Origin of the sequence: Parasutterella muris (genome assembly GCF_943193095.1) — a bacterium.
Classification (GTDB): Bacteria; Pseudomonadota; Gammaproteobacteria; order Burkholderiales; family Burkholderiaceae_F; genus Parasutterella; species Parasutterella muris.
The window spans coordinates 1-57,671 of record NZ_CALPCV010000013.1 but is presented as its reverse complement, the minus strand read 5'-3'; the positions used below and the strand labels follow the sequence as shown (position 1 = coordinate 57,671).

General features: G+C 46.0%; 54 protein-coding genes and 2 pseudogenes (1 of these 56 running past the window's edge). 34 read left to right on the top strand and 22 right to left on the bottom strand.

The genetic code is table 11. The features are described from left to right. Positions 1-700, top strand: partial view of a phosphoglucose isomerase-related protein gene (locus NFR90_RS06405; protein ID WP_251451556.1) — the 3' portion only. It extends 713 nt beyond the left edge of the window; the window shows 700 of its 1,413 coding nt (coding positions 714-1,413); the start codon falls outside the window, past its left edge; its stop codon occupies positions 698-700. Positions 701-1,563: 863 nt separating this feature from the next. On the opposite strand, the gene NFR90_RS06400 is transcribed toward NFR90_RS06405, so the two are convergent. The 18 genes and pseudogenes from NFR90_RS06400 to NFR90_RS06325 form a co-directional block, all read right to left on the bottom strand. Beyond that, entirely contained in the window at positions 1,564-1,806 is a 243-nt protein-coding gene (locus NFR90_RS06400; protein ID WP_251451555.1) for a hypothetical protein, read from the bottom strand. 557 nt (positions 1,807-2,363) lie between these two features. Continuing rightward, on the bottom strand, positions 2,364-2,549 hold the full coding sequence (locus tag NFR90_RS06395) for an IS3 family transposase (protein ID WP_251451554.1): 186 nt from the start codon (positions 2,547-2,549) through the stop codon (positions 2,364-2,366). A 10-nt stretch (positions 2,550-2,559) separates the two neighbouring features. After that, positions 2,560-2,898, bottom strand: coding sequence for a DDE-type integrase/transposase/recombinase (locus tag NFR90_RS06390; RefSeq protein WP_371873865.1), 339 nt, complete (start codon positions 2,896-2,898; stop codon positions 2,560-2,562). A gap of 33 nt (positions 2,899-2,931) precedes the next feature. Continuing rightward, positions 2,932-3,036 (bottom strand): annotated as a pseudogene (locus tag NFR90_RS11685) (IS3 family transposase); the annotation flags it as partial. Between the two features lie 771 nt (positions 3,037-3,807). Next, positions 3,808-4,395, bottom strand: coding sequence for a hypothetical protein (locus NFR90_RS06385; RefSeq protein ID WP_251451552.1), 588 nt, complete (start codon positions 4,393-4,395; stop codon positions 3,808-3,810). A gap of 197 nt (positions 4,396-4,592) precedes the next feature. Then, positions 4,593-5,684: an acyltransferase gene (locus NFR90_RS06380; RefSeq protein ID WP_251451551.1), complete on the bottom strand. Its 1,092-nt coding sequence runs from the start codon at positions 5,682-5,684 to the stop codon at positions 4,593-4,595. Positions 5,685-6,368: 684 nt separating this feature from the next. After that, on the bottom strand, positions 6,369-6,554 hold the full coding sequence (locus tag NFR90_RS06375) for a hypothetical protein (RefSeq protein WP_251451550.1): 186 nt from the start codon (positions 6,552-6,554) through the stop codon (positions 6,369-6,371). Between the two features lie 29 nt (positions 6,555-6,583). Then, entirely contained in the window at positions 6,584-6,778 is a 195-nt protein-coding gene (locus tag NFR90_RS11680) for an IS66 family transposase (protein WP_353889101.1), read from the bottom strand. Next, entirely contained in the window at positions 6,775-7,101 is a 327-nt protein-coding gene (locus tag NFR90_RS06370; protein ID WP_251451549.1) for a hypothetical protein, read from the bottom strand. The genes NFR90_RS11680 and NFR90_RS06370 overlap by 4 nt, the downstream gene beginning before the upstream one ends. A gap of 54 nt (positions 7,102-7,155) precedes the next feature. Further along, positions 7,156-7,674, bottom strand: coding sequence for an IS66 family transposase (locus NFR90_RS06365; protein WP_251451548.1), 519 nt, complete (start codon positions 7,672-7,674; stop codon positions 7,156-7,158). Positions 7,675-7,713: 39 nt separating this feature from the next. Continuing rightward, complete coding sequence (locus NFR90_RS06360; RefSeq protein WP_251451547.1) at positions 7,714-8,439, bottom strand: hypothetical protein; 726 nt, start codon at positions 8,437-8,439, stop codon at positions 7,714-7,716. A gap of 234 nt (positions 8,440-8,673) precedes the next feature. Continuing rightward, on the bottom strand, positions 8,674-8,991 hold the full coding sequence (tnpB, locus tag NFR90_RS06355; protein ID WP_251451546.1) for an IS66 family insertion sequence element accessory protein TnpB: 318 nt from the start codon (positions 8,989-8,991) through the stop codon (positions 8,674-8,676). Positions 8,992-9,017: 26 nt separating this feature from the next. Next, positions 9,018-9,347: a hypothetical protein gene (locus NFR90_RS06350; protein WP_251451545.1), complete on the bottom strand. Its 330-nt coding sequence runs from the start codon at positions 9,345-9,347 to the stop codon at positions 9,018-9,020. A gap of 227 nt (positions 9,348-9,574) precedes the next feature. Then, on the bottom strand, positions 9,575-9,787 hold the full coding sequence (locus tag NFR90_RS06345) for a hypothetical protein (protein ID WP_251451543.1): 213 nt from the start codon (positions 9,785-9,787) through the stop codon (positions 9,575-9,577). Between the two features lie 141 nt (positions 9,788-9,928). Next, entirely contained in the window at positions 9,929-10,942 is a 1,014-nt protein-coding gene (locus NFR90_RS06340; RefSeq protein ID WP_251451541.1) for a glycosyltransferase, read from the bottom strand. Between the two features lies 1 nt (position 10,943). Then, positions 10,944-12,737: a glycosyltransferase family 2 protein gene (locus NFR90_RS06335; protein WP_251451539.1), complete on the bottom strand. Its 1,794-nt coding sequence runs from the start codon at positions 12,735-12,737 to the stop codon at positions 10,944-10,946. Positions 12,738-12,748: 11 nt separating this feature from the next. Continuing rightward, positions 12,749-13,759, bottom strand: a complete 1,011-nt coding sequence (locus tag NFR90_RS06330) for a glycosyltransferase family 2 protein (protein WP_251451537.1) — start codon at positions 13,757-13,759, stop codon at positions 12,749-12,751. 59 nt (positions 13,760-13,818) lie between these two features. Beyond that, positions 13,819-14,982 (bottom strand): nucleotide sugar dehydrogenase, encoded by a 1,164-nt coding sequence (locus tag NFR90_RS06325; RefSeq protein WP_251451535.1) that lies wholly within the window; start codon positions 14,980-14,982, stop codon positions 13,819-13,821. Between the two features lie 449 nt (positions 14,983-15,431). Here NFR90_RS06325 and NFR90_RS06320 point away from each other — a divergent pair, with 449 nt between their 5' ends. Both NFR90_RS06320 and NFR90_RS06315 read left to right on the top strand, forming a co-directional pair. Beyond that, the gene (locus NFR90_RS06320) at positions 15,432-15,560 is read left to right on the top strand and encodes a transposase family protein (RefSeq protein WP_251451526.1); all 129 of its coding nucleotides are present in this window, start codon (positions 15,432-15,434) and stop codon (positions 15,558-15,560) included. A 21-nt stretch (positions 15,561-15,581) separates the two neighbouring features. Beyond that, a complete protein-coding gene (locus tag NFR90_RS06315) occupies positions 15,582-16,145 on the top strand; it encodes an ISAs1 family transposase (RefSeq protein ID WP_308645417.1) in 564 nt (187 codons plus the stop codon). A 568-nt stretch (positions 16,146-16,713) separates the two neighbouring features. Here the strand turns inward: NFR90_RS06315 and NFR90_RS06310 are convergent. The 3 genes from NFR90_RS06310 to NFR90_RS06300 all read right to left on the bottom strand — a co-directional run bounded on the left by NFR90_RS06310 (position 16,714) and on the right by NFR90_RS06300 (position 20,192). Continuing rightward, complete coding sequence (locus NFR90_RS06310) at positions 16,714-17,460, bottom strand: ABC transporter ATP-binding protein (protein WP_251451522.1); 747 nt, start codon at positions 17,458-17,460, stop codon at positions 16,714-16,716. Between the two features lie 6 nt (positions 17,461-17,466). After that, complete coding sequence (locus tag NFR90_RS06305) at positions 17,467-18,276, bottom strand: ABC transporter permease (RefSeq protein WP_251451520.1); 810 nt, start codon at positions 18,274-18,276, stop codon at positions 17,467-17,469. Positions 18,277-19,250: 974 nt separating this feature from the next. Continuing rightward, on the bottom strand, positions 19,251-20,192 hold the full coding sequence (locus NFR90_RS06300; RefSeq protein ID WP_251451518.1) for an IS110 family RNA-guided transposase: 942 nt from the start codon (positions 20,190-20,192) through the stop codon (positions 19,251-19,253). Between the two features lie 1,389 nt (positions 20,193-21,581). Between NFR90_RS06300 and NFR90_RS06295 the strand changes: the two genes are divergently transcribed. The 31 genes and pseudogenes from NFR90_RS06295 to NFR90_RS06150 all read left to right on the top strand — a co-directional run bounded on the left by NFR90_RS06295 (position 21,582) and on the right by NFR90_RS06150 (position 56,610). Beyond that, a complete protein-coding gene (locus NFR90_RS06295; RefSeq protein ID WP_251451516.1) occupies positions 21,582-22,910 on the top strand; it encodes a hypothetical protein in 1,329 nt (442 codons plus the stop codon). 9 nt (positions 22,911-22,919) lie between these two features. Then, entirely contained in the window at positions 22,920-26,216 is a 3,297-nt protein-coding gene (locus tag NFR90_RS06290; RefSeq protein WP_251451514.1) for a hypothetical protein, read from the top strand. Between the two features lie 155 nt (positions 26,217-26,371). Continuing rightward, on the top strand, positions 26,372-27,238 hold the full coding sequence (locus tag NFR90_RS06285) for a hypothetical protein (RefSeq protein WP_251451512.1): 867 nt from the start codon (positions 26,372-26,374) through the stop codon (positions 27,236-27,238). After that, on the top strand, positions 27,235-29,106 hold the full coding sequence (gene traD, locus NFR90_RS06280) for a conjugative transfer system coupling protein TraD (protein ID WP_251451510.1): 1,872 nt from the start codon (positions 27,235-27,237) through the stop codon (positions 29,104-29,106). Before NFR90_RS06285 ends, traD begins: the two co-directional genes overlap by 4 nt. Before the next feature lie 12 nt (positions 29,107-29,118). Next, entirely contained in the window at positions 29,119-29,742 is a 624-nt protein-coding gene (locus tag NFR90_RS06275; RefSeq protein ID WP_251451508.1) for an IncC plasmid conjugative DNA transfer DtrJ family protein, read from the top strand. Further along, complete coding sequence (locus tag NFR90_RS06270) at positions 29,742-30,218, top strand: lytic transglycosylase domain-containing protein (protein WP_251451506.1); 477 nt, start codon at positions 29,742-29,744, stop codon at positions 30,216-30,218. Before NFR90_RS06275 ends, NFR90_RS06270 begins: the two co-directional genes overlap by 1 nt. A gap of 111 nt (positions 30,219-30,329) precedes the next feature. Further along, a complete protein-coding gene (gene traA, locus NFR90_RS06265) occupies positions 30,330-30,653 on the top strand; it encodes a TraA family conjugative transfer protein (RefSeq protein ID WP_251451504.1) in 324 nt (107 codons plus the stop codon). 54 nt (positions 30,654-30,707) lie between these two features. Next, positions 30,708-30,995 carry a type IV conjugative transfer system protein TraL gene (traL, locus tag NFR90_RS06260; protein WP_160334879.1) on the top strand — a complete coding sequence of 96 codons (288 nt, stop codon included), beginning with the start codon at positions 30,708-30,710 and terminating at the stop codon, positions 30,993-30,995. 7 nt (positions 30,996-31,002) lie between these two features. Beyond that, positions 31,003-31,608 (top strand): type IV conjugative transfer system protein TraE, encoded by a 606-nt coding sequence (gene traE / locus NFR90_RS06255; protein WP_251451502.1) that lies wholly within the window; start codon positions 31,003-31,005, stop codon positions 31,606-31,608. After that, complete coding sequence (locus NFR90_RS06250) at positions 31,605-32,306, top strand: TraK domain-containing protein (RefSeq protein WP_251451500.1); 702 nt, start codon at positions 31,605-31,607, stop codon at positions 32,304-32,306. Before traE ends, NFR90_RS06250 begins: the two co-directional genes overlap by 4 nt. Then, positions 32,303-33,523, top strand: a complete 1,221-nt coding sequence (locus tag NFR90_RS06245) for a TraB/VirB10 family protein (RefSeq protein ID WP_251451498.1) — start codon at positions 32,303-32,305, stop codon at positions 33,521-33,523. The genes NFR90_RS06250 and NFR90_RS06245 overlap by 4 nt, the downstream gene beginning before the upstream one ends. Before the next feature lie 16 nt (positions 33,524-33,539). After that, on the top strand, positions 33,540-34,367 hold the full coding sequence (locus tag NFR90_RS06240) for a DsbC family protein (RefSeq protein WP_251451496.1): 828 nt from the start codon (positions 33,540-33,542) through the stop codon (positions 34,365-34,367). A gap of 5 nt (positions 34,368-34,372) precedes the next feature. Beyond that, positions 34,373-34,897 (top strand): TraV family lipoprotein, encoded by a 525-nt coding sequence (locus NFR90_RS06235; RefSeq protein WP_251451494.1) that lies wholly within the window; start codon positions 34,373-34,375, stop codon positions 34,895-34,897. Between the two features lie 27 nt (positions 34,898-34,924). Continuing rightward, positions 34,925-37,651: a type IV secretion system protein TraC gene (gene traC / locus NFR90_RS06230; RefSeq protein WP_251451492.1), complete on the top strand. Its 2,727-nt coding sequence runs from the start codon at positions 34,925-34,927 to the stop codon at positions 37,649-37,651. Positions 37,652-37,662: 11 nt separating this feature from the next. Further along, positions 37,663-38,076, top strand: coding sequence for a TrbI F-type domain-containing protein (locus NFR90_RS06225; RefSeq protein ID WP_251451490.1), 414 nt, complete (start codon positions 37,663-37,665; stop codon positions 38,074-38,076). Beyond that, positions 38,073-38,582, top strand: coding sequence for a S26 family signal peptidase (locus NFR90_RS06220; RefSeq protein ID WP_251451488.1), 510 nt, complete (start codon positions 38,073-38,075; stop codon positions 38,580-38,582). The genes NFR90_RS06225 and NFR90_RS06220 overlap by 4 nt, the downstream gene beginning before the upstream one ends. An 11-nt stretch (positions 38,583-38,593) precedes the next feature. Next, positions 38,594-39,313, top strand: coding sequence for a conjugal transfer protein TraW (locus tag NFR90_RS06215; protein ID WP_251451486.1), 720 nt, complete (start codon positions 38,594-38,596; stop codon positions 39,311-39,313). After that, on the top strand, positions 39,310-40,326 hold the full coding sequence (locus tag NFR90_RS06210) for a TraU family protein (protein WP_160334871.1): 1,017 nt from the start codon (positions 39,310-39,312) through the stop codon (positions 40,324-40,326). Before NFR90_RS06215 ends, NFR90_RS06210 begins: the two co-directional genes overlap by 4 nt. 13 nt (positions 40,327-40,339) lie before the next feature. Continuing rightward, complete coding sequence (locus NFR90_RS06205) at positions 40,340-40,885, top strand: TrbC family F-type conjugative pilus assembly protein (RefSeq protein WP_160334870.1); 546 nt, start codon at positions 40,340-40,342, stop codon at positions 40,883-40,885. Then, positions 40,886-42,079 carry a hypothetical protein gene (locus NFR90_RS06200; protein WP_251451484.1) on the top strand — a complete coding sequence of 398 codons (1,194 nt, stop codon included), beginning with the start codon at positions 40,886-40,888 and terminating at the stop codon, positions 42,077-42,079. Further along, a complete protein-coding gene (gene traN / locus NFR90_RS06195; RefSeq protein ID WP_251451482.1) occupies positions 42,076-44,382 on the top strand; it encodes a conjugal transfer protein TraN in 2,307 nt (768 codons plus the stop codon). The genes NFR90_RS06200 and traN overlap by 4 nt, the downstream gene beginning before the upstream one ends. Positions 44,383-44,399: 17 nt before the next feature. After that, positions 44,400-45,224, top strand: coding sequence for a conjugal transfer protein TraF (locus tag NFR90_RS06190; protein ID WP_160334867.1), 825 nt, complete (start codon positions 44,400-44,402; stop codon positions 45,222-45,224). Continuing rightward, on the top strand, positions 45,221-46,660 hold the full coding sequence (locus tag NFR90_RS06185) for a conjugal transfer protein TraH (RefSeq protein ID WP_251451480.1): 1,440 nt from the start codon (positions 45,221-45,223) through the stop codon (positions 46,658-46,660). Before NFR90_RS06190 ends, NFR90_RS06185 begins: the two co-directional genes overlap by 4 nt. Continuing rightward, on the top strand, positions 46,661-49,627 hold the full coding sequence (locus NFR90_RS06180) for a conjugal transfer protein TraG N-terminal domain-containing protein (RefSeq protein WP_251451478.1): 2,967 nt from the start codon (positions 46,661-46,663) through the stop codon (positions 49,625-49,627). Positions 49,628-50,007: 380 nt separating this feature from the next. Continuing rightward, positions 50,008-50,586, top strand: a complete 579-nt coding sequence (locus tag NFR90_RS06175) for a DUF3644 domain-containing protein (RefSeq protein ID WP_251451477.1) — start codon at positions 50,008-50,010, stop codon at positions 50,584-50,586. Positions 50,587-50,655: 69 nt separating this feature from the next. Then, positions 50,656-51,042, top strand: a complete 387-nt coding sequence (locus NFR90_RS06170; RefSeq protein WP_353848285.1) for a hypothetical protein — start codon at positions 50,656-50,658, stop codon at positions 51,040-51,042. A gap of 331 nt (positions 51,043-51,373) precedes the next feature. Then, positions 51,374-52,969 (top strand): FAD-dependent oxidoreductase, encoded by a 1,596-nt coding sequence (locus NFR90_RS06165; protein ID WP_251451475.1) that lies wholly within the window; start codon positions 51,374-51,376, stop codon positions 52,967-52,969. 312 nt (positions 52,970-53,281) lie between these two features. Next, positions 53,282-53,830: a DUF262 domain-containing protein gene (locus NFR90_RS06160; RefSeq protein ID WP_251451473.1), complete on the top strand. Its 549-nt coding sequence runs from the start codon at positions 53,282-53,284 to the stop codon at positions 53,828-53,830. Then, entirely contained in the window at positions 53,788-54,966 is a 1,179-nt protein-coding gene (locus NFR90_RS06155) for a hypothetical protein (protein ID WP_251451471.1), read from the top strand. Before NFR90_RS06160 ends, NFR90_RS06155 begins: the two co-directional genes overlap by 43 nt. A gap of 22 nt (positions 54,967-54,988) precedes the next feature. Beyond that, positions 54,989-55,240 (top strand): annotated as a pseudogene (locus tag NFR90_RS11675) (DUF262 domain-containing protein); the annotation flags it as partial. A 161-nt stretch (positions 55,241-55,401) separates the two neighbouring features. Next, positions 55,402-56,610: a hypothetical protein gene (locus NFR90_RS06150; RefSeq protein WP_251451469.1), complete on the top strand. Its 1,209-nt coding sequence runs from the start codon at positions 55,402-55,404 to the stop codon at positions 56,608-56,610. Positions 56,611-56,771: 161 nt separating this feature from the next. Here NFR90_RS06150 and NFR90_RS06145 read toward each other — a convergent pair whose 3' ends face one another. Beyond that, complete coding sequence (locus NFR90_RS06145) at positions 56,772-57,119, bottom strand: type II toxin-antitoxin system RelB/DinJ family antitoxin (RefSeq protein ID WP_251451468.1); 348 nt, start codon at positions 57,117-57,119, stop codon at positions 56,772-56,774. Positions 57,120-57,671: the final 552 nt, after the last annotated feature.

Sequence of the window (57,671 nt, the reverse complement as noted above, 5' to 3'; positions counted from 1 at the left end):
TAGATTTTCCGTATGGGGAGCAATTGGTTTGCCTGTTGCAATTGCACTAGGATCAGATATCTTTAGGCGTTTCCTTGCTGGCGCACACTTGATGGATAAACATGCATCCTTCACAGAATTGCAAAACAATCTTCCTGCACTAATGGCAATGTTTGCATATTGGAATACCGTTAAACTCGATGTTTCATCGTTCTGTTTCTTACCTTATGATGAAAGATTAAGAACGATGGTTGACTGGCTTCAACAACTCGAAATGGAAAGCCTAGGTAAAAGTACAAAACCAGACGGCAGCCCTGTTGTCGGTAAAACCTCACTGGCTGTTTGGGGAGGGCATGGAAATGAATCTCAGCACTCATTTTATCAGTGGCTAAGAGAAGGAACTGCAAAAACTGCAATTGATGTATGTTGGTGCAAAAAACCCGGGCATAATCATAAAGAATTGAATAAGGTTCTTATGGCTAACGCAAAAGCACAAACTGAAGCTTTAATTACACGTGATCCGGGAAGCAAATACTTTAATGTTATTTCTACTTTAACTCTTGATGATTTGACTCCAGAAAGACTAGGAGCTCTGATGGCTTTGTATGAACACAAAACCACAATGTTGGGAACATTATTTGGAATTAATGCGTTTGACCAGCCTGGAGTTGAACTTGGAAAGAGGCTAGCACAAAGCATTTATCAATCCGAAACCAATTAATCTCAAACTCCAGGTTTATAGTACTCAATGTAAGGATTTCGGAAGTTTGGTAATACCCAACAAGGCTAGGGTATTCCGGGCCTTTTTACTTACTTCGCCTATTTTCCATGCCTGCGAACGAGGGTCCTTAACAGTCTTCAAGCAAGGATTGTCATTATCGTGTCCATAGAATCACCGGGCGTTTAATCGAAGCCAGTTTCGCATTTCTTTTTGTTTCGGCTATCTGTTTTCTGCCAAGGTATAGACGAACAGCTTTCCGACATACGTACTGTTGCCGCAGTACAGTCTACGACCGTCATTAAGCACCTTAATGACTCGGGAACTGGTTTCTACAATGTTGCGCTGCCTGTACTAAACGGATCAGACAGGCAGTTTGTTCTTATTGCATAGCAGCCACATAATCGAGTCGCACAATCAATATCCTCTATCTTTTTGAACCATCCGATTTTCTTATCGAACCCGATAAATCTTCTAACCTCTTTCCAAAGCTGAGGGCCGACTTCTGAGCCTTGTGACTTTGCTTTAAAGTTTTCAGCATCTGTTTTGTTTGTAGCTGAGCAAGTTCTGAATCGCGGTAATCCAGTATTTCTTATTCACAGAGCCGCCTGTAGAGAGTGCCTGAACCCAGTTCTCTTCATCCGTACGTGCATAAATCGAGTTCTCATCGTCGTGAAATGCACAGCTGTTGAGGCGACATCCAGTATTTATTAAATTTATCCCTGACGTTCTTTTCCGTCAGTGGAACTGCACAGATATAAGATAAATTTTCGTTAATAACAGTCTGTATATTATGGAGACTTTCGTATCCCCGATCAGTTATCAGAACTGTTTTGTTTAGATCAAAGCCGTTTGCTTTCATGTTCTCAAGCAAGTTGGGATAAGTTGGGATATAAGGTTTTATCCGTGATGGAACCCTCGCTTTCGTAGACATATACGACCTCGCCGCTGAAATAGTCGACGCCCAGCGTGTAATTAACCAGTTTTAGTTCCGGATCCTGTTTGGCATGGCCGTACACAGCGTCTTCACTCGTTTGCGAGTAAGAACTAATTGCCGTAGAGTCCAACGCGATAAAGCGGTATCCGTCATTGCCTGCATCCTTGGACAATTGACAGTTTCTATCAAATCTGTTTAAAAAACTCTGTGATCTGCTTTCTTGTTATACGAGAGAGAAGCTCGCTAATCCTTTGAGAGGAGAGAGGCGTATTGGTGGGCAGCCAGACACTCGGAAGCTATTCGCTCAGATTTTTACACGAACCTGCCTCAAGATATTGGTAAATAGCAAGCAGAACAAGATTATCCGCATCTTTCTGACCGAACACTTTATTCAGAGATTCTTTAATTCCAAGGGTTCGAATAGTGTGCAAACAAGCATTGTCAAACGACAAGTTTAGTGACCCGTTGAATGAACTAACCCCATAGACTGCGACAGTTAGCTCGTAAAAGTAGTAGAACAAGTAGGATTTCTTTAGATTTTACCTTACATGCAACAAGCTCTGCTATTTTCTATTGTATTTTCCTATGAGTTAAAAAAAAAAAAAAAAAAAAAAAAAAAGGGGGGGGGTGTCTAAAAACGTAGCTGAAAGACAAAATCTCCCCCTAACGCTGCGGTTTTTGCGCTCACTTTTCGTAGCTAACTAGCCGGATATCAATCGGTATCCGGAATCACATGCTGCCTTTGAACTCCTCCGGCGATACATACCCTAAAGAGCGTTGAATGCGCTCTGTGTTGTACCACGTGATGTAGTCATCGATGATTTCCTGAGCCTTTGCTCTCGTCTGCTCTATTCTTTCCTGCGGAGTCATTCTACGGAACATTTCACTTTTCATATGCCCGTAAAACGTTTCCATGCTTGCGTTGTCAAGGCAAATTCCTCTTCTGGAGTAGCTCGGACGTTCTCACCGCTTTCACGTAAGACATACTTGTGTAGGTTCCACCTCTATCGCTGCGGATGACACAATATGATGGCAGCAGCCCTTCCTTCGTCGGAAGCTTATTTAACAATTGCTGTGCTGCACTCGAACCAGTTTCCCAAGCAACTATCTTATGGTTAAATAAATCTTTGATCGTGCTCAGCACAACCCAGCTCTCTCTTGCCGGGACAAAAGTCATGTCCGTGACAAGTTTTGTCATCGGTCCAGATGAAGAGAAATCCCGTTTCAGCACATTGTACAAAGGTTCCTGAACAGGCTCAAGCAATTCGGTCTTGTAATGGATTCTGCGCTTTGGGCGGACTCTTGAATTTAAGCCTTGCAGCCTCATGAGTCTGGCGACGCGTTTATGGTTAATGGCAAAGCCATTTAGTTTGCTCAAATACACCGCCATTCGCTTTGCTCCGTAAGCAAAATTACGGCGCTTTTAGAGCTCTGAAATCTGAGTGACTAAAGGATCATCTTCTTCAGCTCTTGCCGTTTCCTGTAAAACGTGCTCCGATGGATTCCTAGCCAGGAGCAGGCCTCCTTTATTGGCGCTCCTTTGCCTTTTAAAGACTCAACGATTGAGACAATATTTGATTCAGAGTGGTCCTTTAAATTAAAGTTTTTGGTAGTCTGGAAATTATCCGCAGCGTGGACACCATAATCCTTATCGTGGACACCAAAATTTCAAGCCTAAAACACGAAAACGAACTTCATTCTTTCATAACTTTAAATCTCTCGTAATCTTCAGCGTAGACACTCTGCAAGGCCCCTTTCTCTTGAAGACTTTTCTTAATTTTCATCCCTATCCCATTTCACAAAAAAACTAAGTCATAGAAACACGGCCTAAGCATTTTTTGATCGTTTCATTTTTGTTTAGACCAATTTATCACCATCGGTGTAAATGAAATTGTTCAGACTCAATACAATGATTGCTATGCAATGATCAACAACAACTCAATATTGTGCATTGCGACAGAAGGTTGAGTTTGGAGTTCCGTTCGGCTTTCTAACCTTTTGTTTTTTGAACCCAGGGGACAATTAAAGAATAATATCTACAAAGAAATCTAGGAAGATTTGAATGATTTCCACATTACAGACGACTGCCCACGATAAGGATGCCGCCATATTATTTATTAACTTACAAATTTAATTTCATGAAGTGTCCACGCTTAAGATTACGTGTCCACGATTAGGATAATTCCCAAGTAATCCACTCTTTAATTGCAAATGTATAGGCTAAGACAGACGTAATTGAGTAGCGCATATGCTCGTCTCCGGATCTGCTGCTATCTCCAACTATTGCACGTCCTTTGCGATTTTTTAATTCGGGTTTAACCCACCGTTGAAACGAACGTGGTTCCAGACCATAGAACTCAGCTGCCTTTAGCGAGGAACGAAACTTCCCTTCAATAACTTGTGTCGAAATAGAACTTGCGAAAGCCCGAGATATGGCCCTTTTGGATATCTCGTTCTTTCGGGACTGGGTTATGACGGACTTTATAGTACCTCTATAAACGCCAAATTGAATTGCAAGCTTAGTACAGGACAGGCCTTGACCATGCAGCTTAACTATTTCTTCTCTTTCAATGCTGGAAAGCGGAGATTGTCGCTCTTCGATGGCAATCCAATCACAGCTCAAGAGGGATTTAGCCTTCCATAAACGCAAAATATCTTGCGGAACGCCCGATAGTTGTTTAATCTCTCGATACTTCTTCATTTCATCGAATAAGGATTGAACCAACCTTTTGGTCTCAAGAGAAAATATCTTCCTCGCCAAGATGCCTCCTTGCCAAGTGCCGTATTTTCAGAGGCCAGTTCGTTTTACGCTATTTTAATTTGTCGCGTAACATTTTCAGGGGCAGTTCAATTTAAATTTATCGCGTAACAAATTAGACACTTACATTGGAATTACAGGCTTTTATATTTAAATGGAATTTTTTCAATTGTGATTGAAAGTAAATATTTTCTGAATTCTCAGACAGTATGACGCAAAAAAGGAATTTTTTTGATCACTAAAGTAAGAATACAACATACGCAAACTATTAGCAAAGCTCCAAATATTCTATAGTAAATAGATGAAGTATTAACACCCAGGAAAGGAACCAGCTTAGAAGTGAAATAAGCATGAAGCAAATAGATTCCAAGGGAACAATCTCGTATTGTTACTAAACCACTTAGTATCATGTTACCTAATGCTATATTTTTACGCGAAATCGTATTAATAAGATTTTCAATCAGAGGAGAAACATCTTTGACTAAAATAAAAATCGCTACTGAGTAAAAAACTGTTGTAATATTTAGATATCCACTGAAGAGTCTATTAATCGGAGCTGGAAATTCTGGGCTAAGCATAAGCGAAGTAAATCTCAAAAAAAATGAAATAACGCCTAAAAGATAAAAAATTAGTTTGTATTTATTTGATATTTGATTTTTCGATAAAATCCAGCCAAGAATAACAAATAGTACGAATCCACTTCCCATAGGACTTGAAGTCAAGACTGGATTAATCTTTAGTTGAAATAAATTAGCACAGAATGGTAAAACAAATTGTGCTATAAAAATCCAAATTGCAATGAAGTATAGTATTTTATAATTTTTTGAGAAATTCGATAGAATTATTATTGACAAGTAACAGACAAATAAGGGAAGAAAAAACCAATAAACACCCATAAACTTATTATTTATTATATTGATAATCAGACTAACTATAACTGAATAGTCAAATCCTCTCACAGAATCTAGGCTGAAAATTTGGCCATACTTATTAAATGTTAAAAAGAGTAAAGCAGCAAAACAGGACCAGAACAAATAAGGAATGAGAGTTCGTCTGATTCGTTTAATTAGGTACTCCTTCGAGTTATATCTAGTTCTATAATTCATCAATGTAGCACCACTTATCATAAAAAAAATTGGTACCGCAAAATAGAAAATACATTCAATAAGTGATGAAGTTATCCAAAGCCGGCCAGCTGGATGTCTCCAGAAAACACCATTTGCATGTAACAACACAACGGATATACAAGATATAACAACAAGGTAATCAATATAATTTAATTTTCTTCCCATATTTTATTTTGATCCTATATTAAATATATATTAGCAAAGATTTTATACTTAGATAAATATTTTTCTACATTGTATTTTAATATCCTTTAATCTAGTTATTTATATTAAACAATAAATATATTTTTAATTTTTAACTTAATAAATCTATACAAATTAGCAATTTTTTGATTAGTAACGATCGAAGAAGTATAACTTAACCGTTGTCCTGATAAGTTGCTTCACTCCACCGCAATTTTAATCAATTCTTGCAAGCTTAGTGGAATACCTTTATATATTTGGAAATAGTCTTTAATCGCTAAGTTAATCAATATTTGTGGGATCAAACGCCCGTAGCATAGCTCTGAGATTTTTATTCAGTCAAAATATTCACAGAAATTTAGATAGTTAGCCTTGACTCTTAGGAATTTTCCAGCTGACGTAGTCAATATCATTTAATATGAGACTTTTATAACTCATAGAAAAACTCTTTCCGAAGATTACTTCTGCCTTTCCTCCTTTCGAAAAGGTGACTCCACTTATGTCTATGGATATAAGAACTAGTGGAATCCGGAGAAAAAGCAGTCGGGAATCGTAAGCGTCTCATCGCTTGATTTTATTTCAGATAGGCGGGGCTAGCATTTGCTGAACGATATTTCTATCGTCCAGCAAATGCTCTTTAACAACTAATTAGGATTAGCGTTCGACTTAGTCTTTTTTAAAGATTGAGCTCGCCCAAGCATCAAAGTCAAAGCCCTCGGCAAGATTCTCAGGCAGGAAGGCATTGCGGGGATCGCCTTTATCTTCCTGTCCTTTCTTCGGATCTTTAATTGAGAAGGATGTGGCAGGCACTCCAGTATTCTTCCACTGCTGCGTCAGCCCTTTCTCGCACATATGGCGGAAGAGCTCCTGCGAGTATCTCCTCAGCCAGATCTCCGGTCTCTCGACCTTATTATTTTTGAGAGTCTCCAGGTTGAGTAAGCCATGCACATGCCTTCCATATACTTCGGAGAGTGCTGAAACAGGCAGTTCTTACGTAGGATAGTGATCGGACGGATCGCGTTTTCTACTTTATTTGTAAACAGTGGGATGTCCTCGTAGTCGAGGAAGGTTCTCAGCTTTTCTCTGGCGTTCTTGTAATAAACACAGACCTTGGCAATTGAATCGTGACTGCACTTGACCCATTTGCAGCCTTTGCGCTCAACAAGCTTTTCGTTACTATTAAGTCGATCATATCCGCCAACGATCGGCGCTGCCACAGCAGTTCGGCAGAGGAATTTTTAATGTTTTGTATCCTAAAGAGCTGATTAACTGTTTCCTGTACTTTCCACAGTTTTAAAAACCGGGCGTTGTCTTTGAACGCCTCCTCAATGGCCTGATCAAATTGCTCTTCGGGGATGTTGCCGATCTCTTTGAGCATTTCACTCGGAAGAATGACCATGAGAAGTTCTCTGCGCAAGTGAACCCAACAGTTCTGATGCACGATGGGTTTATCTCATGACTCATTCAGCTGTCTGACAAGCGTATCGTATCCACTGTAGGCATCAGTCACCAAAACTTCAGTTTTGAAGTCAGCAGAGATAAAGTCATTCAAACTCTTAGCGTTGCGGCTGCGCTGGCAGTGATAGAGCGCGATCGGATTCTTCTCAGCAGGAGCGCTGATTGTACAGAGAATGTAGTTTTTAGGGCTGATGTCCCGATCTTCAGATGCATCCTTTGCCAGTCGTCCTCGCCCCTGATCCTGCAGGCAGTTGAAGGGTGTTTCATCAACAATAAGTGTCCGCTGAGTCTTCATTATCTTTAACAGAGTCTGATAAAGCGGCTTGTGATAGAAGAAGTGGTAGTCGTTCAGACTGTAGGATACGGTATTGGAGCCAAGTTTCGCATACTTTTCAAAGAGTTTGAATGATCTGTCCAGAGGCATCCCGATGCACATAAGCCGATTGAACTCCATGATGGATAAAGCACTGATCTGTCTGCCAGGCACAATGGGGAAGTCCAGCTTCTCATCCATCTGCACATGGACTTTGTCGCACTTTTCACAGAAGAACGTCTAATAAGCGACCGACAGCTGACCGATCTTTTCAACGTTGTCGATCGTATCGGTAAGCTCGCCTTTAAGTTTAAGCATCACCTCCTGAACCGACATGCTTTTGGAGTGACACAGCGGACAGAGTTCGAGAGCGGCAGCGCTGAGGACGGAAGCCGGCTTAACCGAGAGCTCATTACTGTTGCTGGCTTTGCCGCCGTGTTTCTTCAATGAGAACGTCTGCGGTGCCGGTAGCATCTTTTCTGTTTTATCGGCAACCGCGATGCTCTGTTTCAATGTCTCGTCAAGAAGGTCCGCCGAGAGCACATTAATTCTTTTAGTGAGCTTATTGAGATTAATAAGTCTGTCACGACTGTTTTTTACCGAACGGCTGAGTTTAATTTCCTCGAGCGCTTCCTTAACCTGCTTTGTAATTTCCTGAGGCGTTTTTTCGGAACTGGTTCCGTAGAGCTGCTGAGTGAGCCGATTCGTTTCAGTGATAAGCCTTAGCTGTTCCACAATCAGCTCATAGACACAGTCGATTGCAGTCCTTCCGATTTCGTCTTCCGGATAAATAATCAGTTCTTTGATTTGACGCAGCAGCTCATCCTTATGCTTCTTCGCGATTTCCACCATCTTGACGATGCCGGTGCCCATGCGAACGCACCCCGTGATCGTAGAAGCCTGCTGAGCAAGCTGCTGATCTTTCTCCTCAAGACGCTTTGTCTGCTCTTGCAAACGACCGCCCATTTGTTCAAGCTCTTGATTTTTCCTTTTCACTAGCTCTAGATATTCTTCTTTAGAGAGTTTATTGAGGTTTATAGTCACTCTTTAAAATACCGTTCTAATGCATATGGGTATTATACTATATAACAATCGTAAAAAAATATTTTCCATTGTTTATAATAATTAATTATTGATATTATTTATTCAATTTATATAAAAATAAACCCGCTAACATCGGGATTTTTATTGAGTTTTATATTACCAGTATCGAGAGCATTTTTCGTAAAGTCTTATGCCGTTGAGGTATTGCTCCTGTTCATAAACACTTAGCAGCTGAGCACTGCCGTCTTCCACTTTAACCATGATCCTTTCAAACGTGCCTTTATTCAGCCGGCGTACGATCACCACAGAACCTCTTTCGTCAGCCGTGATGATCTTACAGAGCTTGGCACTTTTTGAGATAAAAACGACAGTCTCGCTGCCGCTCATGACATCAATGTTCATCATCGTCTGAGCAATACTGCACAGTTTTTGGAAAGAGCCTCTCAGATCCGTCGGCGTTACAACCAATGACACACGAGAACTCTCCTTAAACAATATGTTCATTTGCTCCGCTCCTGCAGAATGGTTCTGAGCAGTGCAACAGCAGACTCGACAGCATTACTGGCGTGAGGCTCAAATTCAATGCCGTCTACTCGATATTCAAGAACGGCTGACTCATTGGAATCCGCTGCCGCCGACTCTAATGTAAATACACAGACTGCTGTTTGTTCTTTGAAGGAGTTGTTCACCACGCAGGGGAGGTTCTGCTCCACAATATCGTGATGAATCCGCTTGCCGGTTTCCCGTCTTATTCTCTCCGACACCTCGGTGCTGTTAAGGTACTCTCTTCGAGCCAGGGCTTCATAGTGCGCCCAAGAAAATCTCGTCATTTTGTCCTCCGTTAATGTACGTTAGACAAGTATGTGGCGAGGTTTTAAAAATTAAAATTATGCGATGAGACGCTTACCAATGACACACGAGAGCTCTCTTTGAACAAAATGTTCATTTGCTCCGCTCCTGCAGAATAGTTTTAAGCAGCGCAACAGCAACGTCAGCGGCATTGCCGGCGTGAAACTCAAATTCAATGCTGCCTACTCGATATTTAAGAACGGCTGACTCATTGGAATCCGCTGCAGTCGACTCCAGAGTAAACACTGACTGCGGCCTGTTCTTTGAAGTAGTTGTTCACCATGCTGGGAAGGTTCTGCTCCATAGTCTTAGGATGAATCCGCTTGCCAGTTTCCCGTCTTAGTCTATCCGACACCTCGGTGCTATTAAGATGCTCTCCTCGAACCAGGGCTTCATAGTGCACCCAAGAAAATCTAGCCATTTTGTCCTCCGTTAAAGTACGTTAGACCAGTATGTAGAGAAATTTAAAAAATTTAACTTATGCAATAAGCCTCTCACTTCGCATTTAGTAGTGAGCTAGTTATAGAGCATCTGTTCAGAGATTCCTTAAAAATTCTTACTGTTAGGAGGAGATTGAGATTTTCTTTAGAGAGGATGGATGAGTTTGAAAATTTAAGTTCTTATGAAGATAGTAGAACAAAGTGGGAAACTTTGCCAGCAAGAAAAATTTAAACCACAACTGAATAGGTGTCCATTTCCAACTTACATATCCATCTTTTATGAATTTTTTAATTTCACAAGACCATAGAAAAACAAAATCTTTTTTATGATCCGAATCTAAACGATCAAGATTCCATTGATATGAGCCATTCTGAAGAATAGGCAAGGCTTTTTTTATCCGTATAGAGTTAGATCCGTATTTTTCAAAATATCGAATAATTTCTGCCCATTCCTTACATAGAAAGTCAACTTTTTCCTTACTATTAACAGAGGAATTTGCATTATCTGTACGATATCTGATAATTGGAGTATCTATAAACATGATCTTAGACGCCTTTAGGTAACACTTAAAAGCGAAAGAAGTGTCCTGAAAGCTTGCTCCAGGAGTTGTAAGAAATTCAATTTGATTTTTTTTTAAAAAATCAGTTTTATATATTGCACACCAAATTGAAGGTCCTCCAATGAATACCTCTAAGACTTCTTTCGAAGAAAAAATTTTATCGTTAGGGATCCAACTTTTTTTACAATTCCATTCTTTCTTTTGATTGAAAGAAATGTAGTACCCTCTACAAATATCAAGATCATGTTTTTCAGCAGCAGATAGTAGCGTAGCAAAACCATTAACAAACGCTAAGTCATCAGGTTCCAATATGCCTACATACTTAGTCTTAACCTGCCGTAGTGCAATGTTTAAAGAGTCCCCGTAGCCTGAATTTTCCTTATCTATTATCGAAAGATTCGGCATTATTTTAATAAATTTTTTTAGGATATCTAATGAATTATCTTTAGAACCGTCATTAATAGCGATTATCTTGAAGGATTGACTATCCAAGCTGCGAGAATCTTTCAGACTATTTAAAGCATCTTCGAGATAGAGTGCATTGTTATAGCAGGGTATAAGAATTGTTAAATCCATTTTATTTAAATATATAGGTATATACAGTTCTAAGAAAAATATATGTTTTACTTCCTCGTGGGAAAATTTTTAAGAGAATCCTTTTAATCCGTAAAAGTAATTTATTTGTATCTAACGGTTCCGTTGTTATTTTGTCACGTATTAGTCTGTTTTGTAAAATAGGAAATTCGTTCATGACTGCCGACAATTGCGAATCATTTCTGAATTTATTTAAATCCCATAACGAGCTATCCTGGGAGCCTTCTATAAATTCAAAAGTTCTAATGGACTCTTTTGGACGTTTAATTTTTGTTCCATTCATGACAGCCATAGCCCAAAACCAGATGTCATCACCAGTAGGACATAGTCTTTCATATAAGCTTCGATCAAAAACTTTTTTGTCGAGACAATGAGGCGGGTAAAGAACTCCGCCAAGTCCAGTTAAGAAGTTAAGGTAAGAAGCGTTAGAGGCTTTGAATTCATGCTGTTGTTTCCAAGCTTGATAAGATAAGAGCTTACCTTCTTTTAATCTAATCCAGTGACATCTGTTGCAGTGAATCGTCTCTCTCTCTCTTAAGTAAGACCTATAAAGAACCTCGATTAAATTTGGTGGATAAATAACGTCATCATCAACTGTGATGATAATTTCTTCCGGAAAATCTATCAAAGCGGGAATTAATTTTTTGTATGAACGAAGATTGTCACACCATCTAATTTGAAAAATGTTATTTTGCAATCTTTCGATTTCTTCTGGGATGACTTTGTCTGGAAACTCTTCTTGGGCTAACCATAAAATAATTTTGTCTGGTTTAACGGTCTGATGCAGAATAGAATTCACAACTCTATCAACTGTTTTAATTCTTTTGGGATAAGAAGTTAAAGAGATAATGATTTGAGGCTCTCGTTGTTTTTGCTTATTGACAAGCTGAATCGAGTTTGCCAGTGATCTGAGAGTTAGTTCTCTCTGTTTTTTAAAGTAAGGAAGAAAATTATTTTCTAATTTTTTTTCTACATAGCTAGCATCAATCTCTAGCCTTTCAGAGATAGTTTTCAAAATTATCTTTCGAGCGTCCCAACGTAATGGAAGAAGGCTCATCCGTTGGAATATGAGCGAATAAATTAAAAAAGTATCCAAGGATTGATATGAAATTATCTTTTTTGTGATTGAGGAGCTATGTTGTAAGTAAAAATAGGAGCATTTAAAAGTAACTGCAATTTGATTTGCTAGAAAAATCGCAGGAATTGAGAAATAGTTATCCTCAGAAGGTGAATTCAATGTCAAATAAAAGATATTGTTACTCTGAAGAAAACTCTTCTTGTAAAGTTTGTTACAGCTTACTCCAGTTGTACGAACGATCTTTGCACGATCCTCTAAAGAAAAAAGCTCTCCTACGAAATTTTTTGGGAGACCAACATCTTTCTCTTTAAGATAGTTCCCATAATCTAACAAAACTGACGAGGTGGCAGCTATATCAGAACGTGTTCGAAGAGCAAGACAGAGCAACTCACTGATAAAGTTCTCACTGATTCTGTCGTCAGAGTCTAGAAAGCAAACAAACTCTCCTGAAGACTTATCTAAGCCAAGGTTTCTGGCTGCTCCCGGACCTTTGTTGTCTTGCTCTAATATCACTAGATTAGGAGCACGTTCTTTTAAAGCCTTAAGCAATTCAAGACTCTTATCAGTGGAGCCATCATCGATACAGATAATTTCTAAGTTCTCATAATCTTGAAGTAGAACTGATTCCAGGCACCTCTCAATAAAAGGAGCCGAGTTATACACAGGAATAATTATGGATACCAGAGGTTTTTCTTTCATTTAGATCAAGCCTAAAAATATTTAAAGTTTTTAAGTAAGGTTTTGATAATGAGGCGTGGCTCTCTTTTTTTTCCGGTGATAATTAAGAAAATTGCAAACTTATTTTGATCGTAAAAGAATGAGGACTGTTTATCTGTTATTCCAAAAAAATTTTCGATAAGAGGGAGATATCGTAACTTCACTCCTGGCATTGAACTAAAAGGTAGCGAACAAAATTGCCAAACCGTGAAAGTCATCACATAATTAAGAAAATCCCGCTCAAGACGACAATAAACCCTTTCCCTGAAAAGAAAATCCTTGACAGCAATTAAAGCTTGAATAAAATTTGTCCACGACTTCTGCCTTGTTACAGAAAGTGAGCTCGAACTGATCCTATGAAAAACAAGAGAGTTTTTTGTTATGGAAATGGAAGATGCTAGGAACATTGCAGAGAACACAAACAACAAATCATTTGTTGTCCTTAGTTCCTGAAAATAAAGAGACTTTTTTTTGATTAGTTCTTTTTTAATTAATTTATCCCATGGCCACCAAATAAAAGCTGAAAAAATATCTTTTCTTATTTCACTCAGCTTGAATTTACGTTCTCTTGGAAGTAAATCAAATCTAATGCAGTTTTTTTGCGTCCAATAATTTTCTTCAACCCCATCTTCGAATGCATAACTCTTCATAACCACTACATCAGAATTGTCTTCTATGGCCAGGGAAAAAGCCTCTGACAATGCTTCAGTGGAAAGAAAATCGTCTGCATCAAGAAAAAGAACATAGTCTCCTTTAATGTAATCGAAAGCTAAGTTTCTGGCCTTTCCCGCCCCTCCATTTGGCTGAGAAAGCAAAATCACTCTCTCATCATTTTCTGCTATCGAACTGACTATATTCGTTGAATTATCTGTAGAGCCATCGTCAACACAGATTATCTGAATATCTGTCAGAGATTGTGAAATGACAGACTCTAGGCACCTTCTTATATAAGCCTCACTGTTAAAGTAAGGGATAACTACGGTGACTTTATATTGGGAAAACAAGTTAAGTACCTCTATAAAATCTAAATATAGGAAAAATGCAATATACAGAGAATTGCCATTTAATCGGTATAAAACACATCCCTTGTATAGACTTTATAACGTACATCTTCTAATGAATGATCCCATCTATTTGCTAAAATAACATTTGATACTTTTTTAAACTGAGATAGATCCTGGAGAACTTTTTTCCCTTGATACAAAGTAGATCTTAGCGTAGGCTCATAAATAATAATTTCTATGCCTCTTTTGGACAGGTTTTCGATAATATCAAAAATTGCAGATTCCCTGAAATTATCAGAATTCCTCTTCATGACAAGTCTAAATATTCCAACTACTTGAGGATTTAAATTGATAACCTGTTGAGTGATAAATTCTTTCCTAACTCGGTTTGAGCCAACTGTTGCACCAATAAGTTCCTGAGGAATCTTCTGATAGTTAGATAGGAGCTGTTTCGTATCTTTAGGCAAACAGTAGCCCCCATAGCCAAAAGAGGGATTGCAATAATCACCGCCAATCCTCGGATCTAAACAAACTCCTTCTATTATTTTTTTTGTATTGAGGTTTTCTGTCAAGGCGAAAGTGTCCAACTCATTAAAGAAACTGATCCTCATTGCCAAGTAGGTATTTGAAAAAAGTTTTATCGCTTCAGCTTCTGTAGGGCCAGTAAATAAGCAAGGAACGTTTTTTTTCTCAGCTGCATCCAAAAGCAACTTTGCAAATTTTTCGCTAGCAACTCGATTCCCACCCACAACGATTCGAGAGGGGAAGAGATTGTCTTGCAATGCGAATCCCTCTCTAAGAAATTCTGGTGAAAAAATAACGTTTGAATATCCTTCTGTATTAATTTTGTTAGTAAATCCAACAGGAACGGTAGATTTAATAACGATCGTTCCCTTAAATTCCAAATTAGATGCTAGAGAAATCACTTGTTCAACAGAAGAGGTATCAAAGTTGTTGGTCTGAGGATCATAATTTGTCGGAGTCGCAATAATTAGAAAGTCAGCATCTTTTAGGGCTAGTTCAGCGTCAAGGGTAGCCAGAAGATTCAACTTTTTATTGGAGAGAAAACTCTGCAACTTCGCATCAACAATGGGACTAATTTTCTTATTAATTAACTCAACTTTTTTTTCCAAAACATCAACTGCTACCACTTCATTTTTCTGAGCAAGGAGTACAGAAAGAGACAGTCCCACGTACCCTGTACCAAAAACAGCTATTTTCATTTTTTGCTTTCTGCTTGAATCAGTTAAATATTTTGTCATTGTAACCTAAAAGTCGGGTAAAGGGCTCATTAGACATTTAGACTCTAGGTCTGACGAATGACTAATCCGAATTCTTAGAAGAAATTATTCAAAAAAATTCATTAATTATCTAAAAAAGCTTGCTTAATATCGTGGTATATAGGTGTAACTATAAGAGCAATATTAGGAGATAATTATGGCTTGACCTCAATCAGAGACACCAAAGGAACTCACTCCGATAATCCGAGCTAAGAGAAAGGACGGGTGGTCTTAGGTTCAAAGAGTTGTCTGCGTCTATGACCCTAAGATCAAAAACAGTCAAAGAACTTCAACAGAAACTCTCGCAAGCGGCCCTAGGGCGAATCCAACTTGGAGGAATTAGTTCCTTTAGATCTGCGTAGAAAAAAAAGAGCTCTAAAGGTGAAATAATAGTGGCTCCTGCAAAAGAACTGTCTGCCCCCAGAGATGAAAATCGGGTTATTTATTCACTTGAAATTGTCTTCGGCGTCATTCTTCTTGCTGCGATGGAAGGAAAGACGTCATGCGCTGAAATTGCATAATATTGGAGTAACAGCCGTCCCCTGCTCAAGAAGATATTCCCGAATTACCCGGGCAGTAATATTTTTCACGACACGGTCAGACATATCACGGTGATTATCGGGAAGGATAAAAACTCCGTCCTGATTAATCAGTTTGTGCAGATACTTCAAAGCAGGTTATCCCATCCCGTAGTTGCAGTAGACGGACAAGCTGTCAGAGCCTCACGGAATAAATTCGAACATTCGCCGTATGTTTTGAAGATTATGGACACGAACAATGAAATCATTTTGGCCCGGCTGGTTATTGCCGAGAAGAAAAGTGAAATCACCTGTGCTTCAAAACTTATCAGCACACTGGACATTAGCGGAGTCATTACTACTGCTGATGCGTTGAATACTCAAAGAGAATTTGCAGCTCAAATCATCGAATCCAAAGCTGACTACAGTCTTGCTCTTAAAAAGAATCAGGATCTGATCTACAAACAGGTCTGTGACGTCTTTGAATTGGGATCTCATGACTACAAGTCAGCAGCCACCTCCGTTACCGATAAAGGTGAAAAATCGTCAAACGAAAGACGCAGGTTCTGCTGCCTAATCTACTCCTAAGAGAGAATGTCAAGAGATGGGTTGACCTTGAGGAAGGCTGTATTGTTAAAGCCGTCACAGATACCGTTGTAAAAAACACCGGAGAAATCCTTGATCCCAGGTTCGTTACTACATCTCCTCGCTCAGATTAGAGAGACGAAACGTCGAGACAGCATTGCAGAGAGCGATACGGCAGCACTGGGCAATTGAAAATAAAGGGCATTGGGCTCTTGACATGGCCTTCGATCAGGATCGGCTTCAGTACACAAATGCTTAGTACCTGGCCTGAAGGACCATGCTGAATAATATCGCTCTTAACTCCACTACAAAAATCCAAACACAGATAAAAGAAAAAAACGCAATGGATGCGCCTTCAAATCCCATGTTAAGAAACTAGCTTAACAAAGTTGAAGATATGCTCGCTGCAATGAATGGGTGTATCTTGAGATGATCTGATAGGCCTTTCTTAATTGAGAAGGCCTATTTCATGATCTATCGCTTTAAATTTGGAGCGTCGAACCCGGATAAATTGAATCTGACGAAATCTGAGCTAGCCTATGGTAAATAGCTGAAATTTTATATTTCATTATTATTTCTTACTAAAATATAAAGAGCAAATCTCTTTAGGATCGCCAATCATTTTCACCTCCCCCCTTTCAAGCCATAGAACCTTATTGCAACATCGCTCTATTAAGCTTCTAGAATGGCTGGCAATCACAAGTATGTTCGCCCTTTCGATAAGCCCGTTTAATCTTTGTTCAGCTTGGTTTTTGAAACTCTCATCACCTACTGATAACCACTCATCCATTAACAGGATGTCAGGAGTGATCATTGTTGATACTGCAAAAGCCAATCGGAGATGCATACCAGTTGAATAGGTTCTAACTGGCATTTCAATGAAATCTCCTAATCCGGAAAATTTAACAATACCATCTAGTTCATGGTCAACAGTCTCTTTTGGAATGCCCAACAGAGCTGCTCGAATATATATATTCTCTACACCCGTAGCTTCAGGATCAATTCCAAGCGAAATTCCAATCAATGAACCAATTTTTCCAACTATAGTGGCAGAACCGAACGTAGGTTGGTAGACCCCACTTAGAACTCTCAACAAGGTGCTCTTGCCTGCCCCGTTGTGGCCTATAATCCCAAGTCGAACTTGTGTTTTAATTTCCAGATTAATATTCGATAAAGATCGAACAATTGTTTTTCCCGATTCTGTTAATCCAATACGGCCTCCGGTAGCAATACCTAGTACCTTTTTTTTAAGAGAGCGCCCCTGTGAATTAAAAATTGGGATATCCACAGTCACATCCTTTAAATTGATATAAGCCATTTATTTCTATAACCAATAAGCAATTCGTTTTTTATAATGATTAAATAAAATTATCGTTACAGCCCAACCTAATACTGCCACTAATATCGATACAATCCAATTAAGCATGGAAGGCTGATTATTCATCAACGGAGCTCGCACATTAGATAAAATATGGTAGACAGGGTTTAATTCAACAAATATGGAGGCAACCCTCGCAGACACTTGGTTAGGCATCCAGATAATTGGAGTGACGTAGAACAGAATTTGTAGAATGCTCTTCACAATCTGCGCTAAGTCCCTATATCTTGTACACACTATACCTAAGGCTAAACTTACCCATGATAAGTTTAACAAAACAAGAATAATGCCAGGTATAGAAAGAAAACAATTTAAACCCAATGCTCTCCCTGTCACAAAACAGACAACAGGGAAAATTACAATGTTATGTAAAAAAATATAAAAGTTCCTAATGACTAATTGCTCCACATAAGTGAACAGGGGCAACGGAAGTTGTTTTATTGATGCCTCAGATTGGACGAAGACGTCGCATGAATCACTAATTGTCGAAGAAATAAAGTTCCACAAAATTAATCCCGCAGCAATAAAGGGGAGAAATTCGGAAAGGGGTGACTTAAAGATTTTCCCAAAAATAAATCCTATAGTTGTAATAGTTACCGCAGTTGAAATGGTGATCCAAAAGGGGCCAAGAGTTGAGCGTCTATAGCGCCGTTTAATTTCGGACTTTGCAAGTAATAGAGGAAGTTGGATATCCGAAATTCCTTCCTTTACATCTTCAAATCCTTGCCAATTTTTATATTCCGTTCCAAGCGCCACAACAAATCCTTCTAGGACAAAACTGAAAGAAATATAATATTATAAAACCAACTGACTCAGAGACAGCGAAGCGTCTGAAACCGTAATAGGGTAACAATAAAAACTTCGCCAACAAGTAGCGCAACTTCAACATTTAATTCTGGATAGTCGTCTAATAGGCCACTTCATTGACCAATTCACTAAAATTGTCGTTTGACACACCCAGGCCCGCACAAAAAGGCTTATGCAAAGTAATTATTTCATTCATCCATCAGATTACTAAATCAGTCGTTGTAATATCTTCATTCAATCGATTTAACCAAATTATCCATCGAGATTCCTCCAGTTAAGTCGCCTTCTAAGACTTTGAGCGAAATCTTCAACGCCCTGCGAAACCGCACAGCACAAGCCAGCAGACCTCTACCAATACGACAGAACTTTATTAAGACAGAAACCATACCACATAAATCCAAAACACAATCTCTGGAACCCCGGCAATCGTCAAGCACTTTAGGGTAGAGTTTTTCTCTAGTCTTGCGAAGCAAGACTCCTCTCCATAACTTTTTGATTATCTAGGTATCTTGTTCAAGGTTAAATGCGTCTGCTGCAGCATACAGAAGAGGCCAATCTACCAATCTCTTCAGGCTGTTCCAAGAATCTCATTTGATTCTATTTGCCTACCATGAACTTCAAGATCAGTCCGCCCGTGCCCCTTAAAATTAGATGGCTGTAAAGCTAATTGTGTCTGCCGGGCTGTTGAGCGGGCCTTTCGGCTTTCTCATGCTTAGTTGTAGACGATTGTGCTCGAACTGTAAGTTAAATCTCTAGATCCCTTTGGGCAATGAAGATTTCGCAACCCCTGCTATTTTCGGGTTGTATGGTTTATTGCTGATAAGAACAGCTCTAACAATCCGTAAAAGCTTTGCAGCAACGGCGCATACAAGCTTTCCCCACGGCATTTTCTCTTTTTGTTTCTTTAGAATCCACTTCGTTAATTACTTGGACCCCAATGTTCCTTTGGTAGCCATAATGACTACACACCCTGCGCCTTGCACCATTAGGGATCTCATTGTTTTGTCTCCTCGATGGGTAATTTTTCCCTTCTTCTCGTTGTACCCCGTAGCAATGCTTCTCGGTACCAAGCCATAATAGGCAGGAAAATCTTTAGGAGTTTTGAATCTCCTGATATCTCCGATGGTTGCACGCAGTCTGCTGCTGTAGATCGGTCCTAGCCCTGGAATCGTTTGAATTAGTTGGCAGACTTTATCGTTTTTTGCTAACTCCTCCAGAGTGTTAGTGATTTTATTTAAGACCTTTTGAGTTGTTTGAGCGTGTGTGACCATGTCAACAAGTCCCGCTCTCAGCTCTTCTGGAAATGCCACATAACTCTCGATCAGGTCTATCAGTCGAGCTTTTCCGCTGATCCCTTTCGATATATCCAGTCCCCAGGCTTGACAAATCCCTTTTAAAGACACAATGGTCTGTCTATATTGCTTGATATATTGTTCCCGTAGCGTTGTTAAGCTCGCGTACTTTTGTTGCTCCGGATCTTTGGCTTTGATCGTTCTCAGTTGTGTATCTTTGGCTAGAAAAGCCACTGCTTGAGCATCATTTAAATCAGTTTTTTGACTTGAAAAATGAGATTCAATGTAATCCCGCACATTCTTGCCGCTGATAACCAAGCAGCGATGTCCCCAACCCTCTAACTTTTGGACTAAATAATTCATTTCAGTGCACGGCTCCATGGCGAATATCGTAGGGCTTAGCTCTTGTGCGCTCTTCTCAAGCTCCGGATAGTCAAGGCGATCAATACCGATCACTTCACCATCTGTTGTTAACAGAACGGCACTGACACAATTCTTGGCCAAATCAATACCAATGACTTCATATTCGAGGTCGGGGTCGATCGTTTTTGCGAGTATCCTACTAACTGACATGGAATCACCTTTAATGAGAAAGTTATCACTTCCATTTTGCTCCCTCGATCTCGTTGGGAGCAAAGGGGTTCCATGTCATTAATTTACGAAATTCGAAATAGATTTAACCCCTATTTAATAATTCCTCCCTTTCCAGATAGATAAATTATCTTTTGTTAACAATCAATTACATGAAATTTTTAATAATTTTGCGGAACCTTTAATTCATCAATTTACAAAAATTTAATTACAAATATTCAATTAATTACTTCTATCCGAATTTTATATATTCAAAGTTAATTTTCAAAATTTTGACCCAAAATATCTGTTTTTTATTTTTCTAACCCTCTGTACAGTTCGATTCGTCAGCGAGACGGCTAGCGCAAAAGGATTCCCCGATGCAAACGCCGTCTCAGCGAAACGATGCTTAGATCTCCTCGGATTTCACAAAGCCTGTTTCGTAAGACCGGGACTTGGAGCTGCATGCAGCTCTGTTTTAAAGAAGCTCGCTTTTTTAAACAAACGAGAAACGGCCGAGTGTCATCACAGAAAGTTTTCTTTCATGAATGTGAACGATGCTCGAGAGATTCACTCCTATCTTCGATGAGTAGAGGCTCTGAGAAATGGAGGTACATCTCTTGACAGTGAGCCTTGAGCGAATCAAGTCTTCGGACCACGATTCAACCGAAAGTTGTTTATAAACACTTTCACGTCGATCTCACTCGGGAAAAATGCAACAGCAAATTTTCTGACAAGAGGTCAAAAAAGGTCGGCATAGTTCGACCGATTAACTAATGCTGCTCTAGGCAAACTTTTTTTTGAACCCGGGTAGACAATCGGCAGTCTGTCTACCACTTGGTAATAAGGATAGATATATGAACGAAGATACAGCTCTGCTGTTTCCGGCTCAGGCTGCGAACTTACAAAGTTCGTTTCCGGAGAGGACTGATGATGATCGGAAAGTCCGGATCGCGTGATTGACCGCTGTGAACGATTGGAAAACATTAAAGGATCTTCTTCCGAACTTCGGCCAAGAGTCTGAGTTGTAATTCTCAGAGAAACCTTTGTCAGGACTAATGTTTCCTCATCTTCGGACTCGGAAAATCCGAAGACGGAATATTAGCTAGGCGTAAAACCTACTGTTCACCCGGCCATTAGTCGAAAGATATACAGCTGACAATCTTTCTCATTTGAAAAATTACCTATTAGTGTATCTAACTTATTACCTGCGAATGTCCGGCGGTGTTTTTCACCGCCGACCATTCCAAAACAGGCAACAAGATACTCAAAAGTAGATCGTTATTAACCATAATAATTTTGAAAATACGATAATTAGACATGTTAAATATTTCTTATCAGCTTGAGATAAACAGTATTTTTTTGTTTTGATATTAATTAAAGGTAGTCCTTATGATTCAGAACATTAATAAAAGTTGTCTTGGCACCGGCCTAATTTTCGGCATTTGGGACGTCAACATGCTTTGTATCGCATATGAGTATCGATTTAACAACAGACTGATAAACCCGCCCACGCAACTGCTTGAACCTACGAGTCCTATGATTTTGTCCGCTTCAATTCCATTCTCCTTGCTGCAGCTCGAGGAGCTGCCGACGGTAAGCTACGTTGAAACAAAGAAACAGCGTCCTTCAAGACATATGCTTCACGCCTTGATCCACGCGTATTCTTTGAACGACAAGGTCAGCATCGACAAATACGAAAACGATATCGAGCGCCTTGTCCCGTCTTTGAAGAAGGGCTCCTCACGTTTAATGAGCACTGTCAGAAATTGGGCATTTATATACTATGCGCTTCAAGCCAGGTGCAGCAACAGAATGATCAGCGCGATGCTCTTTGACTTGAGCGGCTCTCAATGGCGCTCCCTGCAGGCGCGCTTTCTGAAGCATATCAACGAATCCGAATCCTCGGAACTTTCCAATCCTTGTTGGGACGAAATTTCTGGTCGTATTTGGAAGTGCTGTACAAGCTCAAACTTTAAATGTTCAGAAGTTACAGGCTGCTTCGATTTTCTGGACTCAACATTAAAGCTCAGAGGAAGTAAGACGTTCAACACAAATGAACTGATAAACCTCATGAAGCTTTGGAATACCAATCTATCTTCCAGGTCACAGCGCCCTGATTCGTACTTTAAAGGAGATTTCTCTCAATTTTTGAAGATCTACTCTAAAGGTCTTATGGGTAAGCACTTCAGCTTGACACATAAAGTGATTAGGAAGGACGGAACTGCTCGCACGATTGTTGAGCCGAATATTTACGGCCAAAAGATTCCTGCCAACGTTGTGAATAAAGACTCGGTGTATTTCTTCATGGGGTTTGCTGCATGTCTGGCTGTACTCTGCATGAAAAAATACGATCTGTCTGAAAAGAGTGCCGCTTTGGTCTCGCTTTACACGCTTAAACACTCGCCATTCTTTAATTATCAGCCTGGCAAAACTTCAAAACAGTCATCCCTGTGGCCGCAGTTCATCAATAACAACCATCTGGTTGCAATTATTTCCAAGGTCCAGTCTTTTCTGAATTACTTGAAACAAAGTGCGCATCACGACGGCCCGTTCGATTATTGCGCCTGGGCGCTCAAAGGATTTCCCGATAAATGGAGTGAAAAGTATTTAAACCAAATTCCCTCAACAGAAAAAAATTCTGAACTGATTAAAAACTTCTGCGGAAGTTTTAACAAAAAACACTTAAAGAACACGTCACATAATCCGCATCGGCACTAAGGTCTTTCAATGAATCACCGTCTTTCCGCTTGTCTACAGCCGCTTCTGCCTTTAGAAGTCACTTCTCTCGACAGTTTCGAGAGAATGATTTCTGCATGGGCGGACAATGACACGCTGCCAACAGCTGTTGAACTGATTTCTTCGATAGCCAGGCGGGTTCAGCGGCTTCCGCTCTCTGACGGGGATTCATTTAAAGAACCCCTTGGTTATTTTAATTTTGCGCTGATGAGTGCTTCTCAGGCACTCTATATCCTGAGAGACACAATTCTCTATTTCCATCTTCCACTTAAGGACAGAGAACAAGCCATCCTTTCCATTAAGCTCGCAGTGGTGATTATGGCTTTCTATAATCCGCTCCCTGCTCTAATCCGCTCCTTCATTATGCGTTCCAATAGCGAAGACGTGTTTGACTTTTCCGAGCGCCTGTATGATTTCTTTAAACGAAATGACGGATGCACTCTGTCTTTGCTGCGCAATAGCGGCTGCAATGACCGTGACGTTTCTGCGCTCGCCCTTTTAATCGTCTGCCAGGATGTTTCCGAAAACATCTGGCGACTCATCCGTGCGGGCGGTGACAACGATTTGATCCCGTGTATTCATTCCTTTATCACGCTGAATATCCGTGACTACAAAGAGCACTACAGCGGCGTCACCGATGCGGTTCACCAAGCGCAGACTCTGGTCATTCAGAAAGATCTGGAGCGCCGTTTAGCCAGCGGTCCCGCAGGAAGCGCTTCTTTCACAACCGTATTTGCGATCGCTATCAACACGCTCTTCGAAGAAGAGCTGAGCGAATACTCCGGTGCTAATCATCAGGAGTATGTGCATTTCTATGAAGGTGAGGTTTTCGTCACAGAAAAGTTCTTCAACTTGGTCCACTCCAAACTCAAGCAGCTTTTCCCGACAATTGATTGGGATCGCATCAATTCCATCTCCGGCGCTGTCCAGTGCGGTATTTTTGAATTGGAACCTTCCGGTCAGATGTTCACTACGCGCAGCGATAAAAAGTCCGACGCAGACACCAGATTCGTTCGCTCTCTTCGCTTAATCAATCCGCAGTGTTATTTTGCGCCGAATTCCGAGTGGTTCAAAAAGTATCAGGATCACTGTAGCACTTTAAAGAAAAAGATGGCAAAGGGTCGTGAACTTCCGATCATTTCTAAGCAGGAGATCGCCGAAGAAAGAGCGACGATCTGCACGAAGGAACACCGCATGGCATATCCTGTGGGACCGCTTACTGAAAAAGCGATGAGAGACAACAATTTCTTTAGTTCTCTATTTTTAAACGTCCTTCGCGAGAAGAGCCGCGAAGATCAAAAGGCTCGCATGCAGAAGAAGAATATGCGTTCGAGTATCTTCTGGGCAACCGCAAAGAAGAATTCCGAAGAAAGCGAAAAGCGCTATAAGGAAGAAGCGGCTAAATATACGACCGAGATTCAGTTGGGAGCAGGAAAGCGCCTCTCTGAGAAGCTTCTTCCCAAAAGAAAGTCCAGTGAACAAAAGTCCGATCCTACGTCTGCAGAAGCTGAAGCATCCTCTTCTAATTGTCCTTCCTCAGCGCCTGAAGAGGCTGAAGGCAAAACGGATGTTGTTAAGACATGCGCTGCGGAACCTTCTGCTTCTGTTAATGCTCCCGCTTCTGATGCAAAGCCCAATGCCGCAGGCAGCGAAGAAGATAAGGCGGACGTTTCCGGTGAATCCTCTTCTTGCAATGCTTCTGAATCACAAGTGGAAGAAACTGAATTCCCTAACATTCTGAACCGCCTTAGCCTTTCTCTTAAATATCTGTTTGCTCCGTCTCAAGACGTAGTTGATCAGATTGCCGGCTCCTGTGTCAGTTTAAAGGGTGAGAGTCCGACGAATTACGGTTCTGACAGCATCGACAGTGATACTGAGAACTCCATTGTCTGCTCTTCTAATGGTCTGTCCGCAGCTTCGCAGAACGCAGAAGCAGTTTCTGCTTCTGCGCCTAAGACCAGCGCCGAAGTTCGTCAGACTTTATCTTCCCCACAGTCTGAAGTCTCTGCCGACGGCCTTGCCGCCAAAGTGACTCAAACAGAACTTAACAGTCCTGTTAACGCGGAGAAGACCGATACACGAGTGGTCTGCAAAGCTGCCGCAGAAACAGATAAGGACATAGAAGCGTCAACTCAGACAAAGACTTCTAGCCCTGTTCCTTCTGAATGTGTCACCGCGTCTATGGTTTCTGATAAAGCGCCTGTTGATGCGGCCGCAACTGACGTTTCTGCAAAAGAACAGCCCACAATTAATCCTTCGAACAAGGATGAAGACTTGTATTTTGATCCGGTCCCGCAGTCCCTTAAAGGTTCTGCTCGCCTCGAGGCTTCTGATAAAGCTGCGGATACTGCTGCCTCGTCTGAAGCAGTCTCAAAGAAAACAGAGACTACCGTTAGCACTCTGTCTTCAAACGATCAAATGGAAACAACTTCACTTCTCAAAGCGAAGATCGATACTCCTGCTGCTTCTGATAGTGCGTCTTACGCTCAAGCGATTAGTAAGAATGCTTTAGCTGAAGACTCTGAATTAGGGGAAGAGTATGTTTCTGAAGATGAGGAGTACAACGATGAGCCGGATGCGGTCAGCGGTTTAAGCGCGCTTGGGGATGAGGATCAAGACGAATTCTCAATCGAGCTGCCCTCGGTTTATGCAGAAGTCGATCCCGGCGCCGAACCTGAAAACAATTGTCCTCAATCCTTTAATACTCAGGAGTCCGTCGATTCTGACGAGAAAGCGTCTGGCTTCGCTCACAGTAAATCCGCAGCAAGCAGTGCCGGTAAAAGTGCGAACGCAGCCTGCAGCACTGCTGCTCAGGAAGCCGTCAAAACGTCTGTCATTAAAAGTCCTAGCGCTCCTGCAAAGACTAAGACAGCCGGCGCCTCCTCTAAGAAGACTGCCGCTTCTAAAACAAAGTCAGCTTCCGGATCGCAAACCGCCTCCGGCGCTAAAACCACAAAAACGAGCAGCGCTGCGGCCAAGACATCCTCGAAGACGACGAAGGCAACTGGTGCCGCAAAATCGGGCTCTCCCTCTTCAAAGGCCAAGGGAACGACCGGCGCCTCACGAGCAAAACCAGCCGCAACCTCTGCAAAGGCCACTGCCCCTTCTAAGACTCAGTCAAAAGCAGCGGCTTCTAAACCAAATTCGGCAAACAAGAGTGCCGCGGCTAAAAAGAGCACGTCCGCAAAGAAAACCGGCACAAGCACTAAACAAACGAGCGTCGGAAATCAGAAAACCGCTTCAAAAAAGAAACTGAACCCAAAAATCAACCCCGTAACCAATAGCTGATTAACCGTTTAAACATCACTGATCTGTCATGAACTTCGAATTACATCCGAAGCTCTTAGCGAGCATATTGTCTCTAAAAGTCCGCCTGAGCCTTTTCTTAGGCTCAGAAGCGACCGCCGCCCTATTGGGTTAACCCGTCAATCGTCATCCTTTTAATGCTCCTATCTCCTATAAAAGAAGGCTTATTCTCCGAGTACGGTCTGATTTGTCTTACCGATCTGGACAAACGTCGGCTGAACAATCTCGCCAGAACCGCTTTGCTCACCAAGAACGCGGATGTCATTATTTCGCTTGGCGCTCAGCAGGTCATAAGCCGAGAATTCAAACCGGCGAGGACACACATGACTTGGAAAAAAATCCTTATCCAAAAGCCTCGCGTCCGGTTTCCCCGAGCCGATATGAATATCCCTGTAAAAAAGCACATCGTGCACAACTGGGAAACCTGCTGTAAAAACTATCGCGCAACGCGCCGTCTCTGCAGCAGTCATTACCGCAAACATTTCAACAATACTGAAGTGCAGCGTTGCATTATCCATCGCTGGACATATCAGGAGTTTGATGAGAAGCTTCGACGAGCGGTCGAGGGCGGTGCGATCGAGCGCCTTTACCAGACAAAGCCGCTCCTTCCTTTGCGCACCCTTGTTAAACGTCTTTACTTTACAGAGCGTCAGGAACAGAACTATTACAAGAAACTCCGTACTCAGATGTTCCGAGAATTTACGCCTCAGGAGCTTCGCTGGATGCAGCGCTCCTACCGCTGGCGTAAAGTCGAAGCAGAACGCATTCATCTCAAAGCGGCTTATTTCAATGAGCATCTTATTTATTGGCGCGACTACTTTAAAAGTCATCCCGAATTTAAGACATACAAAGTTCGGCGCGTGAGAGCCTGCCGAGACACCTACAACACGGTTTACTACAGAAATTTGCGCGATAAGTACGTTCCGCGCGAAGCCTTTACATACGGATTTATTCCGGCGACGCACACTGCTCCTATTATCTATCACGAACCCTCAGCATCATGAGAAACGAATCCTCTTTAACCCGTCGGCATTCTTTGCCTTACCGCACTGCGTACGAGATATACGCCGCTTCGGTTTGGCTCTTCGCGTCTGCCTACATGGCATACCTGCACGCGCAGCATGTTATGCCGCGCGAAATATCTGCGCTTCTCTATATGGTCTGCATTGTGTTCGCGGTGAAACGCGGCCATGAGGGTTGGCTTATTCTGCGTGACAGAAGTCTGCTCTCAGGAAGACGGTTTGAACTGATGCCGCGCTCTAAGCTTCAAACGCTGATGCGGCCCGACCATCTTTGGCTTGGATACGGTTTTGTGTGGGAACCGAAACACACGCAGAAACTGCATGAACTCTCCAGAATCAATCCCGCCTCTTTAATGCTCCCTGATTTTATGCATCGCTTTTTCGGGCGCGGTGATCAGTATCAGAAGAATGAAGAAATTGGTATGCCCTATATCCATGGACTTGAACCCAACGAAATCGAGCTTCATCGATTCCTTAAAAATTTTGAGGGCGGCACTTTAATTCTCGGAACCACTCAGGCAGGTAAAGGCGTCGCGCTCTGCAATCTCTTTTCTCAGGCGGTGTTAAGAAACGATGTTGTCATCTTCATTGACCCCAAAGGTTCTCCCCGTGTCTACGAGTCCTTCCGTAGAGCCTGCACTGCCGCCGGCCGCGGCGAGCCCCTCAACTATCATCCGGGCAATCGTGATAAAACCAAAGGCATTCGACTCGATCCGTTAGCGACATTCTCAACCGGCGCCCAGATCGCAACACGCATTATGTCGGTAATACCCGGAAAACCTGACGCCTTTACTCAGTTCGCCTGGTCCTGCATTAAGACATTTGCGGACGCCTTGATTGAATTGAAGATCAAGCCCTCTTTAAAACTTCTTTCCAAGCATATCAATCACGGTATTGATGATCTGCTGCGTGATCTCCTTCTTGATCGTATTGAGCACTTTGCAAGCGAGAATTGGAGGGAAGAAGCCCGATCTTTCATGGCGCCGATTAAGGAAGGCCGTCTCACGGAATCTCAGGAAGAACTTCTTTTAATGGTCTCTTTTTACGAGCATGTGCTCGACAAAAAGCAGCAGACCCTGGTCGTAGACGAATGTCTTAAAGTCTTCCATCACTCTAAAGAGCATTACGCCAAGATCACGGCTTCCCTGATGCCGATCTTTGCGATGCTCACAAGCGGGCCGCTCGGAGACTCATTCTCTCCGGATCCCAAAGACGCGGCAGACTCCCGTCCCATCTGGAATCTCGAGAGCATCATTCTCACCCGCTCGTGCCTGTACTGTCACTTGGATTCATTGTCCGACAATATGATTGCATCGGCCGTCGGTTCTATTCTCTTAGGTGATTTGGTCAGTGTGGCAGGCAAACGTTACAACCTCGGTAAGACGGATATTCGCATTTCGCTCTTTGTGGATGAGGCGTCCAACGTCTGCAACAATCCGCTGATCGAAATTCTAAATAAAGGCGCCGAAGGCGGCATCTATACCACGGTAGCCATGCAGACGATTGCCGACCTTGCCCACCGATTAGGTTCTCAGGATGCCGCGCGCATGGTGCTTGGCAACTGTAACAATCTGATCGCGCTGCGCTGCAAGGATCGTCCGACTCAGGACTTTGTGACGGAGACGTTTGGCAAGACCTACATTCATCAGGTCGACACTACGCTCTCAACGCATGCGGACACGCACGCGGGTCTTCCTTCCTTTGAGGGCGGCGCCTCTCACAAGCGTACTGCCGTGCGCGAAGAGATTATCCCGTCGGAATACCTTGGCAAACTTCCGAACGGACAGTTTTTCGCTTTCGTGGGCGGCGGTCACCTTCTTAAAGGCCGTGTGCCCGTCATTACCGATTAAACGAATTTCATTATGTTTGCCCGTATTTTTATTGTTTTGTTCATCCTGCTGCTCGGCTCGATTGTCTGGAGGCCCGGTTTAGCCGACCACACCTCTTTTAATCGTCATGCAGAAGTTCAGATTGATGACACCCGCCAAAAGCTCGAATCCTTTCTGACTCTGGCAGACGTTGAACTCTCCGGTCTTCGCGACAGTGTCTCCTCCGTCCTCTCTAAAGTCACAGGCGGCGCATACCTTCCCGAAGCGGATGATTTAGACGCTGCACATGAAGCGCCGATGGAATCATTCTTTAATCGTCTTTGGTCTTCGCCTTACTTTATGGCGTTAAAAGCCATGCTGGAACTCTCAATGATTCGTGCGGTGCTGGCGCTGATTTGGTTTGCCGCGCTCTGCCCGATCCTTTTAACCGTCGTGTTTGACGCTTGGGTTGTCAGACGTCTCAAGTACGAAAGTTTCGCTTCGCACCACCCGACGCTCTATCAGACCGCATTAAGCGCTCCGCCCGTACTGCTTACCTGCGCGTTTACTGTGATGCTGATTCCGTTTGCGATTCCTGTCTGGGTTTCTGTGGTCTTTTACGCGGCGTTCCTTTTAAGCATCCATGTGATTGTCAGCAACTTCCATCGGTTCGGATAATGAATACTCGACCTCTTTTAATTGTCCTTTCAGCCCTAGCGCTTAGTACTTCCGTACAGGCCCGGGACTGCTTTGAAACGCACGCGCTTGCTAAAGGTCTGGACGCGGATCTTTTACGAGCCATTGCACTGGTGGAATCTTCCGGCAACCCGAACGCCGTCGGTAAAAACAGCTCCAGCGAAGATATCGGACTGATGCAGATCAACTCTTCCTGGCTCAAGCGCTTTAACACCACCAAGAAAGAGCTGTTGGAAAACGTCTGTCTCAATATCGAGATCGGTGCGGAAATCCTCTCGGACAACATGAAGCGCTTAGAAAATCCATGGGAAGCGGTCGGCGCATATAACGCCGCGTGCACCCGTCTTAAAGGGGCGGACTGCATTTCAGCCCGCCAAACCTATGCGTGGAAAGTTTATCGGGCGCTCATGAGTTTATCGGACGCCAAACGGGACAAGTTAAGGAAAGTCTCCTCTTAATCGTCCTTCACCAATTCGTTGTCATGCTCTCCGCTTCTTATTGAACAAAAGCTGCGGAGCGGGGAGTTTTTTTGTGTTTGCTTTTGTTCATTCCCATTTTTTTGATCAATTATGAAATTCAAACTGAGTTCTAATGTCATTGCAGCCGCGTTTCCGATGCTGCTTTCTCTTACCTTTGTCGTCTTTGCCGCCGCGCTTCCCGAATGCGCGTTCGCTGCCGGCACCGATCAGGACTTTCAGAGCCTTTACGACATGCTTAAAAACTGGTCTCAGGGCACGCTCGGCCGTTCAATCGCGCTGATGTTCCTCTTAGTAGGCCTTGGTGTAGGCGTGGTTCGCGGATCCATCATGGGTGCTGTCGGCTGTCTTGCGGCCGCCATGGCGCTTTTCATCGGACCGCAGATCATCGACAACATCTTTACGGCTCTTATCTAACCATCACTCTTGGGTTCGGTCCTTTAGCCGAACCCAAGAAAAGGTATATCCGTCATGTCCCGTTACGATCCATCCTTTGTACCCAGAAAACTTGACGCGCCCGCCAAGTTCCTTTTGTGGGATTTCGATCAGGTGGCGGCCGCTGCCGCCGGTTTCGGTATCGGAATCATCGTCAACTCATTATTGATCGGCGCGCTCGCTTCCGTCGTCTGCATGTGGGCTTACGTCCGTTTAAAGGCCGGACGACACCCCAGATACGGACTGCATTGTCTGTACTGGCACACGCCGTTCAAAACATTTAAGCGCACGCCGCCCTCCAGCAGGCGTCGATTTATAGGTTAATTCTCAAATGAATGTCCAGGAATACGTCTCCGAAGTCTCTTCCCGACTGGCGCTGCGCACTTCTGTGGTGTACGCGTTCGCAGCCTCCTTGGTGACTAACGTCGTACTGGCCACAGGCATCGCGAGCATTGAGCGTCAGGAAAGAATCATTGTGCTTCCCGCAGAGACCACCAAATCCTTTTGGCTCGACAATAAAACCGTCTCAGCTGATTATCTCGAGCAGATGAGCATCTTTGCACTGCAGCTGGCGCTCAATAATTCTCCTGAAACGTTCGACTACAACGTCAAGAAGCTTCTTTCTTACGTTGCGCCGGAGGACAGAGGAGAAACCGAGCTTCAGCTCGTGAGCCAAGGCCGCCGCTTAAAGGCGAGCAACGCCTCGGTGCACTTTATGCCTGAGTCCGTGGAAGTGCGGCCCGCAAAACTGCAGGCCGCGGTCACGGGTTCCATTCGTCAGTTTATCGGCAACAGTAAAACCTCCAGCATGCGAAAGTGCTGGACGGTTCAGTTCTCATATCTCGGGTCCCGCCTCTGGATCAACACCATCCGTGAGTCCGACTGTAGAAAACCCTTTGAGCCGCTTTCTGAAGACCGAAAGGGAGAAATCTCATGAAGCTAGCCGCAGTCGTCTTAATGCTCTTAGGGGCAGCGCTTTGCGCTGAAGCTAAAGAAATGCCCAAAGTTCAAACTCAGGCTCAAACCGACGCTTCCGTTTTGGCGCCAGCCGCTTTCAAGCAGCCCAACCGTATCTACATTGAGAACGGCAGGATCGCTAAAGCGGTCGCTGATACCCAGAGCATCCAGCTTGACCCGGATAAATCCACCGGATCCCTCTACTTTATTCCGCTCACTAAAGAGCAGTCTTCGATTTTTATCATTAGCGAAAGCGGAGAAACGCATGCCGTAACGATTTCTCCTAAAGAACGGCTGATCGCTCAGACAATCGCGCTGAAGGACACCAAGCTGCCGAATCCCCGTTCTCAACTTTCTTCTAATGATCAGAGCGCTCTTCCTTATGAAGAGCGTGTTCAAAGAATCCTGAGAGCGATTCCGTCGCTCTCTCATGAGCATGCGGAAGTCCTTAAAGGCACGATCACGGACGGCTACCTGATCGGAAATCCGATAGCCGCCTGGCGTCTCCTCAGTTTAAGACTCGAGCGCTACCACTTAATGAATCAGACGAAGGAAACGCTGCAAATCAGGGAAGCTGATTTTTACCGCCGCGGCGTTGTCGCGGTCGCGACCGAAGCCACGTCTCTTAAACCCAAGGCTTCAGCGGATCTGTGGATTATCAGAGAGGATGCGCCATGAGCAGCTTCTCAGAAAAAACAGAAAAGTTCAAGCAGTACAAAACCATTGTGATCGCGATTCTCCTCGCAGGCGCGGTCATCTACGGCGTGACTTCCTGTACTGAGAAAAAGGATGAAAAACAGCCTAAAGGCAAAACCACGTCCACTCAGATTTCTATGGCACCGAGCCAGAACGAATACGAGCGGCATCAGGCCGTCTATAACGAGCGTCTGATGCGCTTGGAAAAAGAAAGCCGTGACGCTAAAAATCGTGAAGCGCAGCTTGAAAAAGACAAGCGACGCCTAGAAGAGCGTCTTGCCGCCTTAGAGCGCGGATCTAAATCCGGAGCTAAGACGCCGATCACTCACGAATCCAAGGACGGCTGGCCGCCCGCGGACGTGATTGGCAAGATACCTTCCTCTAATAGTCCCGTCAGGAAAGGCTTTGAAAGCGGCGCAGCTGGTTCTGCCGCGTCCCGGCGCTACATTGCGCAGGGCAACGCTAACCCTTCTGAGAAGGCGCCTCGTTTAACGGTCGTCAGTTTTGAGGGAGCGAATTTAAAGGACTCCGCGGTTATTGGTAAAAGCGAAAAGGACGCCCGCTCAAAACCCCTGATGTATCTTCCGAGCGGCACTTTTGCGCAGGCAAGACTTCTAAACGGCGCGACCGCGCCCACGCGAGGTCAGGGATCCGGGAACCCGGTACCGATCCTGCTGGAACTCACCGATTCCGCGGTGATGCCGAACCTCTATAAGGCCGGCATCAAACGCTGCTTCGTGACTGCTAATGCTACGGGAGAATTGGCAAGTGAACGCGTACTGGTTCGGCTCGATAGGCTTTCCTGTATTGATGAGAACGGCGGCGCCGTGGATAAGAAGGTTCAGGGATACGTTTCGGGCGAAGACGGCAAGACCGGGCTTAGGGCCCGTTTGGTGACAAAGAGCGGCCAGGCGATCGCCAACGCGCTCTTTACCGGCACGCTCGCGGGTCTTGGCAAAGCCGTGTCTCTCGCCAGCGAAAACTCCACCACGTCGATTACCGGCACGATCTCCACCACTGTCACTAACCCCTGGCGGGCGGGTGTCGGGGAAGGCGCTTCGCACGCAATGGACCGTATCACCGACTACTACCTCAAACTCGCGAGCGACATGTTCCCGGTCTTAGAGGTGGACTCCGGCCGCAAGGTGGAAATCGTGATTTCCAACGGCCTTTCTATCGAACGCATCGATGATAAATAATTTCATTTGAATAAGTATGATTAAATCAAAATTTTCTATTTTTCTGGTCTCCGCCCTAGGCGCATTCGGCACTTTTGCTTTTGCGGGCGGCGCCTCCTGCGGCAATCCCGCCACGGTCGCTAAGACCGCCTCTGAGCGCACTAGCACGGCTAAAGTTCAAGCGGTCAAGTACAGCGACCTTTCGACAGAACTGAAACAAGCGGTAGAAAACTTTCAGGAGCGCTACCCTAAAACTCAGGTCAAACTTTTTTCTTTAACGCCCGTCAAAGGCATCTTTGAAGCTTCGGTCGGCAAAGAAGTTATCTACTTTGATTCGAGCGCGCGGTTCCTTTTTTCCGGAAGACTTCTGGATATGGATCAGGGCGTTGATCTGACAGAAAAGCGCGTCAGGGATTTAAGGCGTATCGCCTTTAATTCTCTTCCGCTTGATAAAGCGGTTAAGACCGTTTACGGAAACGGCAGTAAAAAGCTTGCGGTATTCACAGACGTGGATTGTCCGTATTCGCGCAAACTAGCGCAGACGCTTAAAGATCTTAAAGACACGACGGTGTATACGTTCCTTTTCCCTCTGGAATCGATTCATCCGAAGGCCAGAGCAAAGTCGGATGCCGTCTGGTGCGCAAAAGACTCTTCCGCGGAACTTTCCAAAGCGCTTAAAGGTGACGATATTAAAGCGCTCGCTAATAATCCCTTATGTTCTTCCGTGGTGAGCGACGTGATTCGTTTAGCCGCTGAACACGGCATCGGCGGCACGCCCACTCTGATCAATGAAGCGGGCGACCGAATCTCAGGCGCGCTTCCCTTAGAGAAGCTTCAGAACTTTGTTGACGCGCAGAAGAGCTGATCATCATGAAACTCAAACTCATTCTTTTAATGCTCTCTTCTGCCGCGCTCACAGGCTGCGGATCGATTACCGGGTTTTCCAACGCGAAGACGGATTTCGGATGCGCAGATCTTTCCGGAGGGCCGAGCTGCCGCAATATCTCTCAAGTGTATGCGGAGAATAATTCCTCCTCTCAGCCGCTCCCCGCGGAACTTTCCGCTGCGGCTCAGGACTCGGTCGGAGAGCGAAAGGACTTTGTCACGATTATTCCCGCTAAGCCGTGGCGCACGCCCGAGACGGTGCTTCGCGTCTGGCTCGCACCCTTTACTGATAAAGATGGCGACCTGCACGATCAGCGCTATCTCTATGTCCGTCTCAATAACGGCGGCTGGGATTCTCAAAGCGTGCAGTCGCTTGCCGCTTCTTCTCGTGTATCTAAACCCGTCTACCCGCTTTCCTCAGAGAAGGAACCGAGCAAAGAAGAAATCAAAAAAGAAAAACTCAAGCAGCTTCCCGCGCTCGGGTTTAGCGCCTCTTCTCATCCTCTTTAATTGTCTTCAATTTAATCGAGTGTACGCATGAACAACCCTCTTCGAAACTTAAGCGCACGTCTTTCCAAGGCGTTTTCTGTCAAGCGCTTTGAGAGCAACTACACGAGAGCTGACACCATTGGGCGCTGCCGACACACATCTGTCCTGCTCATTGACCGATTCGCGCAGGAGCTCCCTTATGCGCACTTTGACGACTCTGACGGTCTGTGCGCGGTCTGCGCGCCGGACGGAAGTTTTGAAGGAATCGGCTACGTCATAGAAATCCATCCTCAGACAGGCGCGAACGACATGATGGCTAAAAGCCTGGAAGAAATGTTTGGTTCCGTTCTGGAGGAAGGCACCGGTGTTCAGGTATCTCTCTTTGGTTCGCCCTATATCGAGCCGCTCACCGAATACATCCGCAGAGCGGCAGTTGAGCCAAGCGCGGAAGATTCACCGCTTAGGTACGAGCAGAAATCCATCATGCTCAGCATGGCGCACGCGCGGGCGGATTTCTTAAATCAAGGAGCGCACCACGCGCCGCACAAGAATCTTAAAATCCGAGCGCGCAATATGCGCTGCTGGATGTCGGTCGTGATCCCCACGAAGCGCCCCTTTGACGAAACCGAACGCGAACGCGCTAAAACTATTCGAGCTTCACATATGTCCGCGCTCTCACAATGGCACTTTTCTCCGTGGGTATGGAATAAACGCGCGCTCATCAATACGGTCTCACAGATTCTTAATCCTCAGCGCATGCGCTCGGGTGAATGGTCGCCGACGGAACCCGATCCCGCGCGTGAACCCCGCATGCAGTGTGTCTCGCGCGACACCCGCATTGACGTGACCGAGGACGGCGTGCGCTTTCATTCAAAGCATATCGAGGATGAGGTGCTCGGCATCAGCTTTTCTCCGGTCGGATATCCGGAGCACATCACGCTTGCCTCGATGATGCATGCCGCAGGCTGCGTTAAAGGAAGTTCCGCCGCGTTTTCCGCCCCGTTTCTGATCACCACTTATCTCAGCAAAGGCTCTTACGATAAGGGAAAAGCGGCCGCACGCCTTAAAAGCGCACGAGCCGAACAGATGGCCGCAACCGAAATCGCCCGCATGATCCCCTCGCTTCAGGATGAAGCCAGGGATTGGCGAGGTGCGATGGCTGCCTACGAAAGCGGCGAAGGACTGCTGCAGTTAAGCCATGAGGTCTTTGTGTTTGCCAAAGCTAGCGAACGCGCCAACGCAGTCGAGAGCGCCAAATCCGTCTTTAAAACGCTCGGCATTGATCTGTGCGTGGACGATTACATGCACCTGCAGGGACTGATCACGTCCCTTCCGCTCTCGGGCGGCCCACTGCTCGCCTTTGACGTCAAACTCGCTCAGCGCTCCTCCACTAAAACCGTCGCTAACGCCGCCAACACACTGCCCGTGCTCGCAGATTGGAAAGGAACCGGACCTCGCGCCGGTAAAACCGAACCTACGCCGATCCTCTCGTTCCTATCCCGAAGAGGCCAACTCGTTTTAATCGACCCCTACGCCAACCCGAACGGCAACTATAACGGTGTCGTGATCGGCAACTCCGGTTCCGGCAAATCCGTTCTGCTTAATAGTCTGGCGATTGGCTCGCTCGCCTGCGGATCCCGCGTCTACATCATCGATATCGGCGGCAGCTACGCGAAGCTATGCAGCGTCCTGAACGGTCAGTTCATCGAACTCTCGCCGCAGGCCAAAGAGGACGGCACCTATGATTGTCTTAATCCTTTCTCGATGATCACCAATATCGACGAGGATATGGATCTGATGCTGCCGCTCCTGGCGCAGATGGCCTCTCCCTCTCAGCCTCTGGACGATTTACGGCTTTCTCATCTGCAGGTGCATTTTAGAAGCGTATACGAGAGATCCCTGGAAGAAGGCCGTACCGCGACGATTACCGATCTTGCCGAATCGCTGCTTCGCAACGGCAGACTCGGCGGAACCAACCCGAGAGTCGGAGATCACGAATGGGCGCGCGTCTATGACAGTCTCAGCGCGGATGAACAAAAGCGCTATGACGATCCGAGATTGGTGGACCTGGGTGTGCAGCTGCTGCCGTACGCCAAAGGGGGACCCTTCGCGTCATTTTTTGAGGGCGAAGCAAACATAAATTTCGACAACAGCTTTATCGTGCTCGAACTTCAGCAGCTCAGTACCCGAAAGTCGCTGCAGTCCGTAGTGCTGCTTCTTCTGATGTACAAAATTGATTTGGAGATGCGCAGAGGCGAGCGCTCTCAGCCCAAACTCGTCATCATCGATGAGGCCTGGGATTTAATGGCGGGCGGACACTCCGGCAAATTTATCGAGACGGGCTATCGACGGGCGCGTAAACAAAACGGAGCATTTTTTACCGCGACGCAGAAACCGGGCGACTACTGGAAAAGCGATACCGCAAAAGCCGCACTCGATAATGCCGACTGTATTTTCATCTTGAGACTCAAGGATTCCGCGCTCGCCGAAGCGGAAAAAGACAATCAGCTCGGTATGGATGAATCTGAATACAAAATCCTCGGATCGCTCACTTCACTTGCCGGCGCCTACTCCGAGGTATATGTCCGCATCGGAGACGCCCCGCCCTCTGTTAATCGTCTGATTTTGGACCCGTACACGCTGCTTCTCACGAGCTCCCATCCGAACGATATTTCCGACATTCAGAAATTCCGGTCCAAAGGGCTTTCTACTCACGACGCGATTCACGCGCTTCTTCAGGAAAGAAGCCTGAAAGCCGCCACCCCTAATCCTTGATACTCCAAAGAATGAAACCCGTTCATATTATTTTGTCCTCCGTACTCTGCGCAGCGTTAACCGCGACCGCCGTTTTAGCCGCACCGACCGCCCTTGAGCACTTCTCCAAATTCAGCTCTAAAGGCAAACTTGCTGTCCTAAACCTCAATGAAGTAGTTGAAGCCAACGAAGCCGCGCTTGCCGCAGGCGGCCTTAGAGACGAAGAACTGATGCTCGAAGCCAAGCGCTTTGCGCTCAATCTGCAGAACGAACTCAAAGCGATGCAGAAGGACTGCGGCTGCACGCTTCTTGTCTCGTCAGCGGTCATCGCGCCGCACACATTGCCCGATTACACGGACGAACTCTTAGCGCGCTTGAATTTATCCCGCGCTCAAAAGCAAAAAGATCTGCGCAGGATTTCTGAGCGTGTCCGAGGTGCGTCATGATTAAAACTCATCCGAGAGTCTTTGCGCGGCGCCTCAGGACGCATATCGAGAAACGCGGCTGGATATGGCTTTTGAGTTTTCTTTTAATCAGCCTCTTTACGCACTTTTATCATCCCGCCGTAAATCGTACCGAGTCCCTGCCGTTCACGCTCTTTTTAATTGAACGCGGCGAGAGAAACCTCTCGGTCGGCGACTATACCGCCTTTAACCCCAAGCCCGATTCCGTAGACGGTTTCGAACTCACCTTTGTAAAGGAGATCGCCTGCGGCCCAGGGCAGCGGATTGAGGAGATCAATCGCGAAATCTTTTGCGACGGCAAAAAAATCGCGCTTGCCAAAACGCACTCCAAGCGCGGCGATCCGCTGGATGTGATCACCTCCGGCGTGATCCCGCCCGATCACTACTTTATGCGCGGCACACACCCGGATTCCTATGACAGCCGTTACGCAAAGTTCGGGCTGATCGATCGGTGCCGATTCAGCGGCAAAGCCCATCCGCTTTTTTAAGAGTCCTCGCAATGAAACCCTCTCAAATCGCCGCGTCTCTCGCGCTTATCGGCGCTGTCGCGCTCTTCACCACGCTGTCGGCCGCAAACGCGGAGTCGGAACCCTCGTTTCAGATGCCAAAACCTGAGGCCGCAAAACCCTGCGCAAAACCTCGGACGAAATTAGAAAAGCTCCCTGCCTTGGGGCCGCTTACCGAAGTCATTGAACCCAACATTCTCGAGGCTTTTAAAAACCGAGTGCGCGGCATGAAAGAGGACGGCTCTTACAATCGAAGATTTGCGGAAAACAAAACCAAGATCCGAAAATCTTTAGAAACGCCACAGCCCGCGATCGCGCTTTCTGCAGCCGACTCGCTGCGCGTCTGGGATGTGACGCCTTCCATCCCTGAGCGTCTCCCTGAGAAGCTGCTTCGTGAGTCTCGGCAAATCGAGCTTCCGAAGATCCCGCACGCGCTGCTTTTTATCAATGCGGATGACGAACAAAGCCTCAAGGCCGCAGAAAAACTCATCCGCAAACTTCCGGATGTGCGTGTCGTTTTAACGTCAGGCTCGATTTCCGAAGCATCGGATCGTTTAAATCGACGCATATTTTTTGATCAGGGCTCTTCCCTTGTCCGATCCTTCGGCATCCGACAGGTGCCCGCGCTTTTGTTTAACGGAGAAACCGGCCCTCAGTGCGCCGAATTCCCGGCCGATGAACCCGAGTTAGTTTTACCGTATCTTCGCTCATGAAACGTCTTCTTTTAATTGTCATGTTCAGTCTGTGCGCCCTCTCAAGCGCTCAGGCCTCCGGCTGCCGAGGCAAAGTGATCAATCCGCTCACCGATGTCTGCTGGAGCTGCATGTTCCCGATCAAACTCGGCAGCATTACGCTCTCATCGGGTGCCAACAAAGATCCTGAAACCGACGCGAACGCGCTCTGCATGTGTGTTTCCGGCGCCAATATCACTGTAGGCCTTAATATGTCGTTTTGGGAGCCGCTCAGAACCGCGGAAGTGGTTCGTACTCCGTACTGCTTTCCTTCGCTAGGCGGCTTGGATCTCAATGTCGGGTTACGGGCGCCCGCGCACGGCCGCACGCCTAATAAATCCGCTTCCTCTCAGCGATCCTCCTTCTATCAGGTCCATTGGTACTTCACGCCCTGGCTCTTTGTGCTTGAAGCTCTGCTGGATTCAAACTGCCTGGAGCAGTCGGCATGGGACTTAGCCTATATGACGGAACTGGATCCACTTTGGGATGATCCGGTTACCACCTTCTTTTTAAATCCCGACGCGAGCCTCTTTGCGAATCCTGCGGCCGCTGCCGCATGCGCAGCGGACTGCGCCGCAGCGACCGCGGGCCTGCCGATTTCCGAACTGTACTGGTGCGCGGGCTGCCACGGCGGAATTTTCCCGCTCACGGGCTGGGTCGGCGCGCATGTGCATTTTCCTCAGGCCTCTTCTTTACTGGTCGCGCGCTTTACCATGAAACTGCACCGTCAGGGACTTCAATGGGCGGCCTACGGAGAAAAGGGCCAGTGCGGCCCGTATCTTGAACCGATCATGGATAAGCGCGTCTACCGCACTCAGATGATGTATCCCGCACGCACAACCGGTAAACAGGACGGCCGCTGCTGCTACCCGATGGGCGCCTCAAGCGCGCTGTGGTACTCCGGTAAAACATGGGCCTCGGGCGGCGAAGACGCCGCATATCTGATTTTCCGCAAACGCGACTGCTGTCAGGGCAGCGGTGTCACTCCGTCTTAATTCTCGATTTGCTATGCGCTCGATTTTATTTACGCTCCTGCTCTCAGCCGCTTCTGCTGCCTTTGCTTCAAACCTCACGATTGATGACGTGCTGCAGTCCGCCTCACAGTTTGCCCAAAACCCCGCACCGGCCAAAGAGACTCAAGTATCTGCCTATATGCTCGTCTCCCTGTCAATGCCCAAAGCCTCGTTGGAAAGACTCGCGCGCGACTGCCGCGACGCGGGTGTACCGATGGCCTTTGCGGGCGTGCCCTCTGACGACGAGAACCCCAAGGCGCCGCTTCTGAATCCTAATTCTCTGAAAGCGTTTGCGCCGCTCATCGAGGCGGGCGCTCCGATCGAACTTCATCCGGAATTATTTACCGAGTTCGGCATTAAAGAGGTTCCGGTACTGCTGATAAAAGAAGAAACTGATTCAGCCTGCGGAACCGCTCCGCGCGCAGTTGCCGTACCAGGCGATGTCACGCTCGGCTATGCGCTGGATCAGCTCTCCGATCGACAGGATGTCTTCGGAGAAAAAGCTCGAGCGCTGCGCGCCAAACTCGGAGACAGAAACTAAATGCGACTTCTGCCTCTCATCATCGCCTTCTTCTCGCTCAGCGCGGCGGTTTTATCGGTCTGCCTCGCCGCGGATAAGGATTCCGCTATGCAGGCCGCAAAGGAAGAAGCCGCCAAACTGAACCTCAAGGACTATATATCGGAGGGCGGCGCATCCCAAGTCGTTCCGGAATTTGGTTCCGACGTCTCGGATCTCACTGCGCTGTTCGAAAAAGGACAAGGCTCACTTCTCAACCCCGGCTCACAAAAAGCCGATGGATGTCTCTCTAAGACGAGTATGGACTGTCGAGCGGTCCAGGTGATTTACGACACGCACGCAAGACCCGGATGGCCGGAGTCCGATTTTGAGGGCATGCTCGCTGATCGGGATCAGCTGCTGAACAAACTGCCGGAGCTGCCCTCCAACGGCCAAATGGTCTGCGAGACCATCACGACAACGCAGCCCCCGCAGACCGATTTTGCGGTCTGCGAAGAAAGCGTCAACGCCTCCACTGAAGCCTGCTTTAAGGGCTGGGCAGAAAAACTCGATGTATCCACATTATTTGAGTGCGTCAGCCGCACTGCTCAGAAACTTCAGGTCTCCTGCCTTGCCGATTACGTATCCTCCACTCAGCAGTACAACTGCCGACATGCGCCGCTCCAAACCTGCAGCGCGGGCGAAGTCGTCAATATCGACAGCCGCTATACCTATCAGTGCGAATCTAAGAATTTCCAGCAGAAGCCCTACCGCTGCAACGAAGTGCTTCGCATCGACGGATTTGAAGGCTGTGAGCCGGGTTCCATGCACATCGCGCAGTCCGAAACCTCCTCATACCTGGGTCAGGACGACTGTTCGGGCGGAGACATGATCGCGCTCAAATATCAGTGCTCCACTGCTAAAACACCGCTGCTTCAGATCGAAACCAATGTAAAAAATTCCCCTAACTTCACTTTCAGCGTAGAAGCTGAAGATTTTGTTGTCGAGCGCGAGTTCTCCAACTGCAAGGGGCGCTGGAGCGGTAAAACCCGATGCTCGGGAACCAACTGCAGCACTGAGATCAAAATGGAAATATTTATCCACCCGGGCAAATGGGACTATTCCGGCTCTATTTCGCAAAACTTCTTTTTCCAAAAGGCGTCCACTGAGCACCTCGTCGAACAGTGGCAAAAAACCTGCATTGCTGACGACGGTACCGAGATCAAGGCCGCCCCATGAGCAAAATACTCCTGTCTTTAATTATCCTTACCTTCAGCCATAGCGCCTTTGCGGTCTGCGAGGAAGGAAAGCGCATCTGCGTCGACGGTCCCGGCTCTAAATTTATCAACGGGGTCGAGGTTTTTCGTGAGTGCTGGAACTACCAAACCGAAATGCGCTGCTCGGAAAACGAAACTATTGACTACTGCAAGGGACTCTCCTCCTTAAAGCAATGCGCCAAAGAGTCCGACGTATGCACCTCCTTCGGTCTAAACGGCGAGTGCCTCGGGACGCTTTCCACATACCGCTGCTCGGCTCCCGCCGACAATATCGAAGGCGCAGTCCTCATCGACTACTCCCACACCGTCAACAGCGGAAGCGATACTTCCTCCTGCGCTAATTTTTTAGATAACCCTCAGTGTTTTATCGCTAAAGAAGAATGCGTGGAAGGTCCCGGCACAAGGTTCATTAACGGCGTCGCGGTCTACAAAGAATGCTGGAAAAAAGAATACTCGTACGCCTGCGCTGCTCAAGGCGTCTCCAATAGCTGCTCGCAGCTTCAGGCCGCAGGCTGTAAGCCCGTGGGCGACTCGGTCTGCATAAAAGAAGGCGCCAACGGATGTACGCAGTTTCAGCAGACTTATCAGTGCGCGGACACGCCGCCCATCGCCGGAGACGATATCACGAGTGTCGGAGGGACTCAGAATCCGGGATTTGACATGCTCTCCTGCACGCACGCGACTGCGGGCATGACATGCTCCGCTCCTAAAAGTCTCTGTCTGAAGGAAGGCCCCGACGGCGACTGCCTTCAGCTCCAGTACACCTATGACTGCGTTAAAAACGTTTCCGACAATCGCTGCGAAGTTTTAGAAAAACTCCCCGAGTGCGAAGTTCGCTCCTCCGTGTGCGAAGAGAGGAACGGTCTGAGCTGTATCGCATACAAAAAAGAAATCTTCTGCAAGGGCGATAAGGAAATCGATGCTCCCGGAGCCGACATCATCGATTCCAACATCTCAATCGGCAGCATTTCTCAGTCCGATACCTGTAAACCGCTCGAAGAGAATCCAAACTGCGCGATCCTTAGAACCGAATGCACTGAACCCGGCGGCGAGAAAATCGTCAACGGCGTTCCAATCTACAAGGATTGCTGGAAATATGAACACACTTACGTCTGCGGCGCGCTCTCAGGCACTCAGAGCGACTGTGACAAACTCGAAATGAATTCCTCCTGCGTGAAGGTTTCTTCCGACTGTATCGCCATTGATGACAGCGGCAAGTGCCTCACCACCGCACATACCTATCGCTGCGAAGAAAAGGAAGGCAGTGTCACCACCGAAACAGTCTGCCGACCCGCGGAATGTCTCGACGGTTTGTGCGACGGAGCAAACGATCCTGCGGACACAGACTTTTCCAAGGTGCTTGCGTACCTGGAAATCGTGCGTCAGGCATCCGTCTACGGTGATATCGAAAACGGCCTCTTCTTTAACGGTCAGAAGGATAAGTGCACTAAAAAAGTCCTCGGCTTCTCCTGCTGCGATACCAAAGTAAAAGCGGGAACCTCCAATTCAAGCGCGTTCGGCAAGGCCATGAGTTTTGCCGGAGAAACCACGGTTGAAGCGATCAAATACGTCGGCAGTCCTTATGTCTATGATGTGCTTTCCGCAAGTTCCGCAACCGAAGGCATGCTCAACTTCCTTTACGGCAATGCGGCAAGCGGTGTCTACAACCCTTCGCTCTCCTTCTACGGCTTTGGCATGACGCTGCAGGGAGGCACAATGTACTTCACATTTGACCCCTATTCGTTTACGATATCGGTGGCGTTCCAAATCGCAATGGATTACCTGCAGTGCGAACAGTTCGAGCAGACCTTAATGCTGAAAAAAGGTCAGAACCTTTGTCATTACGTCGGCACCTACTGCTCCAAAGGAGAAAAGTTCGGCTGTATTGAACGCAGCGAAAGCTATTGCTGCTACAACTCGCCGCTCGCACGAATCCTGCAGGAGCAAGGAAGAATCCAGCTCGGAAAATCATGGGGCTCGGCCAAAGATCCGGTGTGCACCGGATTCACGATGGAGGAACTCGAGTCACTGGATTTCGACAAAATGGATCTCTCCGAATTTGAGGCGCTGATCGTCACTAAGAACGGTCTTGATGACGCTGCGGCAAAGGATCGCGGAGAAACGCATCTCGATAACCTCATCAGTAAAGACCTCGGCGCATATGTTTCTCCCTCTGTCGGGACGTCCGCCGTGGTGGATCCGAATTTCACCGGTAAGCCGCAGCTGCCCGCTAAGAAGCGAAATCTCAAACAGCCTAAACCCTAACCCTATTTTTAATCGATATGAAACTTCATAAATTATCCCTGTTAACACTCTTTCTCTGCGCAGTCTCGACGCAGGCTTGCGCATCCGACTTCTGGAAGGAAGATGTCTGGAAAAACCAGGACCGCGGCTTTCTGTACTACCCCGACGAAGAAAAGCCCAAACCTAAAACAACTCCGTTCAAAGATCTAAATAGCATCCAAAGCGCAGATGAACTCAAGGCAGAACACGCGTTTCGTTTAGCGAACGCCTCCTTTAATCCTACGGAAGAAAATGTTCTCGCGTTTCAGGAGGTCAACTACTTCGTACAGGAAAAAGCTTCTCTCTTTACAGATGTCTATCGCAGAACCTCCTGGCAGAACCCTCAGTTTGATTTCTCGACACTCAACCCGGCGGCCAACTTTGCGCAGGTAGCGCTCAATTCGTCCCGCGCTGAACAAAAGAAAGAGGACATCCGGTCTCTGACTCAGTCATGGGGCCTGATGTACTTCTACCGCTCTGACTGCCGATTCTGCGAGATTCAGTCTCCGCTCATTAAACGTCTGCAGACAGAATACGGGTTTGAGCTGCTTGCAGTCTCTTTGGACGGCTCTGCAAACCCGCATTTCCCGGACGCGCTTCCAGATAACGGCGTCTCTCAGCTGCTCACCAACGGAGAGGGACTCTCACGCGTTCCGGCTCTTTTTATGGTTAAAAGCGATAAATCGCAAAGCTATCTGGTTTCGTCAGGCGTTCTTTCGCTTGAGGACATGCTCTCCCGCATACAGACGCTAGCGCTTAAATCTCCCGGCCAGTCTCTCTTCAGAGGCCAAGACGCTCTCAGCCCCCATCAGAACGCATCATGATTAAACTAAAAAAAATTCTCTGCGCAGCGCTCTGCGCCGTCTCCGTGTCTACTTCGGCAAACGCGGGATTCATGAAAGATTTCTATTCCGCTGCCGGATCCTACCAGGGCAATCTCACTGAAGCAGGCGTCTATCAGTCCGCAGGCATGAACACTGTGACCGCGGGCGGTTTTGTTTATCGAGCCCCAAGAAAGGATTTCAACGCTTTCTACTTTACGCCGCCCTCCCTGTCCGCCGGCTGCGGCGGTATCGACATATTTATGGGCGCATTCGGTATCCCGAGCCGAGAGGAATTCGTTGCATTCCTGCGCAATATCGGTACAGCGCTTCCGGGGCTCGCGTTCCAGCTCGCGCTGCAGTCGCTCGCGCCGGACTTAAATGAACAGGTCACCAGTTTCCGTGACATGATCCGACAGTACACCGGTATGTTTCAGGATTCCTGCACCACTGCTCAGAATCTGATTAAGATGTCGGGTGCCGAACAATGGCTGCATAAGCTGAGCTACGACTCCAAAAATGAACTGCGCTCTTCAGGCACCGTCTCCGACGCCTCTGAAGCCGACGCGATGACACGCACCAACGGTTCCGCCGTCATAGAAAATTCGCCAACCAGACGAGATTCCGGAGGCAACATCGTAGACGCGCCGGAACTCAACCTCACTTGGTCACTGCTCTCGGGCGGCAAATTCTCCGCGGATTACAGCGACGAGCTCAAAGAGCTCATGATGACGCTCGTTGGGACCGTCATCTATGTTCAGGAGGGCAGCGGAAACGACGCTGTGACACGCGCGATCCCGATCGCGGGCCAGGATTTAGTCGGATTTTTATTCGGAAGACCTGATGAAGAGGCGCTCGACGCGGAGTCCTTTCGTCTTCGCTGCGTCAAAGAGGACGGAGACGATCGCTGTCTCACGGTCCGTAAAACGCCGCTCGATGAAATGAACCTGCCCTACGAATTTATGCGCGCCGCGGCTGCCTACCGTAATTCCATTCTCAGCAGAGATCCCTCGCTCGTCTCTAAAAACGACCTGACTCTGCTCGTCTCCTCATCCACGATTCCGTTAATCCGTCTGATCAACGCGACCACCTCGCACCGATATCTCGGATTTTCTCAGGACGTGCTCAGAATTTACGTGGAGGCAGCCGCCTACGAGGCCGTGATCCGCGCCATGGATCGATTATCTCTGGATATTAAAACCGCGATTGCCGCGTCTTCTGCCTCCCAAACCAGCGTCATCGCGGCCGACCATCTTAAAGCGATTGAGCAGAGAGTGGACGCCGTCCGCAGGGATTTAGCAGATCGAAGCGATGCCGTATTTCAGCAGATGAGCCGAGCGCACTCTTTTGTGACGCAGATTTCTCACCTGGAAAGAAGTGTTAAAGGTGCACTTGCGGCCGATCTTGCCGCCAACCTTAAATTCGGAGCCGCAAATTAAATGGTGTTGGACTACTACGCTTATTGGAACGGAGGTCAGATCCGTGACCTATTCGAGGCGCTTGTCGCGATCTGCTCCGGCCTCTCTTACACCGGTCTGATTAAATCCGCGGTTCTCGCAGGTTTCCTCGCCGCCATCACCGGAGCGCTCCTTAAATGGCAGGGCCTTGCCGCTAAAGTCTACCTTTTTGCGGCCGTGCTCTTTTACTCAGTCATGCTCGTTCCCAAGGTTGATCTTGCGATTCATGACGAGAGAAACACCGATGTTTATGTCGTGAGCAGCGTCCCGTTAGGCGTAGGTTTCTTTTCTTCAGCCGCCTCACGCATCGGACGATTCCTGACAGGTTCATTTGAGACTGCGTTTTCTTTACCGGACGCCGAACGATTCAGCCGATTCGGTCTGGTCTATCCGCAGCGTGCCGTCACAGCGCTACTGAACGCGGGCGCTGTCACGCCGGAAGGAAGAGCGCTTTCCGAGCGAGTTACCGCTGACTGCGTAGGTCCCGAACTCACTGATCATCCCGACAAAGTGAACGAGCTCGCTCAATCAGGCAACCTTTGGGCCACAATCAAACAGGAAGGCTGGGTTAATCCGGCCCGTTCCACGGTCGCTCAGGACGGATCGGTGCAAAGCTGCGAAGCGGCGGTTCAGTCGCTGGAAGACCATCTAAATAATGTTGAGATCGATTTTATTAAAAAGCGCCTCGGCGTACTGCTGGTGCCTGAGCAGCCTGATCCTTCCGCAGTGATCGCGCGCACGCTTCCACACAGCGAGGCCCTGCTGCTTGGCGTCTCCCGATCGCTTGAGGACAGCCTCAAGCACTCGGTCATGCTGTCTGCGCTCCCGCGAGGTCTGGAAAGCATTGCGCGCCAAGCGGGAGCTCCGCTCGATTTGGCGGTTAAATTTTCTTCGGCTTCCGCAAACCTTTCATCAGAAATCAACTACCGAACACTGGCTAAGTTAGCCGAGCAGAGCCTTCCTAAAATCCGCAACTGTGTGGAATTTATCGTCATTGCCGCATTTCCGCTCATGCTTGTTCTAATGATCGCTGCCGGTTCGGCTGCAGGGGTAGTCTTTCGATCTTTTTTTGTTCTGCTCATTTGGGTTCAGTTGTGGGCGCCCCTATTTGCGGTCGCCAACTATCTCATGATTACAGTGGACGCCAATCCCATGAACCGACTGATCGCAGAATTCGGCGGAAGCACACTTCAGGCTGCGGATTTAATCCGTGAGGCCGGAAGCTCATCACAGGCGATCGCGGGCAGTCTAACGCTTCTGATTCCGATGATCGCATTTGCGCTTGCCAAGGGAAGCGACATGGCTTTTGTTTCTATGGCCTCTGGCCTTATGGCGCCTGCGCAGGGCGCGGCTTCTTCTGCTGCTAATCAGGCGGGAAGCGGCAATTTTAATGCGGGCAATGTCTCACTTGGAAATACATCCCGAAACTCCGAATCCGCTAATAAATCAGATCTGTCTGCCGGATGGTCGGATCCATATGCCTCACGCACTCAGACCGCCTACGGAACGGTTACCAGAGATCAGGACGGAACGGTTGTCGGTATGCAGCGCACTGCTATTGATCTCGGCGTTTCGTCAAGCGGCTCGCTGACGCAGTCAAGATCTGTACAGTCCGCTTCCACGTCCTCCGTTTCCCTGACGCAGTCAGAGTCAAACGCACTGTCCGTCAGCTCCGCAGCTACATCTTCGGATTCTTCGCTGCGCTCTTTTGCTCATTCGCTCTCAGAAGGTCTCGCAAAGCGCAGCGCGCTTTCAGACGTTTCCTCGGGCGGCGTTTCCTCGTCCCTCAGTCAAAGTGTGGCAGAGGGCTCCTCCGCGTCACGCAGTCTCTCGAATTCTGAGGCATTCAGCGTCACGAGCGGCATACAGATGAAAGCCGCTGTAGGTGAAGCGGGCGCCGAGGGCGAAGTCTCCAAACCCACAGCCGAAGGCACTCTTCTTAATGCTCCGAGCTCCGTCCCGCAGCTCTCCGCGGTCGATAAAACAGCCGCCGGAGCCGGCAATACTTCAAGCGGAAGCACTTCAAGCACCGGCAAGAGCGGAAGTTTCAGCGCCACGCTTCGCGGCGCTGCGGACGGGTTCGGCGTCGGACTCTCCGGAGAAACAAAAACCGCGCAGCAGCTCGTGGATACGGCTGTCGGCTCTAAGACAAGCGCTACAGCCAGACAGCGGGCTGAAGCATATCACTCGCTCAGATCCGCCTCAGAGGAGATTGCCGCAACGAGTGACGATGTCGGTGTACGACAGGCAGCGAATGCGTTCACCAAGGCTCTCGACAAAGCCTATCGGACATCTTCTGATCGCGGCGTAACACTCAGCCGGGGACAGTCCGCATCACAAACCGTGTCAGAAGGACTCAGCGGAAATGATTCAATGATTGTCAACCGAGACGCGGCCGTCATGAGACGCTACATATCTTCCAGCGGGCATTCGGCAGAAGAGGGTCTGCGTCATCTGTTTCATGATGAACTCGCCAGAGAAAACTTGGGCGCTGCGGTTTCCGCTGACGCGCTGGACAGATCCGCCTCCGGTCAGTATGCCGGCACCAGTCAGATTCAGCAAAAGCGAGCGGAGCTCTCAGAGCTCACAGTCATCGGAAAGCGCACTCTGAATCGCACAAAGCTTGATCATTCCAAAACTGTTAACCAAGAAGGACAAAAAATCCATACAGAATCCGATCTCAGTTTTACCCGGCTGAATCGTTCTCGTGAGGAGTTCTTACGGCAATACGACAAAGACAGATCCCAAAGAGATTTGGCCGCAGCCGCGTCTATGGAAGCGACTGATCTGGAGAAGGAAACTGTCGACGACGGCGTTCAGCGGTATCAGCAAAAGGAAAAAGGCGTTTCCACTGTACTGAAAAATGCGTTCCTAGGTGGTGCCGGCTACACCTCGCCTATGGGTGCAGGAAAAATTGAAAAGGAAAATGATTTGAGTGAGAAGAAGTAGCAGAAGAAGGCGTGGCCAACTGTCGAGTTGATAGAACGAAGGAGAATTCTTCGACCGCAGTTGTTCTCTCCTTCTTCTTTCTAACGAAAATTTAGGACAATAAACTTGTACAAAAGTCTTATTCGCACTCCAGCGTTATTAAAAATAATTTAAGCGCCCCGTTCAATACCAAAAAATAAAGCTATTCCCGATAGTCAACTAGATCGGAATAAAACTGTTTTCTAGCCATTCTGCAACTCCACACTTTACTTTCCCAAATTTCTAAATTTTATAACCACTCTAATTTTGTATAAATCAAAGAGAGGGGTTCCTTTCTTGTTTCATCATCTAGAAGAATATATGAGTATTTGCTAAACTCCTTCAAAACCAAAGGAGATACAATGAATCCGCCCAAGCCCATGTTTTCTCGGCTTTTCGAAAAATCAGTAGAAGCGTTTCTCTTAGCCGTCGAAAATTACAATAAACCTACTATTCGCTATAGGGTGGAAGCTTTCGCGATATTCATCTGTAACGCTTGGGAACTTCTACTGAAAGGTTACCTCATTAAAACTCAAGGATTAGAGAGCATTTACTACCAGCCAAGCAAAGACGTAAAGAGAACATTTAGTCTGGAGAGATGTGTCAAAACAATACTCACGAATGAAAAAGACCCGGTAAGATTAAATCTTGAGAAGATAGTTGAACTTAGGAATACAAGCACTCATTTTATAACCGAAGAGTACGAGATGCTGTATGTTCCTCTGTTTCAAGCATGCATTTTCAATTATTCGGATAAGTTATCTGCCTTTGCTGATATAAGCCTAGGGGACCGGGTTTCTCTAGGCTTTCTATCCCTCACCACAACTCTGAACACTTTATCCATTGACGCCCTGAGAGGAAAATATTCGTCAGACATTTTCGAGCATATTTCGCGTCTTGACGGGGAATTAAATACTCTTGCAGGGGCTAATGGCCCCTAGTATGCAATCCCTGTCGAGCACGGATTTTATCTAACTAAGAAACGAGAAGAGGCCACCGAATGCGTTACCGTGGTTCCAAAAAGCGATAATCCGGTCGCTATTAGCAAAACGCAATCCGATCCTAACAGCACACACAGTTACTCGCTAAAGAAAATAATAGACTTTATAAAAAATCGTCTTAGAGAAAAGAATATTAATCTTCTTCTTAATGGCGCAGTTGTTAATTTCAATAAATATCATTGCTGTTTGTTAATTGACTATTTCGCCATTAAGAAGCAATCAGACCTTTGCTACATCGACAAACACGATCAAAAAGACAGATACTATTACAGTCAGAAAGCTGTGGATTTTATTCTGGGTGAGCTCTGCAAGGATCCCGGAAATATCCTCACAGAGCTGAAAGCAAAGACAGCACCAGGGGCAAAGGAAAATTCTAAGCAAACTTCCGGCAGTTAGCCTACTCCCATTCGGGAACCCAGCACTGATCCTTCGCGAGCTATCCTGCGTTGAATTATAAGTAGAAATCGAGCAATCTACGAGTTTAATTGTACTCAGTTAGGGGATTGTGCTGATATCGTGCGCAGTTGTAGGCAAACAAAGTGGGAGTATCCGCAGCATTGAGATCGTTTCGTAAATATAAATAAAACCTTTCTTTAAATCATTCAGTTAATCCGTAACTCTACGATTCTAAATACTTATTACTTAGAACAATTAAAATTTTAATAGCCAAGATCAGGAAGCATGGGTTATAACGTAATCGTAATCCCTCAACCATGGAGAACTCACCATGTCTACCAGAAGAAGTTTCCTTAAATGCGCCTCGGCCGCTTCAATATCCGCCCCCGTCGGAATGTCCGTTGCAATCGCAGCCGATCGTCCTGAAGATATGCCGGCTTGGGATAATGAGGCTGACGTTGTCGTCTTAGGTTATGGAAATGCAGGATCAAATGCCGCAATTGCGGCTGCAGACGCAGGTGCAAAGGTTTTGATTCTCGAAAAAATGCCCCATGGCGGCGGTAATGTATCGGTATCCTCCGGCGGATTTGTCGTTCCGACAAATAAGGACGATTACTTCAAATTCCAAAAGGCGCTTTACGAACTTTCCCGTTCGGAATGGGATAAGGAACTTTTAGACCTTTTCTGTGAAGAGTCTCTTCATTTAGGCGATTATGTTCAGTCTCTAGCGCCTGAAGGCAAAATTGGTGTCTACGGACACGCAGGCTATCAGGAATTGCCTGGCGCCGACTGCGTCAACAAGATGTCTGTTCGCAATGTCCCCGGTGCAAAAGGCGGAGATCGATTATTCGGCATTTTCGACAGAGCCGTTCAGGCTAAAAATATTCCCGTTATCGTTAACTGCCCGGCAAGAAGGCTTGTCCGCAGAGGAAATGAAGTTATCGGCGTAGAAGCCTTGAAGGACAACAAGCCGTATTTTGTAAAAGCAAACAAGGCAGTCGTCATCTGCACCGGCGGATTCCAAAGCAATCCTGAATTAATGGCAAGGTACATCTACGGAAATCCGATGGCGTATCTCGGAAGCCCCGCGCACACCGGTGACGGTCTTCTGATGGCCCAGTCCATGGGATGCGATCTGTGGCATATGAATTCGGTTTCTGCTCCGCTCGGCGTGCAAGTCCCCGGAGTTCAGGCCGGTATCGCTATGGTTACTAGACAGCCTGCCTTCATTTGGGTAGATCAGGACGGCAAACGCTTTGTTAATGAGAAGAAACTCGATTACCACTGCTCTTGGATGTCCGTCAATAACTTCGATGCGATTCAGCACAGATATCCGAGAATTCCGTGCTACATGATCATGGATTCCAGCTATCTCAAGGCAGGCCCCATCATTTCCAACGGAGGTTCCGGATGGGCGATCAACCGCGAAGGATACAAATGGAGCAGAGACAATCAGAAAGAAATCGACTCCGGCGTCATCATTCAAGCTCCGACCATTAAGGAACTCGCACAAAAGCTGAATATCAAAGTTCCTGAAGTACTCGAAAGCACCATTGCGCGATGGAACAGTGATTTGAGAACAAAAGGTATCGATACTGAGTATGGCAGAACAATGACAGCTGATCCGAATATGAAAGCGGTTTTCGTAGGCCGTGATGTAAAAAGCTGGTCAGCTCCTATTGAGGAAGGCCCCTTCTATGCTGTGAAACTGGTTCCTGTCACCTATCACACCATGGGCGGCCCCAAGAAGTCCATTAAGGCGGAGGTTCTTGATCCGTACGGAAAACCGATTCCTCGACTTTTCGTTGCGGGCGAGCTCGGTTCCACATGGGGCCTTACATATCAGGGTGCCTGCGCTAACGCTGATGCAATGGTATTCGGTCGAGTCGCCGGTAAGTACGCGGCTCAATTAGAACCCTGGAAATAAAGAGTAATAGCGGCGAAGCTTGCAGGCCTCGAACTTATATAAATCGAGGCCTGCAGTCTTTTGTGTCGGCGACAAGTCTCAGGGGATAGCGAACATAATAGCCAAACGCTTAAACACGTCCTGCCCTCACCTTTGCGGTTCAAGTTCCAAATTGCCAACGATAATGTTTCATCTGTCAATTATTGGGCCAAACAAAATAAAATCCTAAATACCGACTTCAAATATCCCTACTTGGTTTCTATCTGAGAAACACTATAATGCTTGACCACGCATCACACGAGAAATAGATCTTCTCCACTCCACAAACATAAAATGCAAATACCCAGCAATACCGAAGACACATCAATTGACTTCACTATTGAAACGCTTCTGGAAAATTTTAATGAGAATGTTGTCCTGCCTGACTTTCAGCGCGGATATACGTGGAGTGAGGAAACCGTAAGAAGTTTTATTAAGAGCTTCCTCAATTTAAAAAATCAAGTCCTCGGTTCTGCTTTCCTCTACAAAAAGCAAACCGATTTTCAGGTTGTGGACGGGCAACAGCGATTAACCACTATCTGTTTAGCTTTGCACGCACTAGATCTGTTGGACGAGAACTCGAGCTTTTTAGGAAAATTCTTCAAGAGTCTGGGCGGTACGGACAGCGGAAATACCCCATTTGATTATGCGTCACGCATTCAAATGAAGAAAAATTATGATGCCATCCGGACTGAATTCCAGGTCTTGGGAAAAGATAGATTCCGTGATGCGATTAAAACTGCAAAAATTTGCTTTTTCATCACTGCTGATGAACAAAAGACATTGGATTACTACGTCGCATGCAACACAGAATCCGTCCCGTTGACTGCTGCCAGCTTCTGAAAGCCTTCCATTACGATGCTTGCAGGAAAGAAAATCAGGATCCTGAACTGACGCTCTATAAACGTTACGCGCTGGAATTCTGGAGGCTTGACCCTATTGGGCTCGGCCTAAATATCAGTGATATCGCAGGCGAAAGCGGCAAAAAGGACGACTCCTATGATCTCTCAAACGTTCCTCTTTCAGTGCTGAAAGTTCTGGTAGACAACCTAAAAAAGGATAATGGCAAGCTGAAGCCGGAACAAAAAGCAATCCCCACCCCTTGGACAATTTCTAAGACGATTGCTATGTCTGCTGATCAATTCATTGCAGACGATAATTACTGGTATTCTTGGCAGGATTTTCACGGTTTATTTAATACGCTGCAGTCGATGCTTATCAGTGATGATAAAAATGATTTCGCGCGGCCTATTCTTGATCCCCAGCAAAGAATTCCAGGCGCCCTTTCAAGGCTTCAGACCTCAGAAAGGAGTTTTCTTTCAGCCCAAAAAAATCTCCTACTTGATGTACTGTGGGTAAAATCGGGCAGTCATTTTTATGTCACAGCAAATGACCTTTTGAGGGACTATGCTGCATTTCAAGGATACGCCCAGTCTTACTTCAAAAACGGAGGCCTTGAGGGATCTCCGGGACTCCAATGCGAGAAGAAATGGCTTCAAACTTGTATTGAAGTGCTGAAAGACTTTTACAAGGACCTCGAGCTCATTCAAAAAATCAAAACGAAAATCTCCTGGTGGCCTGCTCAGCCATTAACGCTCGACTTCTATGAAACTAAACTCAGAGAAACAGCGTCGCTTCTCGCCATTTTTTGTATCACAGTCGTTTACCACTACCGCTATCCGCAAAGGAATCAGTCTCGGCTCAAAGACATCTTGTACATGTCATTGTTCTTTATCTTTTTAAATTTCCTAATGTGCAAAAGGTATTACACATACATAAGAGCAGGGGTCGCTGATATTGCAGGACGAATCATTCTTAATTCCGCCTCTGCGGATATAGCGGAGCAATCCATGACAAAAATTATGTTGGAGAGAAACTCTTGGTCGCAAGGAATTTTGGAACACCTTAAAAAGAGTCATAAAAATAATAATACCAGCGACATTAGCAGTGGTTTAGCAGCCATGCTGAACTTTGTCTAACGCAACTAGAATTCACTATAAAATGGCCGAGACAAAAAACAAAATCTACAGCAATCTGAATCTTGTTGAGTTTATCGATGCACTAAAAGGTAATATCGATTTAGTTCTTCCGCTTTATCAACGAGACGCATCATGGAGCGAAGAGCTTCGTAAGAGCTTCCTGAAAAAAATCGACAAGGATAAGACGTTTTTAAATTCAATAATTCTTGTCAAAAAATGCGACGATTCGTTGAAATTTGAGGTAGTGGACGGACAACAACGTCTCCTTAGTCTGCTGATCAATGATGAATCGGATCTTCAAAAACCACTTGAAATTCAAATTAATTCTTTCAGTCTGCGTTTGATTCGTGAATTTGATGAGTTCCTTGACATAGATCCAATTCAAATAACGTGTGTCTTGAAAACGCCTATTTCAATTGGATTGTTTACGATAACATGCCTTCCGGAGAGCAGCTGTTTCAGAACATCAACATCGACACGCGCAAACTTTCTGTTTTTGACGAATTCATTGGACGAGCATTTCAGACAGACACGAACAATGAAAAATTCAAATTCGTTAAAGCATTAAAGAACGCCGTTGCGATGGACCAGCTGGGTTATAACTATAACCTATCTCAGCTTAAGGATTTTAAAGATACGATTTCTGTTCCTTTTGACCCGGTTGACTATGATTGGACACTGCGGCTTTTGCTTGGACACTGTGTAAGTTTTACTTTCCCAAAAGCAAAATTCAATAACATAAAAATGCAAAACATAGTGAACGACAATCTTAGAAACGAGCTGAAAACCGCCCAACCAAATGTCATCGAGAGTATTCGAGAAAATCTTGCAAAGCTCACGGAAGCGATTACACAAAACCGCCTTTTTTTATCTCGTAGACATGCAAGGATCTGTTGTCAGGATACTAACATTGTCGAATTTCAACTTTTACAGATTTATCTTATGTCGTATGACACCTGGCTCCCCACCGACAAGTGCATGGATCTTTTTAAACTTTATTTAGAAAATCCGGATAATCCACAACAAGACAAAAACAAAGCAATAACATTTGTTACACAGAATTTAGATTTATCCAAGAAGTTTGAAAGCAAGGCAACGTCTTTTGAGCGTAAGGACCTTTGTTTGGGCGATTGGCTGCTTTTCTATGCACTTAACTTCTTAGAAGACGAAGACGAAGGTAAAACCATTTTCATTAATGCCGCCAAAAATATTCAAGTTTCTAATGGAACATTCGAGAAAATTTTTAAGCAGATCTTTACAGAAATGAAAGAGCAATATTCAAATAAAAAATTCAAATTTCCCAGATATAGCGGAGAAATAGAACATTTTGTTGCGCAGAGAAACTCTTCCTCTTCGATCGACGAAACGTTAATAAATAGCTATGCCAATTTATGCCTAATTCCCAATGGAATTAATCAAAGCTTACGTGATCAGTCGGCTTTCCGAAAAGCAGAAATTATTTGCGCGCCAAATAGCGAATCTAAAGAAACACTTCTCCCGAAACTGACTTTCACCGCTCTTGCCGCAAAAAAACTCGAGGATGAACTTAACTCGGACGAAGAAAAACTTCTCAATGTTCTTAATGATTTTTGGCTGAATTTCACCAAGGAAATGCAGTACAAGCTCAAAAGCATGGATAATTAGGAAGCTGAGAAAATCCGTCTACGACGTAACGACATACACAAAAGAGCCGAAGATATTTGAGCACGACTGCGCCATCGAAGGTCTTAATTGTAGAGGTTGAAATCGTGACATTAGTGTACGTCTTAAAGACGAAAAATCGCCATGTAACTCAACCTAAAGCTCTACAAGTACGTTTTCAGCAGGCTGAGACCTTCTGCTGTCAGCACCCGCAATTCTTCCATGGCTTTCTGAAATTCATTTTGCCGTTCTGCGTTTAATATGGGAAAAAACCTCTTCTGCTGAACGAAAGCGTCCTGCTTCAAAATCTTTGATTTACTCATTTGGGAAATGTCCAAGTGCGCTGGCATCCTTAATACGAACGGCAGAGCTTTTTCATCAACAACCCGTTTAAGAAAAATACGGACGGCTTCCGACATGGTTAATCCCAATGATTCGAGAACTGCTTTTGCATCGTTTTTGAGCTGATCATTGATACGAACTCGGACAATTTCATTAGCAAGAGTCTTCATGCTAATGACTCATACGAATAGTGTAATCACTTTGTAACTACAATTTTAAAAGGATACAAATATGAATACGATCTGCAAGAAATATCAATTTGTCACCATATCTCGAACACTCGCCAAATTTCCAGTTTCGTATCGAAAGATTCTGCGTATCTTTGCAGCGTTGTATAAGTAGTAATCTTTCCTGCAGTTAAATAAATTCTGAGAAATTTGTTAAACGGTGGGTGACTTTCATTTCTTGGGAATTTTACTTACAACTAGTTCGGTTTTATTTACCTTGTTCTTTTTCCAGGTTATTATGTTGACAACAACATCCCGCAAGCTTAGCTCTCCAGTTTTTCTGAAGATGACGCTCACTCCGCGGGATTCCCTTTTCCGAAGCTATCATGTCAGAAAGATGTGATAAGCACATCAATAAACCTCACTCACCGTTCTCTCAACACCCTGTTAAGGACGTTGCAAACAATGGAAGTCCTAATTTTCTGAAGATGACGCTCACTCCGCGGGATTCCCTTTTCCGAAGCTATCATGTCAGAAAGATGTGATAAGCACATC

Excerpts from the sequence above, each read along its gene's own strand:
- NFR90_RS06225 (WP_251451490.1), top strand. The coding sequence starts at position 37,663 with ATGAAACCCGTTCATATTATTTTGTCCTCCGTACTCTGCGCAGCGTTA.
- NFR90_RS06300 (WP_251451518.1), bottom strand. The coding sequence starts at position 20,192 with ATGTCAGTTAGTAGGATACTCGCAAAAACGATCGACCCCGACCTCGAA.
- traN (WP_251451482.1), top strand. The coding sequence starts at position 42,076 with ATGAGCAAAATACTCCTGTCTTTAATTATCCTTACCTTCAGCCATAGC.
- NFR90_RS06295 (WP_251451516.1), top strand. The coding sequence starts at position 21,582 with ATGATTCAGAACATTAATAAAAGTTGTCTTGGCACCGGCCTAATTTTC.
- NFR90_RS06345 (WP_251451543.1), bottom strand. The coding sequence starts at position 9,787 with ATGGCTAGATTTTCTTGGGTGCACTATGAAGCCCTGGTTCGAGGAGAG.
- NFR90_RS06275 (WP_251451508.1), top strand. The coding sequence starts at position 29,119 with ATGTTTGCCCGTATTTTTATTGTTTTGTTCATCCTGCTGCTCGGCTCG.
- NFR90_RS06155 (WP_251451471.1), top strand. The coding sequence starts at position 53,788 with ATGCAACACAGAATCCGTCCCGTTGACTGCTGCCAGCTTCTGAAAGCC.
- traL (WP_160334879.1), top strand. The coding sequence starts at position 30,708 with ATGTCCCGTTACGATCCATCCTTTGTACCCAGAAAACTTGACGCGCCC.
- NFR90_RS06190 (WP_160334867.1), top strand. The coding sequence starts at position 44,400 with ATGAAACTTCATAAATTATCCCTGTTAACACTCTTTCTCTGCGCAGTC.
- traD (WP_251451510.1), top strand. The coding sequence starts at position 27,235 with ATGAGAAACGAATCCTCTTTAACCCGTCGGCATTCTTTGCCTTACCGC.
- NFR90_RS06395 (WP_251451554.1), bottom strand. The coding sequence starts at position 2,549 with ATGGAAACGTTTTACGGGCATATGAAAAGTGAAATGTTCCGTAGAATG.
- NFR90_RS06310 (WP_251451522.1), bottom strand. The coding sequence starts at position 17,460 with ATGGCTTATATCAATTTAAAGGATGTGACTGTGGATATCCCAATTTTT.
- NFR90_RS06370 (WP_251451549.1), bottom strand. The coding sequence starts at position 7,101 with ATGGTCATTCTTCCGAGTGAAATGCTCAAAGAGATCGGCAACATCCCC.
- NFR90_RS06220 (WP_251451488.1), top strand. The coding sequence starts at position 38,073 with ATGATTAAAACTCATCCGAGAGTCTTTGCGCGGCGCCTCAGGACGCAT.
- NFR90_RS06205 (WP_160334870.1), top strand. The coding sequence starts at position 40,340 with ATGCGCTCGATTTTATTTACGCTCCTGCTCTCAGCCGCTTCTGCTGCC.
- NFR90_RS06350 (WP_251451545.1), bottom strand. The coding sequence starts at position 9,347 with ATGACGAGATTTTCTTGGGCGCACTATGAAGCCCTGGCTCGAAGAGAG.
- NFR90_RS06380 (WP_251451551.1), bottom strand. The coding sequence starts at position 5,684 with ATGGGAAGAAAATTAAATTATATTGATTACCTTGTTGTTATATCTTGT.
- NFR90_RS06210 (WP_160334871.1), top strand. The coding sequence starts at position 39,310 with ATGAAACGTCTTCTTTTAATTGTCATGTTCAGTCTGTGCGCCCTCTCA.
- NFR90_RS06200 (WP_251451484.1), top strand. The coding sequence starts at position 40,886 with ATGCGACTTCTGCCTCTCATCATCGCCTTCTTCTCGCTCAGCGCGGCG.
- NFR90_RS06365 (WP_251451548.1), bottom strand. The coding sequence starts at position 7,674 with ATGGATGAGAAGCTGGACTTCCCCATTGTGCCTGGCAGACAGATCAGT.
- traA (WP_251451504.1), top strand. The coding sequence starts at position 30,330 with ATGAAATTCAAACTGAGTTCTAATGTCATTGCAGCCGCGTTTCCGATG.
- NFR90_RS06240 (WP_251451496.1), top strand. The coding sequence starts at position 33,540 with ATGATTAAATCAAAATTTTCTATTTTTCTGGTCTCCGCCCTAGGCGCA.
- NFR90_RS06335 (WP_251451539.1), bottom strand. The coding sequence starts at position 12,737 with ATGAAAGAAAAACCTCTGGTATCCATAATTATTCCTGTGTATAACTCG.
- NFR90_RS06185 (WP_251451480.1), top strand. The coding sequence starts at position 45,221 with ATGATTAAACTAAAAAAAATTCTCTGCGCAGCGCTCTGCGCCGTCTCC.
- NFR90_RS06175 (WP_251451477.1), top strand. The coding sequence starts at position 50,008 with ATGAATCCGCCCAAGCCCATGTTTTCTCGGCTTTTCGAAAAATCAGTA.
- NFR90_RS06160 (WP_251451473.1), top strand. The coding sequence starts at position 53,282 with ATGCAAATACCCAGCAATACCGAAGACACATCAATTGACTTCACTATT.
- traE (WP_251451502.1), top strand. The coding sequence starts at position 31,003 with ATGAATGTCCAGGAATACGTCTCCGAAGTCTCTTCCCGACTGGCGCTG.
- NFR90_RS06165 (WP_251451475.1), top strand. The coding sequence starts at position 51,374 with ATGTCTACCAGAAGAAGTTTCCTTAAATGCGCCTCGGCCGCTTCAATA.
- NFR90_RS06360 (WP_251451547.1), bottom strand. The coding sequence starts at position 8,439 with ATGGGCGGTCGTTTGCAAGAGCAGACAAAGCGTCTTGAGGAGAAAGAT.
- NFR90_RS06290 (WP_251451514.1), top strand. The coding sequence starts at position 22,920 with ATGAATCACCGTCTTTCCGCTTGTCTACAGCCGCTTCTGCCTTTAGAA.
- NFR90_RS06375 (WP_251451550.1), bottom strand. The coding sequence starts at position 6,554 with ATGTGCGAGAAAGGGCTGACGCAGCAGTGGAAGAATACTGGAGTGCCT.
- NFR90_RS06270 (WP_251451506.1), top strand. The coding sequence starts at position 29,742 with ATGAATACTCGACCTCTTTTAATTGTCCTTTCAGCCCTAGCGCTTAGT.
- NFR90_RS06340 (WP_251451541.1), bottom strand. The coding sequence starts at position 10,942 with ATGGATTTAACAATTCTTATACCCTGCTATAACAATGCACTCTATCTC.
- traC (WP_251451492.1), top strand. The coding sequence starts at position 34,925 with ATGAACAACCCTCTTCGAAACTTAAGCGCACGTCTTTCCAAGGCGTTT.
- NFR90_RS06285 (WP_251451512.1), top strand. The coding sequence starts at position 26,372 with ATGCTCCTATCTCCTATAAAAGAAGGCTTATTCTCCGAGTACGGTCTG.
- NFR90_RS06145 (WP_251451468.1), bottom strand. The coding sequence starts at position 57,119 with ATGAAGACTCTTGCTAATGAAATTGTCCGAGTTCGTATCAATGATCAG.
- NFR90_RS06235 (WP_251451494.1), top strand. The coding sequence starts at position 34,373 with ATGAAACTCAAACTCATTCTTTTAATGCTCTCTTCTGCCGCGCTCACA.
- NFR90_RS06250 (WP_251451500.1), top strand. The coding sequence starts at position 31,605 with ATGAAGCTAGCCGCAGTCGTCTTAATGCTCTTAGGGGCAGCGCTTTGC.
- NFR90_RS06150 (WP_251451469.1), top strand. The coding sequence starts at position 55,402 with ATGCCTTCCGGAGAGCAGCTGTTTCAGAACATCAACATCGACACGCGC.
- NFR90_RS06245 (WP_251451498.1), top strand. The coding sequence starts at position 32,303 with ATGAGCAGCTTCTCAGAAAAAACAGAAAAGTTCAAGCAGTACAAAACC.
- NFR90_RS06215 (WP_251451486.1), top strand. The coding sequence starts at position 38,594 with ATGAAACCCTCTCAAATCGCCGCGTCTCTCGCGCTTATCGGCGCTGTC.
- NFR90_RS06180 (WP_251451478.1), top strand. The coding sequence starts at position 46,661 with ATGGTGTTGGACTACTACGCTTATTGGAACGGAGGTCAGATCCGTGAC.
- NFR90_RS06325 (WP_251451535.1), bottom strand. The coding sequence starts at position 14,982 with ATGAAAATAGCTGTTTTTGGTACAGGGTACGTGGGACTGTCTCTTTCT.